Source organism: Ruegeria sp. BB5 (genome assembly GCF_056539405.1).
Genome location: NZ_JBQFUX010000006.1, coordinates 170,080 through 220,847 on the forward strand (window position 1 = coordinate 170,080; position 50,768 = coordinate 220,847).

A 50,768-nucleotide genomic window follows, 5' to 3' on the forward strand; every position below is an offset into this window, starting at 1 on the left:
GCAGATTCTGCCTGCTACTGCGCGCCAGATGGGATTTCGCGGACAGCCTTCCGACCTCTTAGACGCTCAGACCAATCTAACATACGCCGTTAGATATTTGCGTGGTGCTTGGATGGTTTCAGATGGAAATGAGCCCGAAGCGGTCATGTGGTATGCCCGCGGGTATTATTACGAGGCGCGAAACAGATGCATGCTTGTGGCCACCGGGCTTAGGGATACTGAGGTGCGAAAGTACTGCGGATGAAGCCCTTCTCTGACATTCTTATTCCCCTCTGGAACTAAGACTTTTGGGCAAATTGCTAACTTTGAGTTATTTGTCATGGCCCCGGAAAAGCTAGTTGTCGGGCGTGCGAGCGCTTCCTCAGGAGAGGCTCCAATTCTGCAAACGACCTAGTCCTCCGGCGCAAGTAGTTTGCACTGGTGTGGAAAGACGGGAGACTGGCACCGAAATTCCTACCTGTGCGTTGCTTTAGGTGTCGTCTGGTGACACGCCCTGCCTATTACCAGAAGTTGGTTCAATCTCCCGAATTGCCAACTCCGCGATTTTTCGAACCAGATACCAAACGCTGCTGCGGCGTGTATGCCACTTGATCCAGCCAGTCACATCCTGAGCCGGGATCCTACCGCTAGTGTGGATGAGGATCTGGCGCGATTGCGCAGGCAGATGATGGCTGTGTTTGAGCGGTGAAGTCTGTTTGACAGAAATATGCAGAAACCGAGTTTGTTGAGTTTCCGCTACGCGTAGCGGTAGATAACAGATTTGCAGAGCAGTTGTACTTGTCGGTGGGATTTTCTCCAACGGGTATCGATATTCGAAGACCTAGTTAGTACCCGTATTTCAGTATGCTCTTGGCCATTCGTATTTATGGATGGGCTGCTTGGTATTGTCTCTGAATTCTCAGAAGAGAATGGACATTTAAGTGCCCTGATCTCGCTATTCTTGCCGGAGGCAGAAAAAGCAGGGGAGACACGAATTTGCCAGATGCTGTACGACGTATGAGTGACCAAAAGCTAACACTAAGCTGCCTTCAGACCACCAGCATCGCCTGCGATACCGACTATGCAATCATCGCCGATCTGAATGCGATTTGCCGGGCTTTCCCCTCCGAGTTCCAGTTTGGGTGAGGTTAACCAGAACGCGCATTGCCACGGGGTCATTTCACGTGGCAGGGCTTTCAACACTTTTTCCATCAAAGGAAGCGGGGTTCCATCCTGAGCAAACTGGAAAGATGGAAAGGCGTTGGCTCCTTTGTAAGGTAAAGAAAGCACCTTCCCGGTTCGTGTCCAGATGTCGGCTATCCGCGTGATCTGCCAGGAGCCCTTCTGCCATTGCGCGTGCACGCCTATATCGTCCAGCAACGGATACTCACGCGCAAAATCATCCATCCGGATGTCATTGACCGCGCAACAATGCCCCTCGAAATTATGCAAATACATCTACTCACTCACTGAACTCACTAACAACTCATGAAACGATACTGCCAAAAAACCGTTCTAACCAAAGTTAAGAAGTTCACATTGGGCAAATTAAACTTCAGCTGCCCTCGTTTTTTTGCCTAGCGCGCTGAAATTATTGTTGGTTTGCTTACGATGACCCGCCGTTCTGATGCTCGTAAAACCAGTTCTGAATTCCTGGCTTTGTTACTCATTGGAGTAGTAATCCTCACAAGATGAGGGCATTGGCCATAAATCTACCGAACCAATCTCTGGTTTGTGAGTGATCAAGATCAGCGCGTTGGACAAAGCCGCCAGTCACTCAGTCCAGTGTTGGAAACTAGTACCGAGCGCGGGCTCTTTTTTCTACGATCACGATCCTCCTCGTCTGACACTCCCGCAAAAAGACAAACAGTCCTGATCCTAAGATTAGCGTGAGGTCTTGTATTTCTACCGACCTAAATTCCTTTCTCTGGTCATAATACGGACTGACCATTCCAAAAATTTCCTACCGCCACCTTGAATTTCTGGACCAATCATTCCAAATCATGCGCATGAGCAAAAAAACTCTCCCAAATGGCGACATCAAATCATCCGCAGGTCCAGGTAGACCTCGTGCCTTTGACGAAGCTGAGGCATTGGAAAAAGCCTTGTGTGTATTCTGGCACAAGGGCTACGAGACCGCGTCCGTGGATGATCTGACCAAGGCCATGGGTTTGAGCCGGTCCAGCTTCTATGGAGCGTTCGGCAACAAGCAGGCTTTGTTTCACAAAGCCCTCAGCCACTATTCAAGGCGTGGTTTGAAAGCGCTGCGTGACGTTGCTGACGCGGGCGGAGATGACCCTGTCGGTGCGATAATGGAAGCTTTGGCGAACCCTCAAGGCGGTCGTGATGGCTGCATGCTTATCAACTGCCTGACGGAACTTGCTCCTCATGATGATGAAGTGGCGGCTCTCGGGCGGCAGCATTTGGAGAATATTGACGAGATTATTGCGAGAGCGCTTGAGCCTTCGGATCCGGGACAGGCCCTCGACAAGGCACGCGCCTTTGCGTCCCTTGCAATCGGAACACTAGCCTTGCGCAAGGCGGGCGTTCCCGCTGAGCAGATATCGCAAACCCTGAAGCAAGCCCGGTTGGTGATTTCGCCATAAGGACTCCCACCACCATAAGGAAATGAAACCTAAAACAAACTCAATCAAAAGACAGTGACCCTAATATTGGACTGATTGGTCCAATAATATCTGAACGAAGTTTACCAAAGAAGGAAGCAGCAATGGCTGATGAAAAACTGTTCTCTGGCATCAAAGCTGGTGCAATCGAGCTGAAAAACCGCATTGTCATGGCGCCATTGACCCGCAACCGGGCAAGAGCCGAGGATGACAGTGTCCATGAATTGCAGGCCAAGTACTACGCCCAGCGGGCGGGTGCAGGTCTGATCATCACGGAGGCTTCGCAAATCTCGCCCCAAGGCAAGGGCTATGCCTGGACGCCCGGCATTTATTCCGAAGCGCAGATCGACGGCTGGAAAAAAGTGACTGAGGCCGTCCATGCCAAGGACGGGAAGATTGTAATCCAGCTTTGGCATGTGGGCCGGATTTCGCATTACAGCTTGCAGCAGGATGGTGGCGCCCCTGTTGCACCATCCGCAATTGGAGCTAAGGCCAAGACGTTTGATGGTGAGCAGTTTGTTGAAACATCTGAACCGCGGGCTCTGGCCATCGAAGAAATTGCGAACATTGTTTCCGACTACCGGAGGGCCGCGGAAAACGCCAAAGAGGCTGGTTTCGACGGTGTCGAGGTCCACGCAGCCAATGGATATCTGATCGATCAGTTCCTGCGGGACGAGTCCAACAGGCGTGAAGACGAATACGGCGGTCCTGTCGAGAACAGAGCGCGATTCCTGAAGGAAGTCATGGACGTGGTTGTCGACGTGTGGGGCGCCGACCGCGTTGGTGTTCGCCTCAGCCCGTTCTCGGACGCCAACAACATCTCCGACAGCGACCCGCAGGCGACGTTCTCCCATGCGATCAAATTGTTGAATAGCTATGGGTTGGCCTATCTCCATCTCGTGGAAGGACAGACCGGCGGCCCGCGCGATATTCCTGAAGGTGGCGATCTAAAGGCGCTCTATGAATTGTTTGACGGTGCGAAAATGGGCAACAACGCTTATGATCGCGAAATGGCGATTGAATCGGTTGAGACCGGTGCCGTCGATCTGGTGGCTTTTGGCCGACCGTTCATTTCCAACCCGGATCTTGTCAGTCGGCTGGAAAAAGACGCCTCGCTGAATGAGCTAGATGCAACTACCCTCTACGGCGGTAACGAAAAAGGATACACCGACTACCCAGCACTAGAAGAGGAAGCGGTTGCCGCAGAGTGATGCATCACTCTTAACTCCTTGGTAACAGGCAATACCAAATAGAGTGAGCGCGCCGGTTTGGACGCGCTCACTTCGCCGGTACGGCAATACCCTTTCTTGAAGCGGGGTTCTGTCACAAGTCTACGAATGGACTGCTGCCCTCCGATTGCGGTGATTAAGATAGGCTTTTGAGTTTATCATCAGCGTCTCTTTGAGTTGGCGAAATCCAGATTTCAGCAGATACCACGTCCGAGAAAACGAGTTGCGTGAGCCGACGTGATAGATTTTGGACTTATCTGCCGCGCAGAGTTGGTTCTTCGTATTTGCTGCTGGTCAGGTAACGTTAGGTTGGGAGTACGATATGGAATTACCAACACTGACGTACGAAATGATAGCCGTACTGAGTCTATTATCTTTTACCGTCTTACTTTTTGTTACCGAGATTATACGGATCGATGTCGCAGCAATTCTTGTAATGGTACTGCTTGGCGCACTGAGCTATCTACCGGGGCTAGGTAATCTAGCCGATATATCCAAGCTCTTTGAAGGTTTCTCCTCCAACGCTGTGATGTCCATCATCGCAGTGATGGTAATTGGGGCTGGGCTTGACAAGACTGGACTTATGTCAAAGGTCGCGGCCTTGATCCTCAAGCATGGTGGCACGACAGAGGCCCGGATAATCCCCATAATTTCAACAACGGTTGGTGTCATCAGCTCTTTCATGCAGAACGTAGGAGCTGCTGCGCTTTTTCTGCCTGTTGTCAGCCGCATCTCAGCGCGTACAGAAATCCCGATGAGTAGGTTGCTTATGCCCATGGGGTTTTGCGCGATACTGGGTGGTACGATCACATTAGTCGGGTCGTCGCCCCTCATCCTGTTGAATGACCTGATTGTTTCGGCAAATTCATCCCTACCGGCCAACCAACAAATGGAGACATTTGGGTTGTTTTCAGTCACGCCTATCGGTGTGATGCTGGTGCTGACAGGGGTTCTTTACTTTGTGCTCTTTGGTCGTTGGGTCCTTCCAGCGCAGCGAGAGCGTGGAGAAGACGCAAGCTCAGCTCGGTCCATGCAGACCTATGTAGAAAACACCTATGGGCTTAGGGCCGATATGTTCGAGATTCGTGTTCCAGAAGGCTCGATCTTGATTGGACAAACGCTCGCGGATGTCATGGTCGCCCATAATATTTACATTCTCGGTACATCCTATCGCGGCCACAAGGTCATCGCGCCGATGGCTGATACAAAGATCGAAGCCCCGGCGCGGCTCGCAGTGCTTGGCCTGCGTCGGGTGGTTGAGCATCAGTTCGCTGAGCCTTACGGCTTAGAGATACTACCCCAACTAGATGTCTTTGCAGATGATTTCGCGGCGACTCAATCAGGGGTGGCAGAGGTTGTTATTCCGCCCGGTTCATCGGTCATTGGCCAGACTCCGATTGATCTGCGCCTCCGTCAGACACACGGTTTGTCTCTGTTGGCCATTCAGCGCGGCGAAGAAACACTGAGCCACGTTGAAACTGATGATCATTCAGCCACGCATATCGGGCAAGTCCCTTTGCAAGCTGGTGATACGTGTGTGGTGCACGTGCAGTGGGACCGTCTGACACGGCTTAAGTCGGACAGGGATTTCGTCGTCGTAACTTCGGACTTTCCCCAAGAAGAGTTACGGCCACACAAGGTCGGATGGGCGCTGGCCTTCTTTCTAATAGCGTTGAGCTTAATCCTGTTTTCCGATCTGCGCTTGTCATTGTGCCTGTTGATCGGCGCTATTGGGATGGTGTTGAGCCGGGTGCTCTCGATAGACGAAGCTTACGAATCGATTAGTTGGAGCACAGTTTTTCTACTGGCTTCGCTGATCCCGTTGGGCCAAGCAGTTCAGAACACCGGCACTGCGGATTGGATTGCCGCGCATGTGTTGGCCCTCCTGAAGGGGTGGCCGATCTGGTCTTTGCAAGCAGGGATCGCCGTTTTGGCAACGGCGTTCACGCTGGTCATGTCCAACGTAGGTGCAACTGTTCTGCTGGTGCCGCTGGCGGTTTCTATTGCCGTATCGGCGGGTGGTAACCCGGCTGTGTTTGCTCTCACCGTGGCAATTTCAACGTCCAACTCATTTTTGATCCCAACACACCAAGTGAACGCGTTGATCATGGGCCCGGCAGGCTACCGGGTGGTCGATTTCGTTCGCTCGGGTGGAATCATGACTCTACTTTTCTTGGTTGTCTCAATGACCGGACTTGCGCTTTTCTTCTGAGCTGCCTCTCGGCGTTCCGTAAGATGTACGCTGCTTCAGTTCAGAAGAACTCATAAGGTAAGGCTCTTGTGACCAAACTTTATTGTTGGGGCAGCAGATCCGAGACGTTCGCAATGAGTACGTTTGCAGTTATGGAGCGAAGAAATGCGTCGAGCTCATACAATCCTGAATTCAAAATACGCGGGAACTGGACCGATTTAGTTTTATCGATCACTGTTGCTTTGCCAAGACCGTCGGCATTTTTGGAGAGTTCTCAATGAAGTTCCTTCGCACACCGGACCACCGGTTTGACGGGTTGCCAGATTTCGCATTCGGCCCGAACTATCTTGATGTGGATGATACCGAAGGCGGTCGTCTCCGAATGCACTATTTGGACGAGGGGCCGACACAGGTACCGCCTGTATTGTTGATGCACGGAGAGCCCACCTGGTGTTTCCTGTATCGGCACATGATCCCATTATTCAAAGATGCGGGCCACCGAGTTCTGGCGCCTGATTTGATTGGGTTCGGACGGTCGGACAAGCCAGCTGAGCGGTTCGATTACACCTACCAACGCCATGTAGACTGGATGTCCGAGTGGTTGCGGAAAGTTGACCTAACGAGCATCACATTGGTTTGCCAAGACTGGGGCGGACTCATAGGCTTGCGGCTGGTTGCGAGTATGCCCGAGCGGTTCTCTCGGGTAATTGTGGCAAACACGGCCTTGCCCACTGGTGACACTCCCTTGGGCGACGCATTTCTTTCATGGCGGGAATACTCGCAATCCGTGCCTGAATTTAATTCGGGCCGCATCGTATTCGGCGGTACAACATCCAAGATTTCAGACGAAGAGGTCGCAGCCTACAACGCACCGTTCCCGGATGCGCGCTATCTGGCGGGCGCTCGACAGTTTCCAATGTTGGTGCCCGACAAACCCGACAACCCAGCTTCAGAAGCCAACCGAGCCGCATGGAAAACCCTAAAGACCCTCGACACTCCGTTTCTGACCGTTTTTGGAGAAGATGACAGGGTCATGGCGGGAGTAGACAAAGTGTTCCAAAAGTCGATCCCAGGAGCTGCCGGTCGAAACCATACCGTGCTACCAAAAGCTGGGCATTTCATCCAAGAAGATGCTGGCACAGAGCTAGCACACGCGACATTGAAATTCATTGAGCAAACTTAGCTGGTATCAGTCTGGTTTCTTCCCCTGTGGCCTCAATTCACACCAAATTTGCGACGCAAGTGCTCGGCCAAGACCGTTACGCGACGTGGTTGGGCTCGGCTCGGAGGAAACATCATTTGCAAAGGCTTCGGCGGTGGGAGGAAATCGCGCAAGACAGAAACAAGTCTGCCACATCGAACATCGTCGCGGACATCCAGCTCGGACTTCAGTACGACCCCATGACCTGCAATCGCCCAATCGCGGATGAGTGAACCATCATTGACTATTCGGTTTCCTTTTACCGATACGCGCTGGGCATTTGGTCCTGATCCAAACTCCCAAACGTTGTCGATCATGTCGCCAAACCTCATGACCAAGCAGTTGTGGTTTAACAGATCTTCTGGTTTTTTTGGCGTTCCGAATGAGGTCAGGTAACCTGGGGACGCACATACGAAACGTTGGTAGCTTCCCAGATTTCGCAATCTGAGCGAGCTGTCTGTTATGTTGCCGAAGCGAACAGCGAGGTCGAAACCCAGGCCCACAAGGTCGACATAACCGTCCGAGAGGGACAGTTCGATTGAGACGGCTGGGTTCTCTTCGGTGAATTCGGCAATAACCTCGGAAACAAAACTCCGTCCCAAGTCAATGGGCGCACTTACGCGAATTGGACCAGATAGAGTTTCGGCGCCGTGCCGAACAAGTGTATCCAGGTCCGCAACCTCACTGAGTATGCTTCTTGCTCCGTTAGCTAGTGTCCGGCCTTCTTCGGTCAGGCTAATGGAACGGGTGGTGCGGTTGAACAAAACCACTCCGTAATGTGCCTCCAGAGCCGCGAGCCGCTCGGACACTGTCGTGCTCGACATCCCTGTGTCGCGCGCCGCGGCCACAAGACTGCCTTTCTCGGCTATGGTCAGAAACAAGCGAAGATTGTCTAAATGCATTAAACGGTATTTCCGGATTATATGTTCGATTATACTCCGTTTATCCCGAAAAGACTGCGGCGTAAATCTAACGCATCGCGCAAATACACAAGGGACCTATTCCAATGGCCAAGTTGACAATCGTCGCCAACATCAAAGCTAACCCCGACAAGATTGACCTCGTAAAGGCCGAGCTGATCAAGCTCATCGACATAACCCGTGCCGAAGAAGGTTGCATTAACTATGACCTGCACCAGGACAACGACAACCCGGCTCATTTCGTGTTCTACGAAAACTGGCAAAGCCGAGAGCTTTGGCAAACCCACATGGGTGCTCAGCACCTTGCGGCTTACCTGGAAGCAACAGAGGGCGCCGTTGCAGAATTCACGTTGAATGAGATGACAATCATCGGTTGATTGAGAACCGGACAAAGGAGCACGTTATGAAAGCCGTGGGATACCTTGAGACAGGGTCGATTGATCGGGCGGACGCCTTAATCGACTTTGAGGCCGACAAACCGACGCCGAAAGAGCACGACTTGTTGGTGAAGGTGCAGGCCGTGTCAGTGAACCCAGTTGATACGAAAATTCGTCAAAAACGTGCTCCTGTAGGTCCAATACCTGATATTCTGGGGTGGGACGCAGTAGGGATCGTCGAAGCAGTTGGTGAAACGGTTGAGACTTTCAGTCCGGGAGATACAGTTTGGTACGCCGGGGCAATAAACAGATCGGGGACCAATGCTGAGTTTCATCTGGTAGATGAACGTATCGTCGGGTCAGCGCCAAAGTCCATATCTGCAAAAGCAGCTGCGGCGATGCCGCTAACGACACTTACTGCCTTTGAGATGCTGTTCGACCGCTTGCGAGTTCAAGATGCCGTTTCCGGCGGGACCAATACGTTGCTGGTTATTGGTGGCGCAGGCGGTGTCGGGTCAATCACCATTCAATTGGCACGGGCTCTAACTGAATTGACAGTGATAGCGACGGCGTCCCGACCCGAGACACAAGACTGGGTTCGAGAGCTGGGTGCACACCATGTCATCAACCATGCGGAGCCTTTTGGCTCACAACTCGAGGCTCTCGGTATCGACAGCGTGGATTTCATTTATTCGACAAACCATTCCCAGCTTTATGCCTCCCAAGCTGGAGTGGTGATGACACCTCAAGGTCGCTTTGGGTTGATTGATGATCCTGAAACCTTCGACATCGCGCCGTTCAAACCTAAATCGATCTCATTGCATTGGGAGTTCATGTACACTCGGTCGCTTTTTGGGACTGGAGATATGAACCGTCAAAGCAAAATCCTGAATCAGGTCGCGGGGTTGATAGATGACGGAAAGATCAGATCCACAGCGACCGATACACTTGGTAGGATCAATGCTACAAACTTAAAGAAAGCGCATACAATCCTTGAAAGCGGCATGGCCAAAGGAAAGCTCGTGCTTGAGGGTTTTTAGATGAGAATTGAGCGACTGGATCATGTGAATATCGTAACGACTAAGTTGCCTGAGATGGTTACTTGGTATGAAGAGGTCTTGGGTTTAAAACTCGGGGCCCGCCCTGATTTTCCGTTTCCCGGAGCTTGGTTGTATGCGGGTGATCACGCCGTGGTTCACCTTGTGGGTCACGAAGGAACGCCTAATGTCGGCTCCGAAGTGAAGCTCAAGCTCGAGCATTTTGCGCTCTCAGCCACAGGGTTGAGAGCATTAGAAGAAAAACTGATCTCGTGTCAGATGCAGTATCGCAAAACTGATGTCCCGGGGGCTGGAATGGTGCAAATCCATGTGGCCGATCCTGATGGAAATCACATTCACATAGACTTTGAAGAAACCGAATAAGTGGCTAACCCGCGAAATAGTCGCAACGCAAAATCAAGCCGGTAACTTCTTGCCGATTAGGGATTGAGGTCCTTGCCGGGTTGCTTCCAAGATTTGCGTGGGCCAACATTTTTTAGGCGGTGCAAACGTCGATTTGGAGCTCAGTATGCCGGACCTCAAAACAAACAAGAAAAACGTCATCGCTTTCTACGAAATGATGTTCAACGAGTGTCGACCTGCCGAGGCCATAGAGATCTTTGTTGGGGAAACCTATACGCAGCACAACCCGCATGTTGGCGACGGCAAGCAAGCCTTTGTCGAGTACTTCGAGCGCATGGCTGCCGAATACCCGGGAAAGCGTGTGGATATCAAACGTGCCTTTGCTGAAGACGACCACGTTATTTTGCATTGCCACCAAATCTGGCCCGATGGTCTCGAGTACGCAGGGATCGATATTTTTCGCCTGGATGTCGATGGGAAGGTTGTCGAGCACTGGGACGTTCTTCAGGAGGTTCCGGCAAACAGCGAGAATGAAAACGGCATGTTTTGACTTAACCGTTCTGACAGCGGCGCATGGAACTTTGAAAGGTCCTGTCGGCTGAACCACGATAGTCAAAGGGCATAAGTCTGATCCAAGAAAGCTGCCAGAGCGTATTTGTCAGGAACCTTGTCGAAAGGAGACAAAAATGCTTCCGACCAGAATTATTGCGGTGTGCCTCGTACTTTTAGCATCTACCTCGCTTCAAGCCGGAGTTCAAATTCGCTTCATAGAAGGTGCACCCAAGGACCGTTTTGTTCTAACGAATGTCGGAACGTGCGAAGTAGAAGCCTCAACCCTCAAAATTGACTTGTCGCAATCTGCCGGACGCCTGATTTTCGATGTCACCGAAAGTGGCGCAGGCGTAGAGGTATTCCAGCCGCTTGAATTCGTTGAGGGTGTTGATGCACTGCGGCAACTTCCTTTGGTGGTGGACGGGCAAAATACAATTGAACTTGAGATCGCCACCCTCACAGTCGGGGACAATCTCGCCTTTACCATCGATGTTGATGATACAATCGGGCAACGCGAAATCACCGTAACCGGTTCCGAGATCGAAGGCGCAACAGTGTCATATGCCGACGCAGTTGAGACCAATACTGCAACCTTCTCTTCCGACGCAGTTGTCAACGTAGCGACCAAGGACTGCTGAAAGCTGCCTTACAATGTCGAACTGGATGGTCCGCATAGCATTTCTTGCCCTCGTGATGGGAGGCGGCATCCTGATCGGGATATTGACCGCACCCGGCGATTGGTATGGGCAGCTTTCTAAACCCGCCTTCAACCCACCAAATTGGGTTTTTGGCCCAGTTTGGACGGTGCTCTATGTCTTGATTGCTGTGACGGGTTGGCGTCAGTTTGAAACAGACCGAAGTTCGACCGCAATGAAGCTGTGGTGGGCGCAGATGGGTCTGAACTTTTTGTGGTCTCCAACCTTTTTCGTACTGCAACAGCCGTGGTTTGCCCTTGTGGTCATTGTCGCGTTGTTGGTTGTCATCGTCATGTTCATCGCTCGGGTCAGGAATTCGGATCGGGTTTCCGCACTGGCCTTCCTGCTGTACTTAGCATGGGTCGCATTTGCCACGGCGCTTAACCTTTCCATTGCGATATTGTACTGAGGAAGAACAATATGCGTGGCAACTTCGTTGGGCTTGTTTCAGGGCTATTTATCATCGGATCTACAATGGCGCAGGCTGATGGAAATCTTGCTGAGGACTTCTCCGAGTCTCCGGAGACTCGTTGGGACTACATTGCCGACAGCGTCATGGGAGGGGTCTCTTCAGGGCAGGTGCAGTTTCATTCGGAAGGTGATGTTGCATTCGCGCGGTTGACCGGAACCGTGAGTACAGAAAACAACGGCGGCTTCATCCAGTTTCGACGCAAGTTACCTGTTCGACCAGATGAGGGTGTATCAGGCGTCAGGTTAGTGGTGCGGGGCAACGGCGAGCAATACTTCGTTCACCTCAGAACTCGTGGCACGGTGCTTCCGTGGCAATACTATCAGGCCGAGTTCGAAACTTCTGACGAATGGACCGAGGTTTCTTTACCTTTGTCAAACTTTAAGGCTTCAGGTGCCATGTTGCGCTCTATTCCCGTCGCTGACGAAATCACCTCAGTTGGAATTGTCGCCTACGGGCGCGATCACGACGCCCGTGTAGATGTCAGCGAGATTGGTTTTTACTGAAGGTCGCCTGGGCGATGGCCCGAAATACGTCAGGGTGTTTCCCATTCGCTGTAGACGCGTGTCCGAGAAGAGCGACACGCGGCCAGATTATTTGTCAACAAACCTAAAGCTGTGACCCAATTGGTAAAATACTTAGGAAACCGGAAACTATGTGATCCCAAGCTGATCCTGTCGGTTCGGATTCATACTCAAGGACGTTGCCATCATCGCCTCTTGTTGTCCATTTAAGCTGACCGGCGTGCTCTAGCGTCACGTTATATGTGTATGCGGGTAGCGCGTCGTCCAAGGCACCCATAGTCCGTGCGGTCAATGCTGGTGAGTCAATCAGAATTCCCATTTCGGTGTTGATGTTGACAGACCGCGGGTCCCAGTTGAACGACCCTACGAACAAGTATCGGTCATCAACTGCAAATGCCTTGGAGTGTAGGCCTGATCGAGATTGAGCCCAGTTAATACCCCGACGTTGGACCTGATAGGCGTCGGGGCGCAGTTCGTAGAGTTCTACTCCACCGCGTAAAAGTGCTCGGCGTTTTTTAGCATAGTGTGCGTAAACCGGTGCGACGTCGTTAGATGCAAGCGAATTGGTCACGACCTTCACGTTAACACCGCGGCTCTCAAGTTCGGTAAGCCATTTCACACCGTTGTTGCGCGGCACGAAATAGGCGGAGACGATGTTCACCTCACTGTTGGCATTCTCAAAGTACGGAAGCAATTGAGATGCCAGAACGGGACCTGAGTTCTCGAGACCCGCGGCTTTTGAGGGCGGATCAGCATAAAGTTTCGCAGGCAGCCAATCCAGTGACAGGGCTCCATCCGCGAAGTTCTCTTGCGCTGATTTTCTGAGGGCAGCGCCGTACTGCGTTTGCCTCGCTTCCTCGACCAGTTCGTTCAACCGGACTCGTGCATCAGCAAGGTCAAATTCCTGGGGTTCTCCAACGACCACACGAGCCGGAACGGCAAATTCGCTGTTCCAGTATGCGTCAAAGCTTTGCGACACCTCGCGTACAACTGGGCCTGCGGCCAGCACATCCAGATCGGCATAGTTCATTTCTTTCCGAGCCAGAAAATACTCGGCACCGATGTTTCTGCCACCCACTATCGTGAACACGTTGTCCGCCGTCATGGACTTGTTGTGCATTCTGCGGTTGATGCGTTTGAAGTCCGTCAGACCCGCGAACAAAAGGCTCTGATCGCGCCAAAACGGATTGAACAACCTGATTTCAATATTCTCGTGATTGTCCAATGCGGCTGTCATTGCGTCATAGCTGGACGTATCCATGTCATCCAGCAACAATCGGACACGAACACCCCGATCTGCGGCCTGCAATAGGCTAGCTGCAAAAAGGTGGCCCGTTGGGTCGTTGTGCAGAAGGTAGTATTGCGCGTCTATCGTTTGCTCAGCCGCAGCCGCTAACAGCAAACGTGAAACAAGCGCTTCTTCGCCGTCACTGATCAGCTTGACCCCCGACCGACCGTCTTTGGGATCGCCAAGCCGGTTGGCTGCCTGACTAAGAGCTGTGCGCGAGTTTGCCGGAAGCGAGGCCGATACCGTCTTTTCATAGGTGCGAGTTTTTGGAGCGCAAGCAACAAGAGTCAGCGCACACCAAACACAAACCACAAACTTCCATCGCGTCATCAGCTTGCTCCATCCCCGTATCCTAGGTGACTACGTCGGAGCACGCGATTGCAAGTTTGTTCTATGTAGCCTGAGGTTGTTTCGTTTTTGGTGTTGATTTCGCACATCCTACTTTTTCGATTGGCGACTGTGACGGCGCGCTAGTTCGAACGAACTCTGGCAGTTCCCCAATAGGTGGGAATTTAACCAACCACTCGTGGTATTTGATGGTGACGCGTGGATTGCAATATTTGACGACATGCCCATCTTGCCTCGAGGATCGCCGTCGCTGCTCCTAGGCGCAGATAGCATGGTGTTCTGATCGTTTGAGGTCGTGCTTTGGGCGGCGCTGGCTCTACTTAGTCCCGTTCGCTGTCCAAAGCTTCGCGTATGAGCGTCAGATTCGGCAGCGAGTTGCGAAATGGATCGAATCCGAGTTCGTACAAAACAGGATCCAGGGCTTCCGACATCCGCTCCATACAAGCTTTCAAAAACTCCGCGCCTCGCGGTGTGGACCGGGCAATTTTTGAACGCTTGTCATTGGGGTTGGCTTCAAGGGTAATTAAGGCATGACTTTCAAGACTGGAGAGCATGTGCGTCATCGACGTCTTGGGCACTTGAAAAGCGTTCGATAGCTGTAGTGGCGTCTCTCCCTCGGGGCGCCGGACCAGATGGCCCAATATGCCAAATTGGGTTGCGGTCATTCTGCCAGGTAAGAACGCTTCTAGCTTGGTCGAGATCAACTGATTGATGATCCCGACCTCGGTGAAGAACCGGTAGACTTCGTTGGTCTCATGTTCAGGCTTCATTCAGAATTCGTGTCTCCAGCGGCCAGCGGGGTGTGGCAATTGGTTCGGGTCCATACCCCAAACGCAGCAACATTTGCACTGTGTGCCCTGTTGGCGCAAGAAGCTCATGCGCCAGAGCGTATTCATCGGCCATCTCGGGATATTCCTGAAGTGCCTGACTGACCGGATGAACGCCCAGGCCCATTTCGGTTGTCTTCAGATAAAAACGCATCAATCGACGCCCGGCATCGAGTTGATCGCTTCGCGTGTTTGTAGCCGTCGTGATGACCGCGTATTGCGGCGTCGCGTCTAGCATGGCGAAGTAGCCTCGCATGTGTGACTGAGTGCCCGGGTGGTCAACGTTCATCAGGGTCTCATTGTCCAACAGACCTGCTAGTCGCAGTGTTTCCAGCATGGGATCACGCAGTTCAATCCCGTCAGGGTTGGCGTTTATTTCTGCTTTCCCGATCCGCATGAGGTCGACGGATTCTTTCAGCGTCTGCGGTGTACGCATCTCGATTTCAAATGCGCGTTTCGTGAGGTCTCGAATACGGGCCACTAGACTCTCATCGGAAATCAGAGTGGCGTAGTTTTCAAGGACTGACATTTCCGCCTCGGACAGTCGCTGTTCAGTGTACGGTTCTTTGTTAGAATGCCGTTTGAGGATTTGATCTGATAGTGGATCGGATGTTCCGCCTGGCACAAATACTGCTTCTGCGATGGGTCCGTCATCCCCATCTGGCAGTAACTTGACCTCGGTATCGAACCCGAAAGCACTTGCCGCCAGTACCATCGTCTCAACAAATGCCCCGAGGCCAATATAGAGCTGACGGTGGTAAGGATCGGTTTCCGGAAGCTCGCGATCAGGATCACGGTGGATGCGCACCTTGTCTCGTCCAACCAACTCGACCAGCCAAGGTTGCAAGTTGTGCGGATTGGGGGCGAGAATTGCATAGGACAAAGCAACTTTGCGTGGGTCGTCATACGGTTTTGGCGTCCACGGAGCCAGCGCGTCATGCGGCGTGCGTGTAGCGAGAAACGCAACCGCACCGGTTGCCGCCAGTATTGTGCCTCCGCCTAGAATCTTGAGAAAACGTCTTCGGTTTGGCATCTTTACTCTCCAATAGTGCGATATCGTACTAATTTAATACGAATTCGTACCACATCAACCCCAAACGATGCAGTGATTGGTTGAGTGATTTGAAAAAAGAAAATCAGAACAGCCGGACGCAACCGTGGACTGCCGTGGGCGACAAGTATTCGGAGCGCCGTTGATGTCGAAAATTGGCAGTTATTTTAGTTGATTAACGACCGGACACGAGAAGATCAGAGGCTGTTGAGCCGATGCTTTTCGAGTATCCCGCAAAGCATAGCCTGCGCTTGCAGCCTGTGTTCTCGATGACGTTCGCGGGCGGCATCTGGACGACCTTCACTAATCGCTTGAAAAACAACCCGGTGATCTTCATTGGATTTGACGGGCAGGGGCCTGATGAACAACGTCGTTGCGCGCGCGCGACGCACCTGGTCGCTCATCATGGCGACAATCGCTTCGACACGTTTGTTGCCGCCCAACCGAACGAGCTCCTGATGAAACAACTCGTCGGCCTCGGCCCAGGCTTCAAGGTCTCCGGCTTCGATGGCTTGGTCCATCTTTGCAATTGATCCAGCAAGTACCGCCAGTTCATCTTCTGAATAACCCGCTTCGGCAGCGCGCTGCGCTGCGAGGCTCTCGAGTTCCGTCAGTATGTCGTAAATTTCACGCATATCATCTGATGAAACAGGTAGTATCCGCACGCCCTTGCGGGGCCGCATTTCCAGCAACCCTTTACTTTCCAACATCAACGCAGCTTCCCGTATCGGGGTGCGGGACATGCCCAGAGTTTCGGCGAGTTCCGATTCCAGATGGTCAGTTCCGGCCGCAAGTTCGCCGGAAAGGATCATCTGTCGCAAATCCCTAACGGCGCGTTGCGTATTGGAAAGAGTTTTTGCGTCTTGACCCTTCACGGCGTCTCCAGGTTGATCTTTCGTCCCTCCGCAGCCGAGAGATAGATGTTCTCTTCGATGCGGATCACGTCCAAATAGTCTCGAGCCGTGTTTTCCAACGGCGTGCCTCTTAGAAGGCCTGAAACGACGTGACTTTGCAAGGCGTGGACGCAGTCGCCTCCAAACCCATCATGATCGCTCGGAGGTAAAACCTGCTGCCGCTCCTGTTTTCCAAAAACGCGGAGTTCTACTGAACCGTCGCCGTTAAGAACCAGTGATCCTTCCGTTCCTTCGACGAGAGCTTCGCCCATGGTCTGACGCAGGTTTTCGGCGCTGTGGTCAAGGCATCGGTTCCCATCGAACAGAGCTTTCAAACCGTTGGGGTGGTCAAACAAGATGTAACCTGCATCCTCGCCCGCGATAACGGGGTTAACTTGGCGCAAGTCCGCATAAACTGCGCTGGGCGCATCGAACAAAAATCGGAATGTGTCTACCCAGTGAACCGCTGTTTCATGCACCAGAAAACGTGGCATGTCCTGAAAGTACGGCTGCCGGTCAAGGTAGGCGCGTGGTCCCTGTCCGTCGCCGGGCCGAAGCCGGAAAGTCGCTTGTAGAGGTGTTCCAATTCGACCCTCGGTCATCGCTACCTTGATCGCACGATACCAGGGCTGAAAGCGAAAATTCTCATGCACGACAATAGTTGCGCCTAGTGCTTCAGCCTCGGAAACGATCTTCTTAGCTTCATCCAATGACATGCAGAAAGGTTTTTGGCAGATCAGCCACTTGATACCAAACCGCAGTGCCGTTCGGATGGCGGCGGCCTGCGCAACAGGTGGAAGGATGATGTCCACGAGATCCGGTTCTTCCGCCTCCAGCATTTTTGACAGATCATCGTAAGCGGCCAGTCCTGTTTCCTTCGCCTTGTTGATATCACGGTTGCAGGATGCAATCGGAACCGCTCCGGGCATTCGGGACCAGCTTTCGTAGTGGAACCTGCTGAAGTACCCCGCACCCACACACGCGACCCTGATGGCTTGTTGAGTATTCATGCCCGCAATGCTTCCAATACCGACGAGGCTGCGTCCTGCGTTCCGGCCGTGCCACCTAGGTCACACGTCAGGTTCTGTCCGTTCGCAGTCACCTTTTCCACGGCTTCGCTCAACCGTTCGCCGTCGTTGGACAGGTCTGGATGATCATGGGTCAACCCCAACCATTCAAGCATCATTGCTGCGGACAGGATCATCGCAAAAGGATTGGCAATACCCCGTCCCGCAATGTCCGGAGCGGAACCATGGCAGGGTTGGAATACAGCGTGCTTCAACCCGATATCCGCTGACGGAGCCAGTCCAAGACCACCCATGAGACCCGCGCCAAGGTCGGAGAGGATGTCTCCGAACATGTTCTCAGTCACCAATACGTCGAATTCCCAAGGCTTTTGAACCATCCATAGAGCGGTGGCATCAACATAGGCATGGTCTGCCTGCAATTCGGGATGGTGTGCAGCTTCTGTATCAAACATCGATCTGAAGAACGCAAAAGCGCGGAACACATTAGCTTTGTCGACACATGTAACTCGACCCCGACCGCGCCCGGTTCTTTTGCGGTTCTGGGCGAGTTCAAACGCGAAACGGAACAGTTTTTCGGACACCTCACGAGTGATCAGCAGAGTTTCACGTGCTTCGTGTTCGGTAACTTCGCCAGTGCCTTGGGTGAAGAACAGTCCTTCTGTGCTCTCGCGTATCAAGACAAAGTCGATCTCTTTTCCGGTGGGCAGCGCCAAGGGGGTCATTTGTCCGCTGCTTACCTTTACTGGCCGTACACCAGCGAAAAGTCCCAGTTGCTTTCGCAGATCGATCTGCGGTGAAATCTCGGTTCCGTCAGGGTAGCGAACGTCCGGCAAACCCATTGCAGATAGCAGAATCGCGTCGGCGTTGCGTGCAGTTTCGAGTGACCCAGCCGGAAACGATTCTCCAGTTTTGGCGTAGTGGCCTGCGCCCGCCGGAGCGTCTGTAAACACCAGTTCGTATGAAGGACTGCCGCGCGAAAGCTGGTGCAGTATTTCAAGCGTAGGGGCCATAATTTCCGGGCCGATTCCGTCCCCGTGGAACACTGCTACATCATAATTTTTCTTCATCTTAGCCCGCTTCCTTCCCGTTTCGCATTCATAGCGCGATAGCAGCTTTCACTACAGTCCGTTGACAATGCATTCTTTAATGTATACGCAAATAAATGCAATAATAAACGCAAAGTTGTTTGGGAGGACTTGGAAATGAAACTAAAGCTTGGGCGGTTGGCGGCCGCAGCCGCGATGGCGACCGGGATTGCAGGGGCAGCTGTTGCGCAGGATTATCCCTATCGTGATATCACCACAGCTGTGGTCTGGGGGGCCGGAGGAGGTACGGATACGATCAACCGAATGATCATGGCCGAGATGGAAAAACACCTTCCGGTCTCGATCAATGTGATCAATCAAACAGGTGGTGTCGCAGGCTCCAACGGTATGGTCTACGTCATGAATCAACCAGACGATGGCTACACATTGGTTGGTCTGTCAGAGTCCAACGTCACCGCTGCTGTGCAGGGTGGTTGGGATAAGAAATTTGACTTTTGGTATCCGTTCATTGTTGGCGGATCACCTGATCTGATCTCGGTTCCAGCAGATAGCCCTTACAACACGCTGGAAGAGCTGGTCGACGCCGCAAAAGCTGCTCCTGGAACCATTCCAGCGGCGGCTTCCGGCGCAGGTTCGATCCACCACTTGAACCTTCTGGCTATCGAAAAAGGGTCCAGTGCAGAATTCAAGTTTGTTCCATACAAAGGTTCAGCGCCCGGGCAGGAGGCAGCAATAGCAGGTGAAGTCGCGTTGGTTGTGACTTCTCTAGCTGAACAGGCCCCGTTGATCGAAGGCGGTCAACTTAAACCGCTTGCGATGTTGACACCCGAAGATGCGCAGATTGCAGGGGCAACAGTGCCTTCTGCCTTTGGCATCTATGACGGTCTCGATCAGTATTTGCCACTCAAGCAGGCCATCGGGTTTGCAGTTCACAGTTCAGCGGGGGACGACGTAAAGGCCGCGCTTGGTGATGCCTTCGAGCAAGCGATTGCCTCCGACACCGTCGCTGAATGGGCCTCTGCAAACAATTATGATGTCGGTGGTCAACACGGCGAAGAAGCTCAAGAGCTGTTTGCGAACCTCGAAGCTACCTTTGCCTACACCTTACAAGATTTGGGTGCCGCAACCGTCGATCCGGCGTCGCTGGGTATCGAGAAGCCATAATCCGATCACATTTGAAAGGGCGCGCATAATCGCGCCCTTTCCGACAAGAGGCAGGCAATGGACAAACCTGACGATACACTGATCATGCGGGCGCGCGATTTCTGGGCCTCGATTGGTCTGATAGCAATTTCCACCTTTTTCCTTTGGAAGACGTCGGACATCCCCCTTTGGGGTGAAAACCGCGCAGGTGTCAGTGGGTCGGACTGGTACAACTCGGCTGCAATTGTACCGCTGTTCATCTTCGGTGGATTGCTTGTGTTGTCCTTCGTCTTGCTAGCTATTTCGATCCGCTCAGGTGGAGCCCAAAACGCGCTTAGCGCTTTGGGTATCGGATGGGACAAGTCGGAAGCCTTTCGAGCTTCAACAATCGGCCTGATCCTTCTTGCATATGTCGTCGGACTGGTTCCCAGAGTGGACTTCATTTTGTGCTCGGGGTTACTGATTACAGCTTTGACTTACGGCTACTACGGCGGTCACGTGCGGCGTGCTTTGGTGGCCTGTATCGCAGTTGTCGTCGCCGGTTTGTTTGCGTTCGCCGTGTTTCCTGCTCAGGCGGATTGGAATGCACACGGTGATGATTGGTTTACACTGGCCTTGTGGGTCGCGTTAACACTAGTGGTGTTGACCAAAGCGGCTTCTGAACGCGTTTTGCGGTTCGTTCCATTGGTGGCAATACTTGCCCCTCTCATCCTCGTTTGTGCGATGGCATTCGTCTTCCGCCAAAACGTACCTGCGCGCGGTGGGCTGATCTTCAAGCAAATCGAATACCACTACTACGTGACGCTTCGTCCGCTATGGAAAGACTGACCGGATGGACTTTATCCTTTCGCAACTAGCTGGATTTGGGACTGCATTCGTGGGTCTGGCAGTGGACCCGCTGACCTATCTGTATTTGATCGCATCCGTATTCCTGGGCATCACATTCGGCGCATTGCCCGGCCTTACGGCAACCCTGGCAGTGACGATCTTGACGGGTTTCTTCGGCAACAAAATCCCGCTGGACTATTCGCTCATCGCCTTGCTCGGGGCCTATGTCGGCGCGATTTACGGTGGCTCTTATCCGTCTATTCTGCTGAACATTCCGGGCACGGCGGCCAGTGCGGCGACGGCCATGGATGGATACCCTCTGGCCAAAGCGGGTCGAGGGGGCGAAGCACTAGGGCTGACCACAACGGCCAGTTTCATTGGTACAGTTATCGGGACCATCACGCTTTTGATTTTTGTCTGGGCGCTGCTTTTGGTTTCAAAGAACATCGCAAGCCCGGAGAAAGCATTGCTGGCCCTGTTCGGCATTCTGCTTTCTGGCACTTTGATGAGCGAAGACCTGGTGATTAAGGGATGGATCGCCGGTCTGATCGGGCTTGCGATGTCCATGGTGGGGCTTGACCCTCTGTTGTCTGAACCGCGCTATACCTTCGGCTGGTCTTACCTGATGAGCGGATTTCAGGTCGTGCCAGTTTTGATGGGTGCCTTTGCCATCCCCCAAATTATCGACGGTTTGAGGCACGTTGAGGCTGGGAAAGTTGTAGCCCTAAAGGGCCGAATCCTTCCGAACCTACGCTCCATCCGACGCTACCTGCCCACCATTGGCCGGTCAGGAGTGATTGGAACTGGGGTAGGAGCGCTTCCTGGCGTCGGCGAAGATGTCGCCGGTTGGGTCAGCTACGGTGTTGGCAAGACCGTATCTGCCGAGGGCGACAAGTTTGGAAAAGGATCATTGGAAGGTCTGCTGTGCTCTGAGACTGCAAACAACGCTTGTATTGGTGGTGCGCTAATCCCGCTTTTAGTGTTGGGCATTCCCGGTTCGCCACCCGCCGCGGCTTTGATGGGGGCCTTCAAGATCAACAACGTGATCCCAGGCCCCACGATAGACCCCGAGATCATTTTGCGCGTGGTTGCAATTTTAGTGCTGGCCTCCCTGACAATGTTCTTGATGGGCCTGTTCACCGCTCGGGTATTCATCAAAATACTTGCCATCCCGCAGACCATCTTCTTACCCGTCGTTATGGTTCTGACAACAATTGGGTCTTTCAGCGTCGGTGGTGGTATCAATGATCTCTACCTGATGCTTGGCGTCGGCGCCGTTGCCTACTTCATGAACCTGATGAAGTACCCAATCGCGCCGTTGGTGATAGGCGTTATTCTGGGCAGCCTGTTTGACGAAACCTTCCGCCGGTCATTGTTCCTGTCGGATGGGGATCCTTCGGTCTTCTTTTCACGACCCGGTGCGGCCATTCTGCTGGTGCTCAACATTGGTCTGATCCTCAGCCAGCTGCCCGTTGCAAAGCGCGCTTTCTCACGTCTGAAAGGACTTTCTGTCTGATGTTTGTAGTCACTGTCACTTTCACTCTCAAACCCGGTACGAGAGACACTTTTCTACCGCTGATGGTCAAAAACGCTTCAACCTCTTTGCGTGAAGAACCCGGATGCCAACAGTTTGACGTGTGCCTCGGCGACGATCCCGAGACAGTTTTTCTTTATGAGGTTTATGAGGACAGCGCGGCGTTCTCTGCCCACCTAGAAAGCGCGCATTTTCAATCCTTCGATGCGGCGGTGGCTGATATGATCGCCACCAAGGTAGTTCACCAGTATTCCGAGGTCATCCGATGAACGATTGGGAAATCCATGCCGTGAAATACGCGGATCGCAACGCCCGGACGCGAGCCGATAGCTTCATTTTCGATGATAATCATGACGCTCCTCACGCGATGGATTATTTCGTTTGGGTGCTCAAACGCGGTAACAAAGTCGTTCTGGTCGATACCGGCTATGACTCCGATGAGGCCGCCGCACGTGGTCGTCCCATCGCGATGGACCCTCGCGAGGCTCTAAGCCCTTTAGACATTATGCCAGAAGCGGTGACTGAGGTCATCGTGACCCACCTTCATTATGACCATGCAGGGGGGCTGCATTTGTTCCCTAACGCGAAATTGCACATGCAGTCGGCGGAAATGGCCTTCGCCACAGGTCCATGCATGTGCCAGGATCACCTGCGTGCGCCTTTTACGGCTGGCCATGTATGCGAGGTCGTAAAGCGTCTCTATTCAGGCAAGGTGGTGTTCTATGATGGAGAAGCCGAGATTGCAGATGGGGTAACGGTGCACTGCATCGGAGGGCATTCGCGCGGGTTGCAATGCGTTCGCGTAAGAACGGCGGCCGGGTGGATGGTACTCGCCTCTGACGCCTCGCACTATTACGAGAATTTCATGGCACGCAAAGCCTTTCCTATCGTCGTCGACCTGCAAGACATGATGGATGGTTTCGAGACCCTTGAGAGGTTGGCTTCGCATTCTAGGCTTATCGTGCCCGGCCATGATCCACTTGTGCGTGAGGTATTTCCCGTGGGCGCGGCACCGCATATCCATAGGCTGGATCCAGGGCCGACGCGGGACATTGAACTATGAAAATCGGTGTCATAGCGGACGATTTTACTGGTGCAAGTGATGTCGCAAACACCTTGGCGAAGGGTGTTGAGCCGGAAGGTGGACTACGAACGGCTCAGTTTCCAGGTATTCCAACTTCCCCAGCTGACAAAGAGATCGAAGCGGGTGTGATCTCACTTAAGAGCCGCACCGCACCTATTGAGGAAGCCGTAGCGGACAGCTTGCAAGCTCTGCGGTGGCTTAAGGATCAAGGATGCCAGCAGTTCATTTTTAAATACTGCTCGACATTCGATTCCACTAATGAAGGAAACATCGGCCCGGTCGCGGAAGCGCTTGCCAACGAACTGGACGCGCAGAAGGTGGTTTTCTGTCCGGCCTTTCCCACCACGGGGCGTACCATCTATCACGGCCATCTTTTTGTGCTCGGCAAGCTATTGCACGAGTCTGGGATGGAAAATCACCCTCTTACTCCGATGACGGATGCGAACATCAGGCGTTGGTTGCAGCACCAGGCCAAAGAGGCGGTTGGGTTGGTTCCAGTTGGCACCGTGAAGCAAGGGCCAGAGGCGATTGCTGATGCGTTGCAGATCGCAGACGAACGCTTTGTAATCGGTGATGCGATTTCGGACGAGGATTTGCTGGCCTGGGGCGAGGCACTGATGGATGCCCAGCTGATTACCGGGGGATCCGGGATAGCATTGGGTCTACCCAGAAACTTCGTCAGAAAAGCTTCGTCCAAAAGAGGTGGCATTGTGTTCACAGGTATCTCTGGGCCTGCCGCTATCCTTGCAGGGTCATGTTCAGGTACGACACGAGGGCAGATCGATGTTCATGCGGAATCCAATCCGACGTTCGCCATCGATGTTCCGGGTGTTATGTCCGGGGATGTGACCACGCAAACGCTTCTGGATTTCTTTGAAACGCATTCAGGAGAGTCCCCTCTCGCTTACTCATCAGGAAGCCCGGAAGAGGTGCGTGCGATCCAAAGTCAATTCGGTCAAGAAGTAGTAGCGGACAGGCTGGACAATCTGTTTGCGGAAACAGCACGAGAACTTGTTCAAACGGGTCATAAGCGCCTTGTCGTGGCCGGAGGAGAGACGTCAGGCGCTGTCGCCAAGGCCGTCTCTGAGGCATTGGGTTCACCGGCCATGTCAATTGGGCCAGAGATCGATCCGGGCGTGCCAGTCTTGAGCGTTGGAAAGACTGAACCCATTGCGCTGGCTCTAAAGTCTGGAAACTTCGGCGCTCCGGACTTTTTCGCGAAGGCCCTCAGAATGATGGAGTCCGGTAAATGAGTTCTGAAGAACAGACACTGCGACGGCAGATGTCGGAACTGTGTGCATCGCTGTTTGCGCGTGGTTTTTCCGTCGGCACGGCGGGCAATGTCTCCGCGCGTTTACATGACGGGATCCTCATGACGCCAACGAATTCCACCTTGGGCGATATCGACCCCGAGCGCATCGCCAAGATTAGTTTGGATGGCAACCACGTTTCCGGCGACAAGCCGACCAAAGAGGTTTTTCTGCATCAAGCCTTCTATGACACGCGGCCGGAAGCGGGCGCTGTGGTTCATCTGCACTCGACCTGGGCCACTGCTCTGTCGTGTCTGGAAGACACCGATCCCAATGACTGTATTCCGCCGCTTACGCCGTACGTGGTGATGCGCGTCGGCACGGTCAAACTGGTTCCATACATCAAGCCAGGCGACCCGAAATCCGGTTACTTGATCCGCGAACTGGGCGGCAAGTATAGTGCGGTTCTGTTGGCCAATCACGGTCCCGTCGTCTCGGGAAAGGATCTCTTCTCAGCGGTTTGTGCAGCAGAAGAGTTAGAAGAAACAGCCAAGCTACTAGTGGCTTTGCGGGGCCTGCCAACCCGATTGCTGGATGTAGCTCAAGTCGCAGAACTCAAAGAGACTTTCGGAAGGATTTAATCCGGCACCGAAAAGTGGAGCGCGCAGACTTTTGGGCAAATCGTGCAGAGTTATGAGCAAATATCGCGCAGAAATATGGTCGAACTTCAAGAATTTTCTTTAATGAAATCAATGGCGGTAATGCAGCGTTAGAAGAGCACCTACAGTCTCCGGGTTAGGTCAGCATGCAGACCTTTTTCGACAGTGTCCGCTTGTTAGACCTGATCTGAGAGGTGGACGACATTCAATTGGCGTCCAGGCTCAATAGCCGGACACGTCGCGGGCGTATTCCTGATAGATGCCGGGGTCAAAGATGGAATTCACTGCAAGCTCGCGTCTGGGCAACATGTCGCTGGGAAACACCTGCGCGGCCAAAAAAACCTCTGGCGTTACAAACCTCAGACCCTCGGGCAAATTCCCCAGCGTAGACGCGGGTTCATTGGTCGCAAGGTTGTAACCCCAAACCCCGAAAGAAGGGATCGACATCTGATAGTTCACCACCTGCGGGAACATCTCGGACAGGGTTTCCGATATCGTCCAATAGGTATGGGGGGAAAAAAAAGGTGAGCTGCTTTGTGTCACCAGAACGCCGTTTTGGGACAGAATGCCCTGAACCATGGCGTAGAACTCGACCGAATACAGTTTTGACAGTGCCTCACTATGAGGATCGGGAAAGTCGATGATGATCCGGTCATAGATCTGATCGGTGGATTTGACATAGTTGAAAGCGTCGGTGTTGTGAACGTTTAGTATGGACGCCTCCATGCTGTTGTCATTCAGACGTGCGACGGGGGCCAGATTGCGCCCCAGGTCGGTCATCGCTGGGTCAAGATCGACCAGATCGATACGCTCAACGCTGGGGTGTTTCAGGATTTCACGTACGGCCAGACCGTCGCCACCGCCAAGCACCAGAACCGACTTTGGGGTGCTATCCCCCCATGACAAGGCGGGGTGGACCAACGCTTCGTGATAGCGGTATTCGTCGGTTTCAGCGAATTGCAGATGGCCATCAATGTACAGGCGTACGTCGTTTTTTTGCCAAGTATTGGTAACGACCAACGACTGATACTGGGACTGTTTGCGCCAGACGATGCGATCAAAATACAGATGATCCTGCGCAAATGCAGTGATGCGCCCGGCCACCAGGGTCAGGGCGAACAACAAAACTATGGTACCAATGGCACAGGCCAGCATCCGTTTGGGCGCATCCAGTTGGTCGCGCAGACACAGGACGCTGAGCAGGCCAACCATTGCATTGGTCAGACCGATAGCGAAAGAGGATGAAATCAGCCCAAGCGACGGCAGCAACAGAATGGGAAACAGAACCGATCCCCCAAGCGCACCGATATAGTCTAGTGACAGCACATCAGCGATGGATTCCCGCGTTGTACTGCTTTCCGACAATACGCGCATCAGCAGCGGTATTTCCAACCCGACCAGAAATCCGATGGCCGAGATGAAGGTGAACATACCCACCGTGTAAAACCAGGGCGCATAAGGAAAAAGCATGAACAGCGACACGCTGCACAGACCACCGATCAGCGCCAGGATCAGCTCAACCCAGATGAACGTCTGGATCAGGTTGCCGTGGAAAAAACGGGACACATAGGACCCCACGCCCATGGCAAACATGAAAAACCCGATCGTAAGTGAGAACTGATAGACCGAGTTTCCCAGCAGATAGCTGGACACCGTACCGATGATCAATTCGTAGACAATGCCACAAAGGGCAACAACAAGGATTGCGCCAAGAAGAACCATCGCCTGCCGCCGGGGCAGCGCCGTGTAACGCGGTGTCAGAGTATCAGTCATTTCAAAATCCGAAAACGGGAAGACCCGGCACTGATAACGCGCCGGGTCTGAGTGGGGTTTGGTGTAGTCGCGGCGTCTTATTTACCGGCGCGCAAACCGCCCGAGCGGGCGCTGCGCGGGGCCGAGTAGCTGTTGCGCGGTGTCACTGACCGGTTGTTGAAGCTGGACGCGGTAATGCCGGCCGAGCGTTGGCGGCTGATCAGGTTGCCGATCAGAGCCCCCGCCAGGAATCCCGCCCCCGAGAACCGCAAGCCCGCGGATTGGCCGGTGGTGTCGGTGGCGATCAGGCGGTTGTTGGCCTCGTCAATCTCGATTGTGAAAATCTCACCCTCGCTCGATTCGCGCGTGCCATTTGCGTTCGGATCGACAAAACCCGAGAATTTGGCGTCAGACAGAACCTCCATGCCCAGCGGTTCGTCATAAAAGCGCGGGTCCGAGTTCATGACCTGAGCCAGATATCCGGTGAACTCATCCACCTGCTCGTCAGATGCTTCGGCGATGCTGTTGGCTTCCAGGTATTCCTGATACTGGTTGATCGCGAATTCGGTCCGGTCCAGAACCTGCCCGAGATCGGCGGTTTGCTCGGACTTCGAACTAAAAAACATCGAATAGGCCACAAAGCCCACAACGCCAACAATGGCTATCGTCTTAATGTTTCCAAACATAATTTCTCCTATTGATTTGAGACTGTGATTCAGGTTTCGCCAAGGTCGCTGCTCCACCAGACCTGATGCAGGTCTTTGCCGTAGAACTCTTTGAGCTCGCCGCATTTTTTCAGGCCATTGGCCTGCAGTTCTGTTGCGTTGGCGTTGGACAGGTCGGACGGAATGGCCAGAACGGCCATGCGATAACTTTGCGCGCGCGCCAACGAAAGCTGTTGATCCAGCCCGCTCAGCCCGCTGCTGGTTTCGCACCAGCGCAGGCCGGCAACGTCGTCCGTTTCGGCGGCTTTGTGAATGTCGGTGAAGCTCAGGCCAGTGGTTGGCGATGGCTCTGCCGCCTGTATGTCGGGCGCTTCGGGATTGTCCAATCCATAGATGATCTTGGCTTCGCGTGGGCCGTGATACCCGGGTACCGTCAGTTCGACTTCGGCTCCGAATTCCTCATACAGTTTATGCGCCGCGGCATAGAGCTTTTTGCCAAACTCTTCATAGTCGCTGGTTTCGATGAAAATCTTGCGGACATGCATCTGGGCCAGTTTGCCAAGCAGGTCGTTCAGCATCTGGCTTCCCAGCCCCTTGCCCGCATGCGCCTGATCCAGATAAGTCCAGGACAGCCAGGCGATGTCCGGCGCATCTTCGTCGAGGCAATAACCGATCAGCCCCAGCACCTCGCCGCGGTCCTGCAGGACGAACATGTTGTCCGTTCCTTCATGCACGAACTTATTTTCGGCTTCGTCGGCATCATCTTCGTCGGTTTGGGCGATGATTTGGACAGCCGGGGATACATGCCGCCATTCCATGGGTTTAAGGGTTGGCCCTTTTGAGCCGAACAGGGCGCTAAACATGGCGAGTCCTCCTCCGATCAAGGCGGATGTGCTGTGGGTGAAAACGGCGATCTGAGGGCGCAGAAACAACAGCTCGGCGATAAGGACAAAGACAATCAGCGCCAGCATCCAACTGCGTCGCCCCGGTGTGCTTGTGGCAATCACTCCATAGGAAACCAGGCCATAGGCGACACTGGACAGCCCCACAAAGCCGGGTCCGGCCAATGCGATTTCTGTTGTCGTTCCGGCAACGGCGCAAAGGATAACAAGCCCCGCGGTTCGGGCGCTGCCCAAGTGCGGTTCGCTGAGGCTGCCGCCAACAAGGATTAGCAGGCAATTGAGCGTCAGATGGTTCAGATTGCCATGTCGGATCGAAAACAACAGATGATCGGGTAGCGTCACAATGGGTCCGGAATACCGAACCGGACCCCACAGCGCATAAACGATTATCGCGCATAGTATGAGACTTATCGTGACCGGGCATCTGCGCAGTTCCTTCATCCGCCCTTTAGCAGCCCGCCGCCGCAAGCCGGTGTCTGCTCTGTCCGATCAGACCGCGCTTGATGGATTGCACATCGACGCGCTGGGGGCGGAAATAGGACTCCAAAACCTCTAAGCTGCGCTGTGGTTCTGCGTCACCGCACATAAAGATATCGATGGCGGCATATCCGTGTTCGGGCCAGGTGTGGACCGAGATGTGCGACTCGGCCAAAAGTGCCATGCCTGTGAAACCTGCCCGTTGTCCGAAATCGCGCATGTTGATCCCAAGAACCTGAGCATTGGCAGCAATTGCCGCGCGTCTCAGGGTCTCTTCTGCTGGGGAAGGATCGTATAGTGCGCTTGCATCGAAAAAATCTGCTATAAGGTGTAGGCCCAGAGAAGATGAGAACCCATCCATATGAAATCGAAACCTCAAATCCAAAAAATTCTGTACCCTGACTATCCCTCTGATCTTGGTAGTCAATCTCAACTCAGGTTTATCTAAATTGGGCTGCTGAGCTGTGGCAAAAAAACACAACTCATGAGGGATTCGCGCTGAAATTAAATCAAGACCGCGACTGGTCCGGTTGTGGTGCTTTTGGGCGCAATTTCACATAACCTGCTGATCGGCTGTCTCAGGTTTGCTTTGACCTGGAATTAAACCGGTTCTGCCAGATCCTTGCGCGCTGTGCGTCGCGGTTTTCATATTCGGTGATGGCCTGGGCAATACCGCGATCCACCGATCCTTCCCGATCCGACCCGATATCCGTCATGCGCATGGTATACCACGCGGTCATCCCTCCGGGTGGAAGGGTAGTGAAGCGGGGGAAGGGGACCTCGTGTTGTCGCGCCTGCCACGTCCGGGGCAAAGCGGGATCAAGAACAAAGCCTCGTGCAATACCCACCGCATCCACATCCCCCGCCATAATCGCAGCTTCTGCCTCGTCACGGCGCTTGAATCCTCCGGTGGCCATAAGCGGGATCGCGGTTAGACCGCGCGCCGCACGAACGAAGTCGAGGAAATAGGGGCCTTTGGACGTACGATCAGAACTGGACGGAGCCCCCGGAAAATAAGTTCCGCCGCTGATGTCCAATAGATCAACACCTTTGCCTTCAAGCCCTGCAACCACCTTCAGCGCGTCTTGTTCTGTAAGACCGCCGTCCAGCTGATCGGTGGCGTTGAGTTTGACGGCAACTGTAAAATTGCGGGGCACCGCGGCACGAACGGCCTCGACCGTTTCGATCAGCAGGCGCATCCGCGCGTGGATTGCGCCGCCATAGGCATCCGTCCGGCGGTTGAAGAGGGGAGAGAGAAATTGGCTCAGAAGAAACCCATGCGCGGCATGGATCTGGACGCCTCCAAAACCAAGTTTGGCTGCAAGATGGGCAGTGCGTGCAAATTGATCCGGGATTGCTCTGATTTCGGGCAAAGACATGGCTTCGCTGCGAAAGTCTGGGAAGTCTATCGCACTTGGGCCTCTGGGCTGGCTGATCGGTAAATGGGCCAACGCCCCGGCATGGCCGAGTTGCAGCCAAAGCTGCGCGCCGTCGGCCGACCCGCGCCGGGCTAGATCGCTGAAGGCCGCCAAGTCAGCTTGTTCATCAAGCACCAAATTACCCGGCTTTTCGGGGAAATGAGGATCGCCTTGCACCTCGCCGATAATTGACGCGGCCACACCCCCTGTTGCCCAACGTTCATACAGACGCATCTGTGCAGCGGTTGGGTTGCCCTGACCATCGGCCAGTGAATCCGACATGGCCGATTTGATGATCCTGTGCTTCAAAACACGCCCGTTCGGCAGTGTAAGCGGCGTGAAGAGAGAGATGTTCGAGGCGGCGGGCAAGGTGGTTCTCCTTGGTTTTTGATCTCCACCTTAGATAATTTGGACAATCTCTTTTGATAATGTAGTGAATGGGATTAGTTTTTGATATTTTTTAGATCAAATGGCACAAAAGGCTGAACTGGAAATTCTTCTGGCCGTGGTTGATCACGGCAGTTTCTCGGCTGCGGCCCGCGCATTGGGATACACCCCGTCGGCCGTGGGCAAGCGGGTGTATCAGCTAGAGCAGAGGTTGCGGGTGCCGCTTCTCATACGCTCGACTCGGCGCATGACCTTGACCAAGGCGGGACAGCGATATGTAGAGGAAGCGCGCGAGATTCTCGCCCGCCTGACGGCACTGGAAGAGGACATTGCCGATGGTGCCGACAGCCTGCATGGAACGATCCGCCTGACAAGCTCGGCGGCTTTTGGTCAGCGACACGTGATCCCTCTGGTCATTGAATTCATGGATCTCAACCCCGAGGTCGAGATTGACATGCTGTTGACGGACAAGGTTGTTGATCTGGTCGGAGAAGGTTTTGATATCGCGATCCGCAGCGGCGTTTTGCCGGACTCATCGCTTGTGTCGCGGAAACTGTTGAACAATCGGCGGATACCATGTGCAGCGCCCACCTATCTTGAGCGGCATGGCGAACCGCAGCAACCACAGGAATTGACCGCGCATAAATGTCTACGCCTGGGGCCGGAAAAACACCTGTCGGATTGGGGATTTACAGGAGCAGCGGGTCTCCTATCGCGTCTTGGGCCGGGGTTTTCATGTAACAGCCTCGAAGCGCTCCGTGCGGCGTGCTGCGCCGGGCGCGGCATTGCTTGGCTGCCGGAGTTTCTTGTCTCGAATGACTTGCGCACTGGTCGCTTGACCTCGGTTTTGCCCGATCATGCTGAACCGAATGCCGGTGGTGGGATCTTTATTCTGCGCCCAGAAATGCAGTTTTTACCGCAGCGCGTGCGGGCTTTGATCGACTTTGTGGCCGACCATTTTTCGGGCAAGACCAGCCCCCGAGATGCTTGAGGTGCGGGCCGAGAAGGTCTGTTGCGCCTGAATTGATAAGATAGTTCCGCCAGAGCTGGGAATATTGGAATATTCTTCTTTTAAGAGTGGTGGTAAATCCACGATAAACCCCATATTAAGTGCGTCACGAATCCATCAGGCAGAAAAACAGTCCCGTGTTCGACCTACCGGCGCAGCGTGCGCATCTCTCCGAAAAATATGATCTGACCCCATCGCCCGAGCTTGCCGCAAGCATGAGCGATATCTATGACCGCATGTCCCGCGTGGTCTCGCCCGTCGATTGGGCGATCTATGCGCCCTATGTCAAGGCGATCAACGACCTGAAGGTCGAGCGCAACGCGGTCATTCTGGGCCATAACTACATGACGCCCGAAATTTACCATGGCATTTCGGATTTCGGCGGCGACAGCCTGCAACTGGCGATCAAAGCGACCGAGGTCGAGGCGGATGTGATTGTGCAATGCGGTGTGCATTTCATGGCCGAGACATCCAAGATCCTTAGCCCGGACAAGACGGTCCTGATGCCGGATATGGAGGCGGGATGCTCGCTGGCGGAATCGATCACCGCCGAAGGGATCGAGGAAATGCGTCGCCGGTATCCAGGCGCGCCGGTTGTGTCTTATGTGAACACCACGGCCGAGGTCAAAGCGGCGTCAGATATTTGTTGTACTTCGTCGAATGCCGCCCAGATTGTTGCGGCGCAAGACAGTCACACGGTCATTATGACGCCGGATCAGTATCTGGCGCAGAACGTGGCACGCGATGTGCCGCAGAAAAATGTGGTCTGGTGGGAAGGGTCGTGCATCGTGCATGAACAATACAGCCCGCAGGATTTGCGCGATTTCCGGGAATGGAATCCAGGCACCCGCCTGATTGCACATCCTGAATGCCCACCGGACGTTGTGGCCGAGGCAGATTTCTCGGGCTCCACCAGCGGTATCATCAAATACGTCACCGATGAAAAACCGGAAAAGGCGCTGCTGATCACCGAATGTTCGATGGCCTCAAACATCGCCGACGAACTGCCCGAGGTCGAGTTTGTGGGCCCCTGCAACATGTGCCCCTACATGAAGAAGATCACGCTGGAGAAGGTGCTGTTCGCGCTTGATACCATGACCGGGCAGGTCGAGGTTGACGCCGAAGTGGCGGACAAGGCCCGCCTGTCGGTGCAACGCATGATCGACTTGTCACGCCAGCTGGGTATTTGATCCGCGACATGCAGAGCGTTGAGACGCCGCGTGTGGTCATCATCGGCGCCGGGCTGGCGGCAGTCTATGCGGCCCTGAAGCTGGCCCCTTGCCCTGTGGTGATGATTTCGCCTGAACCGCTTGGATTGGGTGCAAGCTCGGCCTGGGCACAAGGCGGCGTTGCCGCTGCCATGGCGCGGACGGACAGCCCCGAAGCGCACGCGGACGACACCATGCGCGCCGGGGCCGGGTCGGTCCTGCGCGAGGTGGCCGAGTTCGTCACCAATGCCGCACCGGAACATATTTATGATCTGTCCGACTTGGGCACCGGGTTTGATCGCACCGCCGATGGTGGGTTCGTGCAATCGCGCGAGGCCGCGCATTCCGCAGCCCGCGTGGTCCGCGTCAAGGGCGATCAGGCCGGAACCGAGATCATGCGTGCTTTGATCGAGGAGGTGCGCCGAACGCCGTCGATTCAAGTGATCGAGGGCGCGCAGGCCGTCGGGCTGGAAAGCGACGGTACACAAGTGACCGGCGTTTACCTGACCCGCGCCGATGCCGCCAATGCGCCGCCGATATTGCTGCGCGGATCAGCGCATGTTCTCGCCACGGGGGGATCCTCGGGCCTTTATGCCCAAACCACCAATCCTGCACGTATCCGCGGGCAGGGGATCGGCATGGCTGCTCGCGCAGGTGCGCGCATTGCAGATGCCGAATTTGTACAGTTTCATCCCACCGCCATCGACGTGGGCGAGGACCCGACGCCACTGGCAACCGAGGCGCTTCGGGGCGACGGTGCCATCCTGATCGACAGCGCCGGCCACCGGTTTATGCCCGACATCCACCCTGACGCGGAACTGGCCCCCCGCGACACGGTTGCGCGCGCCGTTTACCTGCAGGCGCAGGCGGGCAAACGCCCGGCATTGGACACGCGCCAGGCCATCGGGGCCGAGATGGCTAGGCAATTCCCCGCGGTCACCGAGGCCTGTTTGCGCAACGGTGTCGATCCTGCGACCGACCCCATCCCCGTGACCGCTTCGGCGCATTATCACATGGGCGGGGTTGAGACCGATCTGGCCGGGCGCAGCTCACTGATTGGGCTGTGGGTGTGCGGCGAGGCAGCCTCGACCGGGTTGCATGGGGCGAACCGGCTGGCGTCGAACGGGTTGCTTGAGGCGTTGGTGTTTGCCCGCTCATGCGCGCGCGACATTTCAACCGCTGTGAATCCGCAGGACGCGGCTGAGGTGAACATTTGTTTTACCACCGGTGGTGAGCCGATCAATGAACGGGACGTGGCGGCCCTGCGCGAAACCATGACCGAACATGTAGGTGTGGTGCGCGACGGTACCGGTCTGCGCCAAGCGTTGACGAAAATCGCGGCGTTGGAATCCCGGCATGCGGGCTCTGATCTGTTTCTGAACATGACCGCCACCGCCACCCTGATCGCGGCTGCCGCGCTGCTGCGCGAAGAAAGTCGCGGTGCCCATTCCCGATCCGATTTCCCTGATCTTACTCCCGGCCCCGGCCAACGCTCGGCCCTGACGCTGAGCGAGGCGCTGGCCCTGCGGGACCGTATTGCAAAGGACACAGAATGAAATATCCGGCCTTGCCCGACTTGATCCTTGAACCGATGGTACGGTCCGCGCTGATGGAGGATTTGGGGGCCAATGGCGACGTTACCACCCTGACCGTAATCCCTGCAGATGCCACCTATTCTGCCCGGCTGAACGCGCGCGAGGATGCGGTGGTCTCGGGTATGCAGGTGGCGGCGCTGGCGTTCCGTCTGGTCGACCCGACACTGCATGTCACCACCCACATCGCCGACGGCCAACGCTGCACAAAAGGTGATACGTTGATGGAAATTGAGGGCAGCGCCGCTTCGATCCTGTCGGGTGAGCGGGTGGCGCTGAACTATGCCGGGCGCATGGCCGGGGTGGCGACCGCGACGGCGGCGCTGGTGGCCGAGACCAAAGGCGCCAATGCTCGCATCACCTGCACCCGCAAGACCACGCCCGGCCTGCGTATTGTCGAAAAACAAGCGGTTCTGCATGGTGGCGGGTTCAATCACCGCTTTTCCCTGTCCGATGCGATCCTGATCAAGGACAACCACATCGCCGCAGCCGGTGGGGTGCGCGCCGTGCTTGAGGCCACCAAGGCCCGCGCCTCGCACATGATGAAGGTCGAGATCGAAGTGGACACGCTGGACCAACTGGCCGAAGTGCTGGAGGTCGGCGGGGCCGATGTCGTGTTGCTGGACAACATGCCACCCGAGACATTGAAACAGGCGGTGGCACTGGTCGACGGTCGGATCGTGACCGAGGCATCGGGCAACATCAGCCGCGACACCGTGGCCGCCGTGGCGGCAACCGGCGTGGATTACATTTCATCCGGGGCGCTGACTCATTCCTATCGCACTATCGATATCGGGCTGGATTTCTGAACCAACTCAAACCCTCTCGCGGATGGGGGCCGCTCCGGTGCCATTCCCTCTGACCGCCCGCGAATAGTGATAGTGACCTATGTCAATGACGGCTCTGCGCCAGTGTTGTTCATTGGGGGCATATCGCTGGCCGGGCTGTGCAATCCTGATTGCCGTGCTCATGGGCAGTTTGGGGGTGTGATGGCTTTCGGCGGCCCAAGCTCCAACTAAGAAGAGGCTCGCGTTGAACGCGCTGGGTTGGAAGAGGTGTTTGACCGGTTGGAGGGCTCAAATGGCTGATGGATGTGGTTGCGACCAGCACGCTCGGATGTATCTGACGGTGACAGAGGCTTTGGCTCGCGGACTGGCCGTTGCCGATCCGATTGCCGAGACCGAAACCGTGTCCCTGATCGATGCGACGGGTCGGATGTTGGCTAAGGATTGCACCAGCAAAGTGGACATGCCCGCCTTCGACAATTCCGCCATGGATGGCTTTGCCGTCCGCACGGCTGATCTGGGCAAAGGGCCCGTGTTCAACCTGCCGGTGGCGGGACGCATCGCCGCCGGGGACAGCGGTGCCCATGGTACGCCAGCGGGTGCGGCCTTGCGCATTTTTACCGGTGCCCCGGTGCCCACCGATTTCGACGCCGTGCTGATGCAGGAGGATTGCGAGGCCACCACCGGAGGTATCCGATTTACCCGCCGTCCCAAACCTGGCCAACATATCCGCCGCGCGGGGGAGGACTTGAAGGCCGGTGCCCCGATCCTGTCGCAAGGATGCGAGATCACCGCGCGCGAAGCTGCAGCACTGGCTTCGGCCGGGTATGGCGATGTGAATGTATTCCGGAAGCTGAAGGTCACCCTTTTTTCCACCGGTAATGAGCTGCAACAACCCGGTGAACCGCTGGGCCCGGGCCAGATTTACAACTCGAACCGCTATATGCTGCGGGCTTTGCTGAACAAGCCGTGGATTGATCTGATGGATATAGGCCCGGTCGCAGATGACCCCGAGCGGCTGGAGCAGGTGTTGCGGCAGGCCTGCGATGATGCCGATCTCATTGTCACAACGGGTGGTGTTTCGGTGGGGGATGAAGATCACATGCCGCGCCTGTTTGAAGCCATTGGCGGCCAGATTGACGTGATGAAGGTGGCCATGAAACCGGGTAAGCCGATCATTTTCGGTCGGCGCGGCGACGCGCTTTATGTCGGGCTGCCGGGCAATCCGGTTTCGGCTTTTGTGACATGGCAGATCATCGGGTCGCACATGATGGCACGTCGGGCTGGTCTGCGTCCTACGCCGCCAACCCCGGAACAGGCGGTGCTGGCCGAACCGCTGCAGCGCCACGCTGGGCGTCAGGAATACCGTCCGGTCATGATCGACGACACGACTTCCGACGGCGTTCCACGGCTGCGTTTGATGGCACCTTCATATAGCGGCCGGGTTGCGACGCTTGCACAGGCGGATGGTCTTGCAGTCATCCCTGCGGAAACCGAAACGCTGCCACAAGGTCATAAGTTGCCGTTTCTTCGTTTTTGAAACAGATGCCCGGATCAACTTAGGTTTTTGTACATATAGGTCGTAGGCTCTAGCCGGTCCTCAAGCGGATTGCGGCAATAGTCCGGGATCTCTCCGGCGATCTGAAAGCCTAGGCTTTGATACAGGATGCGTGACGGGTCTGTACTGCGTGTGTCAAGCACCAGCAAGGTACGGCCCAGCTGGATAGCCCGGTCCTGAAGCGCCGCCATCAAGACCCGCCCCAAACCCCGGCGTCTGGCGCTGGGGTGAACCAGCAGTTTGGCCACATCGGCCCGATGTGGCTGGTTGGGCATCGTCGCGGGGATCAATTGCACCGTGCCCACAATGCGTTCGTTTTCACGAAAGACGAACAGGTCCAGCGAGCCGGTCTGTACGTTGGGCCGCACCCGGTCTTGCCAATAGGAGCGGGCCTGATCCGATGAAAAGGGCAGGATGAACCCGATACTGGCCCCGTCCTGTACACAAGCGTGCAGGATATCGGTCAGGTCGTCCAAGGCGGTGTCAAAGCTGCAATCGTCGATGCGTGTAATCATATCAGCACCAGTAGGTACCGTGCCCCACGCGCGGGCGTTGTTTCAAACCGCGTGGGACCCGCAAGGTGATAGCGCAGGCAATCGCCGCCATTCAAATCATGGGCAACGCCGTCTACGGTCAGTTTCAGCGCGCCGTCCAACATGATCAGGTGATGTTCTTGCCCAGGTTTTGGTGGCGCATCGTACGTGATTATCGCATCGGGGGGCAGGTGACCTTCCAGCACCTCTCCGCTAAGCCCAGTGGCGGGCGGAGATACCGAGCGACGGGTAAATCCGGTTTCCGGGTCGCGCCATTCGGGTTGCCGTTCGAACGGTACGCGAGGGTCGAAACTGTCTTCGACCATCATCAGCAGACGCGACATCGGCAGGCCAAAAGCTGCACAGAGCCGCCCCAGCGTTTCAGCGGTCGGGCTGACATCGCCCTTTTCCATCCGCGAAAGCGTGGCGCGGCTAATGCCGCTGTGTTCGGCCAGTTGGTCCAGTGACCACCCATGGCTCCGGCGCAGTTCGTTCAGACGGTTGGCGAGGCGGTTCGAGAGATCATCCAGCATGTTCATATGTGAGAATATCGTTCATTATAGAGATTATTCTGCAAAAATATGTAATATGCAATAAAAAAGGGCGCAGAAATTTCTGCGCCCTTCAAAGTGTTAAGGTCTCGTGCACTGGGTTATTTCCAGCCAGCCTCGTTGAAGATTTTTTGCGCTTCAGGAAGGTTCTTGGCGACCTCGGACAGGTTCACTTCATCTGCCTTGAACTCACCCAGTGACTTGACCGAGTCCGCAAGTGCGACGCCGTTCACCGCCGGGAACTCGTCATTGCCGGCCGAGAAATATTGCTGGGCCGAGTCGCTGGCCAGGTATTCCAGGAACAGGACCGCATTGTCCTTGTTCGGTGCATTCGCGGCGACACCGGCCCCGGACAGGTTCATGTGCGCGCCAGTGCTGTCGTTGTTAGGGAACACCCAGCCGATTGAGTCGATTTCCGACGAAACGCCTTTGACATCTTTGCGGATGGCGCGGGCAAAGTAATAGGTGTTCGACACGGCGATATCACATTCGCCCGAAACAATGCCACGCAGCTGGTCGGTGTCGCCGCCCTGCGGATCGCGCGCCATGTTGGCGACGATGCCTTCGGCCCAGGCTTTGGCGGCTTCAGGTCCTTCGTGGGTGATGATCGATGCCAGAAGCGTTTGGTTATATGTGTTGCTGGACGAGCGGATGCAGACCAGACCCTTGTATTCAGGTTTCGCCAGATCGGCGTAGGTGGCCGGCGGGTTGGCTACGTTTTCTTTGTCGAAAAAGATAATGCGGCCACGCTGCGAAAAGCCGAACCATTGGTTGTCATTGTCTTGCAGATTGGCAGGGATACGTTCTTCGAGCACTGCACTGTCGACCGGTTGCAAAATGCCCGCGTCTTTGGCCCGCGCCAGACGCGAGGTGTCTACGGTCAACAGGATGTCCGCGGGCGAGTTGGCGCCCTCAGCTTCCATCCGTGCAATGAGTTCGTCGGCCTTGCCTTCGATACGGTTGATGGTGATGCCGGTCGCCTCTTCGAAATCAGAATAGAGACGTTCGTCGGTGTCGTAGTGGCGTGACGAGTACAGGTTCAGTTCACCTTCGGCGGCGGCAGAGGTAGCAACCAAAGCCATCAGAGCGGCGGCAACGCAGGTAGAGGATTTCAGCATCATTTGTCCCAACATTGAAAATCGTGGCGGGCATTAACCCGACTGATTTGGTCAATTAAACGATTCTGAGGGGGATGCAAGGAAATCTGACAAATTTAGTTGGTCAAAATGTCGCTCGCCTTTCCTGCTGCGCACTTGCTGTCAGGATCGACGCTGTTTGCTCTGTCTTCCTTCCGGTTGCGGTGGTGCGGGTGACGGCGCCGGCTCAGGTTCGGGATCGTCGCTGAGTACCGGTTCCTTGGTCAGCATGGCCTGAGTTACAGCTTCCATGTATTTTTGCAGCATGACCGGCGGATCGGCCGGTGCGAGTTTGATGGTCAACCTGCTTGCACCTTCCTGACTATAGGCATAGCGCGAGGAATAGCTGGCGTTGACCTGGGCCGCCACGGGCCCCCAGCCGCCTTTCACTGAAGCGCCACCTGATTTTTCGGTCTGTTTGGTCATCGAGATCGCCATTTTGACCTCTATCTCGGCCTCCTGCACCGCATAGAATGCAGGGAGGAATCCCATCGACACGAGGCTGAATTCTTTGGCGGGGCCGTCGGGATTGGAGAGATCGGGAAGCAGGATTTTTTGGTCGGCCATATATTTAGCCATGTCGGTCGAATGACGATCCAACTCGCTTTGTGATTCAGCGACCGAAAGTGCCAGCTTTTGAACCATTTCTGCAAAGGGAACGTTCAGCAGTTCTTGCCCGATACTCATTGTTCAAACTCCTTTTGAAAAATTTGTGTTCACTCGATGATTTTCGTTTTTGACCGCCTTCGGACCGAAAACGTAACTTTCGATGCGTTCTGGCTGACCGCCTGTTTCTTGGCGTTGGTTGCGATCTGTGCCTTATTGCCATCTTGGCCCAGCCCGACCACGGCCTCGACCTTTACATTGTCGATGGTAAACTCGCTGCTTCCGTCTGAACCGGCGAGAATCTGTTCGCCCAGTGCCTGTGAAAATTCCTGAGCGTCGACAACCTGAGTGTCTTCGTCGCCCGAATTCATTTCTGACCGACCCTGGGCCAACGGGTTTGTTACCGGAGACCCCGTGCCCATCAGCATGCCGCCGCCGCCTTCTTCCAGATCGTCAATCCGATTCTGCAGGTCCGAAATTGTTTGAAGCAAAGTGGTCTCGCGCTGCTCCATTGCGGTAAGACGGTCAGCAAGTGACTGCAACAGTGTCGCAAAGGCTTCGGGCAATTCGGTGACGCGTACATCAATAGGTGGCCTCTTGGGGGCCTTAACTGTCTTACGTGCCATCGGTGTCCTCTGGTGACCTGTTGTCATCTACTGGGCCCGGAGCAAAGCGCATGCGCATGGTCGATGCGCTTTTGGTGTCGACCGTATCGGTCTGGGTCAACTTCGGTCCCATGAAGATCGAGATGATTGCGGGCCGCTTGCCTTCTTCCGTCTTAGTGCTCATCTCCATTACGACTTTCAATTCCACATCGACATCCTGCATGTGATAGAAAACCGGTGGGATGCCCATGTCGCGAAGCTCCTGCGGGTAGTTCTTCAGGGCGTTCAACTGGTCGAGGCTTAGTTGCTCGGCGGCTTGCGCCACGCTCCTGCCAATATCCGCGACCATATCGGTCAGGGTCGTTCCGAGTATTTCACCGTCGGCCAAGTTGACCTCCCGTCATCGAAAATCCGGAGAACGTTAACACGAGAACGCTCTATCACAACGCGAAATATCAAATTCAAACATGCCTGGCCCCTTGCCGGGCTAGACACAGGCGAAAAAAATATTTGGAAAACAAAAAAACCGCGCTCGAAGGCGCGGTTTCTTTAAGTGGTTATGTGCAGTTCTTAGCCCTGACGAGCTTTGAACTTGCGCTGCGTCTTGTTGATCACGTAGACGCGGCCTTTGCGACGCACAATACGGCAATCACGGTGCCGGTTCTTGAGCGAGCGGAGCGAGTTCTTGACCTTCATTGGTCTGTCTCCAATCTGCGGCGCCTTCATCAAGGACGTGGCCAGCGCCTGGGTTAGTCGGGTGCCCCGGAAGCCCGGAACAGTGAAATCATGGTGGGCGGTACAAGGATCGAACTTGTGACCCCTTCGATGTCAACGAAGTGCTCTACCGCTGAGCTAACCGCCCACGTCCCGTTGCGTTGTCCTACCCCATAACGAAATGGGGCGCGGAACCCCGCGCCGGTAGCGGGGTCTATAAAAGGAGTCGCAAAGGGGTTCAAGGGGTTTGGTAGAACTATTTTCCGGTCTATGTTCAATGCGAACAAGGAGTCACCATGCCGAACGCCCCCTATGTATTGGACATGCCCGCCAGACGCACGTCATGCGTGGTGTTTTCTTCTCCTCATAGTGGTCGGAGTTACCCTCAAACGCTGTTGAACCGCACGGTTCTAAGTGAAAATGTGATTCGATCCTCGGAAGATGCCTTTGTAGATCAGCTGTTTTCTGCGGCGGCTGAATTTGGCGCGCCGTTGATCTCGGCAGTGTTGCCGCGGGCGTATCTGGATCTGAACCGCAGTGCCGAGGAGCTGGATCCGGCACTGGTCCAAGGGGCGCGACGTTCCGGGCATAACCCCCGGGTGGCATCCGGGTTGGGGGTGATTCCCCGCGTGGTGGCCAATGGGCGTGCGATCTATCGCGGCAAGCTGACAATGGACGAGGCGCGCCTGCGCATCGACACCTGCTGGCGGCCTTATCATGCACGTCTCAAATCCTTGTTGGCCGAATCACTCGACGTCTTCGGCCAGGCGATATTGATCGATTGCCACTCGATGCCGCATGAGGCGGTCGCCATGGCCAGCAACGCGAAATCCAAGCGGCCAGATGTGGTGCTGGGGGACAGGTTTGGCGCGTCCGCCTCGACCGAGGTTGTGGATCGGATCGAAGCGGCCTTTGTGTCCGCCGGGCTGAACGTGGCACGTAACGCGCCCTTTGCCGGGGCGTATGTGACCCAGACCTATGGCCGCCCCGCCCGTCATCAACATGCGGTACAGATCGAAGTTGACCGGGCGCTTTATATGGACGAGGCCAACATCGTGCCGAATGAGAATTTTGCCCTTTTTCAAGAAATTCTGCGCGACATCATTCAGGAAATCGCCAGCATTGGCGATGATCCGGTCCGCCTGGCGGCCGAGTAAGCTCAGCGCAGCGCGCGGCCTTTCACAATTGCATCATTGCCAAAGCGGCGCCGAATCTCGTCGGTGGCGCGTTCGGCCTGTGATCGCTGAGTTGCTCCGGGATCCAGCAAATCGCCCGATATATCGGCCTGCGCTTCGGGGCACAAATCAGACAAGCCAACGCCCAGCAATCGATATGGCCCCTGATCGCCAACCTGGTCGAAAAGGCCACGGGCCGTGCGATAAAGGCGATCGGCAATCTGGGTGGCATCGCGCAGGGAAATGCGCCGGGTGATGATCTTGTGATTGGCTCGTTTGAGTTTCAGGGTGACAACACGCCCGGCCAATCCTTTGGCCTTTGCCCTGTCCGCCACCTTTTCGGAAAGGCGCCAGATGTGCCCATCCAAAATATCCAAACTGGCGGTATCTTCGAAAAACGTCGTTTCGTTGCTGATGGATTTCATCGGCTCATGGGCCGAGACGCGTCGCTTGTCCTGCCCGCGCGCCAGATGCCACAGCCGGTAACCCATTGATCCGAACCGTGCGGTCAGCGCCTCTTGGTCCCAGCGCAGCAGGTCGGAAAAACTGCGGATACCCGCGCGATCCAGCGATTCCTGCGCGGCAGGGCCGATGCCCCAGATCAGCCGCACGGGTTTGTCGTACAGGAACTCAGCCGTTTCCGCCTTTCCGATCACCGAGAATCCGCGGGGCTTGTCGAGGTCCGAGGCGACCTTGGCCAGAAACTTGTTGTGCGACAGCCCGATAGAGCCGGTCACGCCCAACTCATCCTTCATCCGCCCAACCAGCCGCGCCAGCATAACGGCAGGCGGCGCGCCATGCAGGCGCTGCGTGCCGGACAGGTCCATGAACGCCTCGTCCAGCGACAGCGGTTCGACCACCGGGGTCAGTTCGTCCATCATCTTGCGAATCTCGCGCGACACTTCGGCATAGACCGACATGCGCGGCTTGATCACCACCGCCTCGGGGCACAGTTGCAAGGCTTTGAACATCGGCATGGCCGACCGCACCCCGCGAATGCGCGCCACATAACAAGCGGTCGACACCACGCCGCGTTTGCCGCCGCCGATGATTACCGGCTTGTCGGCCAACTCGGGATTGTCCCGCTTTTCGACCGAAGCATAGAAGGCATCGCAATCCATATGTGCGATGGACAGATCAAACAGCTCGGGATGCGCCTTGATCCGCGGGCTGCCGCAGGCAGTGCAGCGCCGTTCGTCGGTCAATGTGGTCAGGCAATCTCGGCAGAGACCGGGCATGAAATCTTCCCGCCTTTCATGCGATTCAATTAGTGGTTTCCTTATACCAGCCCCAGGTGTGGCACGAAATGCCAGCGATTACTGAAAGCAGGGTCATGTCCGAAAGAAGACCCCCCGCGAAGTGGCGGGGGGAGGTGACGGACCTCAGGAAGAGAGGGTCCGCGGGGAGTATCACACCCCTAGAATCGCGCAAAACCGCCAATTTCGATAGGACCGAGGTCACACATGAGAAACTCGTATTTTTCATGTGTGTTTTGGGGCACAGCGGCGATTTGGCACGGTTGGGCCGGAAAGTGACGTTAGGTCAACTGGTTGCAAGCCGTTTCTGCGCGGAAATTCGCTGATCTGGTGGCACTTGTCAGTGATGTGTCAAGGAATTTAACTCAGCAAGAACCGCCTGGGCTGCGGCTTTTGGGTCCTGTGCCTGATAGATCGGGCGGCCAACAACGATGTGATCGGCACCGTCGCTGATTGCACTGGCCGGGGTGGCCACACGTTTCTGATCGCCCAATGCTGCGCCTGCTGGTCGGACACCTGGAGTAACGATCAGACGACCTTCGGCCTGGGGCAGGGCGCGGATTAGCGCGGCCTCTTGCGGGCTGGCGATGACGCCATCGGCCCCGGCCTCTAGCGCGCGTGCCGCACGTTCGACCACCAGTTCCTGCACGTTGCCCTCTTTCAGCAGGCTGGCATCCAGATCGTCGCGGTTCAGCGAGGTCAGGATGGTCACGGCGAGGATTTTAAGGTCCTTGCCCGTAGCACCCTCTTTCGCGGCGCGTACCACATGGGGATCACCATGCACGGTCAGGAAATCCAGATCGAACTGTGCTAACCCGCGCACAGCGTTTTCCACTGTGTTGCCGATGTCGAACAGCTTCATGTCCAGAAAAATGCGCTTGCCGTGATCCTGTTTCAGCTCATTAGCCAGGGCCAGCCCGCCCCCGGTCAGCATACCCAGCCCGATCTTGTAGAAAGATACGGCATCGCCCAGCCGCTCGGCCATGGCCAGACCTTGCAAGGCGTTTGGAACATCAAGGGCAACGATCAGGCGGTCATCGGACATGGGGCAAGCTCCTTTTTGGCAAACGTCTGCGTCCTAACGGGTTCCGCGCCTTGTGTCCATGCAGGACCGATGTTTGATCGAAGTCGCATTCCTCATGACTGAGTGTGCTATGGTCCTCCCGTTACAAAGAACATTTAAGATGGGGGACTCATGAAACAGTTTGCGGGTGTGGGGTTTGTTTTGTCTTTGGTTGGCTGTCAGCAAATGCCGTTGCAGCCAGAGGCCGCAGATACGGTCATCAGATCCCCGACCAATCAGGACCTGCGCCTTGTGCGCGGCTATCGTTCGACCGACGATGATTGCCAGTTAACCGGCGAAACGGCCTTTACCGTCGATTTTCTGGATGACGCGGCTGATCTTGTGTCCTGCCCCTCAGGCAGCGATGCGGCGCAATCATTGGTCGACATGTATAATGCACGGCAAGTCGCAAAAACCGGAGGGTATACAGTCTATTCCGTACCGCGCCGTTAAGTGCGGATTCTGCGGCTTAGCCTCTTGAACCGTCAAAGATATTTCCCAGATTGAATGTGAGGCCCAGACCGAAGCGTGCCGCCAAGCGGGCGCATCACATTCAGGGCGCTTGAGATAAAGGAGAATGCTATGGACTTGAACAAGTTCACCGAGCGGGCACGGGGGTTCGTGCAGGCGGCGCAGACGATTGCGCTGCGCGAGGGGCACCAGAGGTTGGAGCCCACACATATTTTGAAAGCATTGATGGATGACGATCAGGGGCTGGCCAGCAACCTGATCACACGTGCAGGTGGCGCGCCGAACCGCGTGGTCGAGGCGCTGGATGCTGCGATGGCCAAAATCCCGAAGGTCAGCGGCGACGCAAGCCAGATTTACATGGACGGCCAGACCGCCAAGGTGTTGGACGAGGCCGCCAAGATTGCCACCAAAGCGGGCGACAGCTTTGTGCCGGTCGAACGTGTGTTGATGGCGTTGTGCATGGTGAAATCCAAAGCCAAGGACGCTTTGGACGCCGGAGCCGTGTCTGCGCAAAAGCTGAACGAAGCGATCAACGATATTCGTAAGGGCCGCACCGCTGACAGTGCGTCGGCGGAGGAGGGCTATGACGCGCTCAAAAAATACGCGCGCGACCTGACCGAGGCTGCAGCCGAGGGCAAGATCGACCCGATCATCGGACGGGATGAGGAAATCCGTCGCTCAATGCAGGTTCTGTCGCGTCGTACCAAGAACAATCCGGTTCTGATCGGGGAACCCGGCGTCGGTAAGACCGCGATTGCCGAAGGTATGGCCCTGCGCATTATCAATGGTGATGTGCCGGAATCGCTGAAGGACAAGAAACTGCTGGCGCTGGACATGGGCGCGCTGATCGCCGGTGCAAAGTACCGCGGTGAATTCGAAGAACGCCTCAAGGCTGTTCTGACCGAGGTCACCGAGGCCGCCGGTGAGATTATCCTGTTCATCGACGAGATGCACACATTGGTCGGTGCCGGTAAATCCGACGGTGCGATGGATGCCGCCAACCTGATCAAGCCCGCGCTTGCACGGGGTGAACTGCATTGTATCGGTGCAACCACGCTGGACGAGTACCGCAAATACGTCGAAAAAGACGCGGCCCTTGCGCGACGGTTCCAGCCAGTGATGGTGCAGGAGCCGACGGTCGAGGACACCATCAGCATTCTTCGCGGTATTAAAGAGAAGTATGAGCTGCACCACGGTGTGCGCATCTCGGACTCGGCACTGGTGTCGGCGGCGACCCTGTCGCATCGCTATATCACCGACCGGTTCCTACCTGACAAAGCTATCGATTTGGTCGATGAGGCGGCGTCGCGTCTGCGGATGGAGGTAGACTCCAAGCCAGAAGAACTCGATCAACTTGATCGTCAGATTCTGCAGATGCAGATCGAGGAAGAAGCGCTGAAGCTTGAGGATGACGCAGCCTCCAAGGATCGTCTGGAAACCTTGCAAAAGGATCTGGCCGACCTGCAGGAGAAATCCGCCGAGATGACCGCCCAGTGGCAGGCCGAACGCGATAAGCTGGCAGGTGCGCGTGATCTGAAGGAGCAGCTCGACAAGGCGCGGGCCGATCTGGAGATCGCTAAGCGCGAAGGAAACCTCGCCAAGGCGGGTGAACTGTCCTACGGCGTCATCCCCGAGCTTGAGAAAAAGCTGACTGAGGCCGAAAACGCCGAAAGCAACGCCATGATGGCCGAGGAAACGGTGCGTCCGGAACAGATCGCTTCGGTGGTCGAACGCTGGACGGGTATCCCGACTTCGAAAATGCTGGAAGGTGAGCGCGAGAAGCTGCTGCGGATGGAAGACGATCTGCATTCCCGCGTGATCGGTCAGGATGCGGCGGTGACTGCCGTGGCCAACGCCGTGCGCCGTGCACGTGCTGGCCTGAATGATGAGGGTCGCCCGCTGGGTTCGTTCCTGTTCCTCGGACCGACTGGCGTGGGTAAGACCGAATTGACCAAGGCCGTGGCGAACTTCCTGTTCGATGACGACAACGCGATGGTGCGCATCGACATGTCCGAGTTCATGGAGAAACACGCGGTTGCCCGTCTGATCGGTGCCCCTCCGGGCTATGTCGGTTATGATGAAGGCGGTGTGCTGACCGAAGCCGTGCGGCGTCGGCCCTATCAGGTCGTGCTGTTTGACGAGGTCGAAAAGGCGCATCCGGATGTGTTCAATGTGCTGCTGCAGGTTCTGGACGATGGTGTGCTGACCGATGGTCAGGGCCGCACCGTGGACTTCAAGCAGACGCTGATCATTCTGACGTCGAACCTCGGCTCTCAGGCGCTCAGCCAGTTGCCCGAAGGTGCGGACAGTGCGCAGGCCAAACGCGACGTGATGGATGCGGTCCGGGCGCATTTCCGGCCGGAATTCCTGAATCGTCTGGACGAAACGATCATCTTTGACCGGCTCAAGCGGGCCGATATGGATGGCATCGTTGATATCCAGATGGCACGCCTGCAGAAACGTCTGACCGCCCGCAAGATCGAGCTGGCACTGGACGATGGTGCCAAGGAATGGCTGGCGAACGAAGGCTATGATCCGGTCTTTGGTGCGCGTCCGCTGAAACGCGTGATTCAGCGCGCGCTTCAGAACCCATTGGCCGAAGCCCTGCTGGCCGGCGAGATCAAGGACGGCGAGACTGTCCCGGTGACCACCGGAGCCGAAGGTCTGATCATCGGTGACAGGCTGGGCACGTCAGATCGACCCCGCCCGGACGATGCCGTGGTGCATTGATCTGAGATTGGAAACCAGAAAGACCCGCCAAACTGGCGGGTTTTTTTTTACACCTTGGCAAAATGCCCATTCAGAAAAACAGCGATTTCCGTCAGCGAGGCATCGGCTTCGGGTATCTCCGGGTAAAACTCGAACACGTGCCACATGCCCTCCCATACACGCAGGGTGCAGTCGGCGCCGGCCTGTCGCAGCAGGCGATCCAGACGCACGCAACCGCTCAACAAATGATCGCGGGTTCCCGAAGTCAGAAAGACGGGTGGAAAGTCTGCGTCGAAGAGGCCGTAAATCGGAGATACGTCAGGGGCTGTCAGGTCGACCTCTTTGCCAACATAACAGTCACGGAAAAAGTCGATTTCAGACTGATTTAGAAACGGGTCGCGATCTGCCAGTCCGCTGTCCCCGTTGTTCTGCAGGTCGACAAAAGGTGAAAGCAGGGCCAGTGCCGTTGGTAACGGAACGCCATTTGCGCGCATTCTGTGGACTGCAGCCAATGCAAGATTTCCCCCGGCAGATTCTCCACACAGGCAAGCCCCAGGCGTTTCGGCCAGTACAGACGAGATGACTGCGGTGCAGGCATCAAGGGCCGCCGGGTATGGCGCTTCGGGGGCCAAGGGATAGTCCGGTGCAATCACAACCGCGCCGGTCTTGGCCGCCAGCCAGGCTGAGATTGGCAAATCCTCAAACGGGCTGCCAAGGGTAAAGCCGCCGCCGAACAGATAGACCAACCTGCGGCCAGAGCGCGGTTCGGCAGGAGTGATAACCATGCAACGCACACCGCCAATTGTTTCATCGGACAGTGCAACGCCGGACATTTCTACGGCTGCGGTACAACTGTCTGCGTAATCCTCTCGCAACATAGCCCGCATTTCGGGAAGAGGCTGCGTTAGATCCCGAATTGCGGCTTGTTCGGCATAAGATGCAGCCTTGGCACTGATTGCGGCGGGGGCGGGCATAGGTTTGTTTTTTCTGTGGTTCATACCATTGATATCGCAATGTCAGCAGGCGCAAGGGATCTAATGGATGCAGGTATGCTTTGACGGTTTCCCCAAAAACACCGCACTACGTCTGTCGATCCATTGCAAAGCCTGCACGTTCCGGGCCTGAATTGCAAAGCTTAGCTTGGTTGGGAACGTTCTGAAGCCCACGCTTACAGGCGACTACGTTACAATCTCGTCGCTCAATCGTGACGCTCATTACCTTGGCACTGTGCTATCAGCGATCTACCTCATACCCGAGGTGTTTTGACAACGGAGACATACATGGCGCATCGCTGGACCAATACATTGACACATGCGGACGTCACCCCAAGGGCGGCGTTTTTGAACCGGCGTCAGGTTATGGCCGGGCTGGCAGGTGTCGGACTGGCGGGGATGGCGCGCGGCGCGGCGGCGCAAGAAGCGCTGGAGCCGAACACCTGGGAAGAGATCACGTCTTATAACAACTTTTATGAATTCGGGACCGGCAAGGATGATCCTGCCAAATATGCCGGTGCGCTGACCACCGAACCATGGAGTGTTAAGATCGACGGTCTGGTCGACAATCCGGGCGACTATGACTTTAAGGATATCATGTCCGAGATGACGGTCGAAGAACGCATCTATCGTTTCCGGTGTGTCGAGGCCTGGTCGATGGTGATCCCGTGGAACGGGTTCGAACTGGCTGATCTTCTGAACATGGCAGGTGTTCAGGAAGGGGCCAAATACGTGGCCTTTGAAACCGCCTTGATCCCCGATGAGATGCCGGGCGTGCGCTACCCGATTCTGGAGTGGCCTTACCGCGAGGGTCTGCGCTTGGATGAGGCGATGCATCCGCTGACCATCATGGCGACGGGTATTTATGATCGGCCGATCCCAAACCAGAATGGTGCGCCGCTGCGTTTGGTGGTGCCGTGGAAATACGGCTTCAAGTCGATCAAGTCGATCGTGCGGATCACTCTGACAGAAGAAGAGCCACCCACCAGCTGGAACATGTCGGCGCCACGTGAGTATGGCTTCTATAGTAACGTGAACCCGAACGTGAACCATCCGCGCTGGTCGCAAGCCTCGGAACGTGAAATCGGCGGCGGTCTCTTTGCCAAGCGTATCCCAACCCTGATGTTCAACGGCTATGAGAACGAGGTCGCCGGGCTGTACGAAGGCATGGATCTTTCGCAATACTATTAAGTCTATGCAGCAGGTGAATCATATATTACGCCGTATTCCCGCTTGGGCGGTCTACCTGATTGGGGCGCTTCCAGCGCCCTGGTTGTTTTACCAGGGGCTGACAGGCGGATTGGGCGTAAACCCGATAGAGGCGTTGGAGCATCGTTACGGAGAGTTGGCGTTACAGCTTCTGATTGGTGTGCTGGCGATTTCTCCACTGCGGCGATTCATCGGCCTGAACCTGCTGAAGTTCCGCCGCGCCCTTGGGGTTCTGACCTTTGCGTATGTCACGCTGCATCTGTTGGTGTGGCTTGTGTTGGATGTGCAGGTGCCCAGCCAGATTTGGGCGGATATCGTTAAGCGCCCTTATATAACGGTCGGCATGGCCGCTTTTGTCTTGATGCTGCCGTTGGCGGTGACGTCGAACAATCTGTCGGTGCGGAAATTGGGTCCGCGATGGCGCAGCTTGCAGCGCCTGGTGTTTCCCGCGGCGATTCTGGGTGGGCTGCACTATGTCATGTTGGCCAAGGGCTTCCAGATTGAACCGCTGGTCTATCTGTCTGCAATCGTCGGCCTGTTGCTACTGCGTTTGCCTATATCCGGTGTGCTGACTCGGTCGCGTCAGGCCGATTCCATCTGACTCGGCGCTGAGTCTATGGGTAACCCTGTTCAAAAGCTGAGATTCGAGGTGGGATGCGCTGCGTGTTGCGGGTTTCGTGGAGTGTGTCGTTATTTAAGCTTATGATTTATATGGGTAAAATTTAAATCTGCGGTTTTTTGCGAGTTTGTCGAATTTTCCTCTTGCGGGTTGTTTGGGTAAACCTTAGAACCCCCTTCACCGGCGCTGCTGAGGCGGTGTTGGGACGCTGGAGACGGCGGAGACGCTCAGGAGAG

The 50,768-nt window shown here is 55.5% G+C and carries 52 protein-coding genes and 1 tRNA gene (1 of these 53 running past the window's edge); 29 read left to right on the forward strand and 24 right to left on the reverse strand.

Translation table 11 applies throughout. The features are described 5' to 3' along the window. Positions 1–244: the 3' portion of a transglycosylase SLT domain-containing protein gene (locus tag ACR0DL_RS15015; protein ID WP_480689902.1), read on the forward strand. The gene continues 224 nt to the left of window position 1, outside the view; 244 of the gene's 468 nt are visible here — the last part of the coding sequence; its start codon lies beyond the left edge, outside the window; the stop codon is at positions 242–244. A 773-nt stretch (positions 245–1,017) separates the two neighbouring features. Here the strand turns inward: ACR0DL_RS15015 and ACR0DL_RS15020 are convergent. Continuing rightward, on the reverse strand, positions 1,018–1,437 hold the full coding sequence (locus tag ACR0DL_RS15020; RefSeq protein WP_480689904.1) for a hypothetical protein: 420 nt from the start codon (positions 1,435–1,437) through the stop codon (positions 1,018–1,020). A 551-nt stretch (positions 1,438–1,988) separates the two neighbouring features. Between ACR0DL_RS15020 and ACR0DL_RS15025 the strand changes: the two genes are divergently transcribed. From ACR0DL_RS15025 to ACR0DL_RS15040, 4 genes are all read left to right on the forward strand, one after another. Further along, entirely contained in the window at positions 1,989–2,585 is a 597-nt protein-coding gene (locus tag ACR0DL_RS15025) for a TetR/AcrR family transcriptional regulator (RefSeq protein ID WP_170379638.1), read from the forward strand. A gap of 122 nt (positions 2,586–2,707) precedes the next feature. Then, positions 2,708–3,814, forward strand: coding sequence for an alkene reductase (locus tag ACR0DL_RS15030; protein ID WP_480689906.1), 1,107 nt, complete (start codon positions 2,708–2,710; stop codon positions 3,812–3,814). 340 nt (positions 3,815–4,154) lie between these two features. Next, positions 4,155–6,044 carry an SLC13 family permease gene (locus ACR0DL_RS15035; RefSeq protein WP_480689968.1) on the forward strand — a complete coding sequence of 630 codons (1,890 nt, stop codon included), beginning with the start codon at positions 4,155–4,157 and terminating at the stop codon, positions 6,042–6,044. Between the two features lie 256 nt (positions 6,045–6,300). Next, positions 6,301–7,206, forward strand: a complete 906-nt coding sequence (locus tag ACR0DL_RS15040; RefSeq protein WP_480689908.1) for a haloalkane dehalogenase — start codon at positions 6,301–6,303, stop codon at positions 7,204–7,206. Between the two features lie 32 nt (positions 7,207–7,238). Here the strand turns inward: ACR0DL_RS15040 and ACR0DL_RS15045 are convergent, their stop codons facing one another. Then, complete coding sequence (locus ACR0DL_RS15045; protein ID WP_480689910.1) at positions 7,239–8,126, reverse strand: LysR family transcriptional regulator; 888 nt, start codon at positions 8,124–8,126, stop codon at positions 7,239–7,241. A 104-nt stretch (positions 8,127–8,230) separates the two neighbouring features. Here ACR0DL_RS15045 and ACR0DL_RS15050 point away from each other — a divergent pair, with 104 nt between their 5' ends. The 7 genes from ACR0DL_RS15050 (at position 8,231) to ACR0DL_RS15080 (ending at position 12,143) form a co-directional block, all read left to right on the forward strand. Next, on the forward strand, positions 8,231–8,521 hold the full coding sequence (locus ACR0DL_RS15050) for a putative quinol monooxygenase (RefSeq protein WP_480689912.1): 291 nt from the start codon (positions 8,231–8,233) through the stop codon (positions 8,519–8,521). A 26-nt stretch (positions 8,522–8,547) separates the two neighbouring features. Further along, positions 8,548–9,561 carry a zinc-binding alcohol dehydrogenase family protein gene (locus tag ACR0DL_RS15055; RefSeq protein ID WP_480689914.1) on the forward strand — a complete coding sequence of 338 codons (1,014 nt, stop codon included), beginning with the start codon at positions 8,548–8,550 and terminating at the stop codon, positions 9,559–9,561. Further along, positions 9,562–9,942, forward strand: coding sequence for a VOC family protein (locus ACR0DL_RS15060; RefSeq protein ID WP_480689916.1), 381 nt, complete (start codon positions 9,562–9,564; stop codon positions 9,940–9,942). It abuts the gene before it with no gap. Between the two features lie 145 nt (positions 9,943–10,087). After that, positions 10,088–10,471, forward strand: coding sequence for a nuclear transport factor 2 family protein (locus tag ACR0DL_RS15065; RefSeq protein ID WP_170361955.1), 384 nt, complete (start codon positions 10,088–10,090; stop codon positions 10,469–10,471). 136 nt (positions 10,472–10,607) lie between these two features. After that, positions 10,608–11,111 (forward strand): aggregation factor core, encoded by a 504-nt coding sequence (locus ACR0DL_RS15070; RefSeq protein ID WP_480689918.1) that lies wholly within the window; start codon positions 10,608–10,610, stop codon positions 11,109–11,111. A gap of 13 nt (positions 11,112–11,124) precedes the next feature. After that, the gene (locus ACR0DL_RS15075) at positions 11,125–11,577 is read left to right on the forward strand and encodes a TspO/MBR family protein (protein WP_480689920.1); all 453 of its coding nucleotides are present in this window, start codon (positions 11,125–11,127) and stop codon (positions 11,575–11,577) included. 11 nt (positions 11,578–11,588) lie between these two features. After that, positions 11,589–12,143: a CIA30 family protein gene (locus ACR0DL_RS15080; protein WP_480689922.1), complete on the forward strand. Its 555-nt coding sequence runs from the start codon at positions 11,589–11,591 to the stop codon at positions 12,141–12,143. Positions 12,144–12,246: 103 nt separating this feature from the next. Here ACR0DL_RS15080 and ACR0DL_RS15085 read toward each other — a convergent pair whose 3' ends face one another. The 6 genes from ACR0DL_RS15085 to ACR0DL_RS15110 all read right to left on the reverse strand — a co-directional run bounded on the left by ACR0DL_RS15085 (position 12,247) and on the right by ACR0DL_RS15110 (position 18,663). Then, positions 12,247–13,779 carry a phospholipase D family protein gene (locus tag ACR0DL_RS15085; protein ID WP_480689924.1) on the reverse strand — a complete coding sequence of 511 codons (1,533 nt, stop codon included), beginning with the start codon at positions 13,777–13,779 and terminating at the stop codon, positions 12,247–12,249. 338 nt (positions 13,780–14,117) lie between these two features. Further along, positions 14,118–14,567 (reverse strand): MarR family winged helix-turn-helix transcriptional regulator, encoded by a 450-nt coding sequence (locus ACR0DL_RS15090; protein ID WP_217353310.1) that lies wholly within the window; start codon positions 14,565–14,567, stop codon positions 14,118–14,120. Further along, entirely contained in the window at positions 14,557–15,657 is a 1,101-nt protein-coding gene (locus ACR0DL_RS15095) for an Acg family FMN-binding oxidoreductase (RefSeq protein WP_480689926.1), read from the reverse strand. The genes ACR0DL_RS15090 and ACR0DL_RS15095 overlap by 11 nt, the downstream gene beginning before the upstream one ends. Before the next feature lie 215 nt (positions 15,658–15,872). Continuing rightward, positions 15,873–16,550, reverse strand: coding sequence for a GntR family transcriptional regulator (locus ACR0DL_RS15100; RefSeq protein ID WP_480638638.1), 678 nt, complete (start codon positions 16,548–16,550; stop codon positions 15,873–15,875). Next, entirely contained in the window at positions 16,547–17,578 is a 1,032-nt protein-coding gene (locus tag ACR0DL_RS15105) for a Gfo/Idh/MocA family protein (protein ID WP_480689928.1), read from the reverse strand. Before ACR0DL_RS15105 ends, ACR0DL_RS15100 begins: the two co-directional genes overlap by 4 nt. Further along, positions 17,575–18,663, reverse strand: a complete 1,089-nt coding sequence (locus ACR0DL_RS15110) for an isocitrate/isopropylmalate dehydrogenase family protein (RefSeq protein WP_480689930.1) — start codon at positions 18,661–18,663, stop codon at positions 17,575–17,577. Before ACR0DL_RS15110 ends, ACR0DL_RS15105 begins: the two co-directional genes overlap by 4 nt. A gap of 135 nt (positions 18,664–18,798) precedes the next feature. Here ACR0DL_RS15110 and ACR0DL_RS15115 point away from each other — a divergent pair, with 135 nt between their 5' ends. From ACR0DL_RS15115 to otnC, 7 genes are read left to right on the forward strand one after another with little or no spacing between them, the layout of a single operon-like run. Beyond that, the gene (locus ACR0DL_RS15115) at positions 18,799–19,806 is read left to right on the forward strand and encodes a Bug family tripartite tricarboxylate transporter substrate binding protein (protein WP_480689932.1); all 1,008 of its coding nucleotides are present in this window, start codon (positions 18,799–18,801) and stop codon (positions 19,804–19,806) included. Positions 19,807–19,863: 57 nt separating this feature from the next. Next, a complete protein-coding gene (locus ACR0DL_RS15120; protein WP_480689934.1) occupies positions 19,864–20,613 on the forward strand; it encodes a hypothetical protein in 750 nt (249 codons plus the stop codon). Between the two features lie 4 nt (positions 20,614–20,617). Beyond that, positions 20,618–22,129, forward strand: a complete 1,512-nt coding sequence (locus ACR0DL_RS15125; protein WP_480649307.1) for a tripartite tricarboxylate transporter permease — start codon at positions 20,618–20,620, stop codon at positions 22,127–22,129. Further along, on the forward strand, positions 22,129–22,416 hold the full coding sequence (locus ACR0DL_RS15130) for a putative quinol monooxygenase (protein WP_480638644.1): 288 nt from the start codon (positions 22,129–22,131) through the stop codon (positions 22,414–22,416). Before ACR0DL_RS15125 ends, ACR0DL_RS15130 begins: the two co-directional genes overlap by 1 nt. Next, entirely contained in the window at positions 22,413–23,210 is a 798-nt protein-coding gene (locus ACR0DL_RS15135) for an N-acyl homoserine lactonase family protein (RefSeq protein WP_480663612.1), read from the forward strand. The genes ACR0DL_RS15130 and ACR0DL_RS15135 overlap by 4 nt, the downstream gene beginning before the upstream one ends. After that, positions 23,207–24,484, forward strand: a complete 1,278-nt coding sequence (gene otnK / locus ACR0DL_RS15140; RefSeq protein WP_480689936.1) for a 3-oxo-tetronate kinase — start codon at positions 23,207–23,209, stop codon at positions 24,482–24,484. The genes ACR0DL_RS15135 and otnK overlap by 4 nt, the downstream gene beginning before the upstream one ends. After that, on the forward strand, positions 24,481–25,122 hold the full coding sequence (otnC, locus tag ACR0DL_RS15145; RefSeq protein ID WP_170352025.1) for a 3-oxo-tetronate 4-phosphate decarboxylase: 642 nt from the start codon (positions 24,481–24,483) through the stop codon (positions 25,120–25,122). The genes otnK and otnC overlap by 4 nt, the downstream gene beginning before the upstream one ends. Positions 25,123–25,362: 240 nt before the next feature. Here otnC and ACR0DL_RS15150 read toward each other — a convergent pair whose 3' ends face one another. From ACR0DL_RS15150 to ACR0DL_RS15170, 5 genes are all read right to left on the reverse strand, one after another. Next, complete coding sequence (locus ACR0DL_RS15150; protein WP_480689938.1) at positions 25,363–26,913, reverse strand: polyamine aminopropyltransferase; 1,551 nt, start codon at positions 26,911–26,913, stop codon at positions 25,363–25,365. Between the two features lie 77 nt (positions 26,914–26,990). Then, complete coding sequence (locus ACR0DL_RS15155) at positions 26,991–27,578, reverse strand: hypothetical protein (protein WP_480689940.1); 588 nt, start codon at positions 27,576–27,578, stop codon at positions 26,991–26,993. A gap of 29 nt (positions 27,579–27,607) precedes the next feature. Beyond that, the gene (locus ACR0DL_RS15160) at positions 27,608–28,801 is read right to left on the reverse strand and encodes a GNAT family N-acetyltransferase (protein ID WP_170552563.1); all 1,194 of its coding nucleotides are present in this window, start codon (positions 28,799–28,801) and stop codon (positions 27,608–27,610) included. Positions 28,802–28,907: 106 nt separating this feature from the next. Beyond that, positions 28,908–29,297, reverse strand: coding sequence for an adenosylmethionine decarboxylase (speD, locus tag ACR0DL_RS15165; protein ID WP_170552566.1), 390 nt, complete (start codon positions 29,295–29,297; stop codon positions 28,908–28,910). Between the two features lie 217 nt (positions 29,298–29,514). After that, the gene (locus tag ACR0DL_RS15170) at positions 29,515–30,723 is read right to left on the reverse strand and encodes an oxidoreductase (protein ID WP_170552569.1); all 1,209 of its coding nucleotides are present in this window, start codon (positions 30,721–30,723) and stop codon (positions 29,515–29,517) included. 100 nt (positions 30,724–30,823) lie between these two features. On the opposite strand from ACR0DL_RS15170, the gene ACR0DL_RS15175 reads away from it, so the two are divergent. The 5 genes from ACR0DL_RS15175 (at position 30,824) to ACR0DL_RS15195 (ending at position 36,875) form a co-directional block, all read left to right on the forward strand. Continuing rightward, positions 30,824–31,732: a LysR family transcriptional regulator gene (locus tag ACR0DL_RS15175; protein WP_480689943.1), complete on the forward strand. Its 909-nt coding sequence runs from the start codon at positions 30,824–30,826 to the stop codon at positions 31,730–31,732. Between the two features lie 155 nt (positions 31,733–31,887). After that, entirely contained in the window at positions 31,888–32,940 is a 1,053-nt protein-coding gene (gene nadA, locus ACR0DL_RS15180) for a quinolinate synthase NadA (RefSeq protein ID WP_480638652.1), read from the forward strand. A gap of 8 nt (positions 32,941–32,948) precedes the next feature. Beyond that, a complete protein-coding gene (locus ACR0DL_RS15185; RefSeq protein WP_480689945.1) occupies positions 32,949–34,514 on the forward strand; it encodes an L-aspartate oxidase in 1,566 nt (521 codons plus the stop codon). Then, positions 34,511–35,359 (forward strand): carboxylating nicotinate-nucleotide diphosphorylase, encoded by an 849-nt coding sequence (gene nadC, locus ACR0DL_RS15190; RefSeq protein ID WP_170361978.1) that lies wholly within the window; start codon positions 34,511–34,513, stop codon positions 35,357–35,359. The genes ACR0DL_RS15185 and nadC overlap by 4 nt, the downstream gene beginning before the upstream one ends. A gap of 271 nt (positions 35,360–35,630) precedes the next feature. Further along, entirely contained in the window at positions 35,631–36,875 is a 1,245-nt protein-coding gene (locus ACR0DL_RS15195; RefSeq protein ID WP_480689947.1) for a molybdopterin molybdotransferase MoeA, read from the forward strand. 14 nt (positions 36,876–36,889) lie between these two features. Here the strand turns inward: ACR0DL_RS15195 and ACR0DL_RS15200 are convergent, their stop codons facing one another. The 8 genes from ACR0DL_RS15200 to ACR0DL_RS15235 all read right to left on the reverse strand — a co-directional run bounded on the left by ACR0DL_RS15200 (position 36,890) and on the right by ACR0DL_RS15235 (position 41,186). Further along, entirely contained in the window at positions 36,890–37,408 is a 519-nt protein-coding gene (locus ACR0DL_RS15200) for a GNAT family N-acetyltransferase (RefSeq protein ID WP_170352014.1), read from the reverse strand. Then, positions 37,405–37,959: a helix-turn-helix transcriptional regulator gene (locus tag ACR0DL_RS15205; protein WP_170352061.1), complete on the reverse strand. Its 555-nt coding sequence runs from the start codon at positions 37,957–37,959 to the stop codon at positions 37,405–37,407. The genes ACR0DL_RS15200 and ACR0DL_RS15205 overlap by 4 nt, the downstream gene beginning before the upstream one ends. Positions 37,960–38,078: 119 nt before the next feature. Beyond that, complete coding sequence (locus ACR0DL_RS15210; RefSeq protein ID WP_170352060.1) at positions 38,079–39,095, reverse strand: Fe(3+) ABC transporter substrate-binding protein; 1,017 nt, start codon at positions 39,093–39,095, stop codon at positions 38,079–38,081. A gap of 141 nt (positions 39,096–39,236) precedes the next feature. Then, positions 39,237–39,800 (reverse strand): hypothetical protein, encoded by a 564-nt coding sequence (locus ACR0DL_RS15215; protein WP_480689949.1) that lies wholly within the window; start codon positions 39,798–39,800, stop codon positions 39,237–39,239. 29 nt (positions 39,801–39,829) lie between these two features. Next, a complete protein-coding gene (locus ACR0DL_RS15220) occupies positions 39,830–40,345 on the reverse strand; it encodes a hypothetical protein (RefSeq protein WP_480689951.1) in 516 nt (171 codons plus the stop codon). Next, entirely contained in the window at positions 40,335–40,712 is a 378-nt protein-coding gene (locus tag ACR0DL_RS15225; RefSeq protein ID WP_170352011.1) for a hypothetical protein, read from the reverse strand. Before ACR0DL_RS15225 ends, ACR0DL_RS15220 begins: the two co-directional genes overlap by 11 nt. Positions 40,713–40,894: 182 nt before the next feature. Beyond that, positions 40,895–41,020: a type B 50S ribosomal protein L36 gene (gene ykgO, locus ACR0DL_RS15230; protein ID WP_008755722.1), complete on the reverse strand. Its 126-nt coding sequence runs from the start codon at positions 41,018–41,020 to the stop codon at positions 40,895–40,897. 91 nt (positions 41,021–41,111) lie between these two features. Further along, a tRNA-Val gene (locus ACR0DL_RS15235) sits at positions 41,112–41,186 on the reverse strand. A 148-nt stretch (positions 41,187–41,334) separates the two neighbouring features. Between ACR0DL_RS15235 and ACR0DL_RS15240 the strand changes: the two genes are divergently transcribed. Next, positions 41,335–42,195 carry an N-formylglutamate amidohydrolase gene (locus tag ACR0DL_RS15240; RefSeq protein WP_480689953.1) on the forward strand — a complete coding sequence of 287 codons (861 nt, stop codon included), beginning with the start codon at positions 41,335–41,337 and terminating at the stop codon, positions 42,193–42,195. 2 nt (positions 42,196–42,197) lie between these two features. Here ACR0DL_RS15240 and ACR0DL_RS15245 read toward each other — a convergent pair whose 3' ends face one another. Beyond that, positions 42,198–43,451, reverse strand: coding sequence for a DNA polymerase IV (locus ACR0DL_RS15245; protein WP_480689955.1), 1,254 nt, complete (start codon positions 43,449–43,451; stop codon positions 42,198–42,200). 358 nt (positions 43,452–43,809) lie between these two features. After that, positions 43,810–44,514 (reverse strand): orotidine-5'-phosphate decarboxylase, encoded by a 705-nt coding sequence (pyrF, locus tag ACR0DL_RS15250; protein WP_170352008.1) that lies wholly within the window; start codon positions 44,512–44,514, stop codon positions 43,810–43,812. A 150-nt stretch (positions 44,515–44,664) separates the two neighbouring features. Here pyrF and ACR0DL_RS15255 point away from each other — a divergent pair, with 150 nt between their 5' ends. Next, a complete protein-coding gene (locus ACR0DL_RS15255) occupies positions 44,665–44,985 on the forward strand; it encodes a hypothetical protein (protein WP_170352007.1) in 321 nt (106 codons plus the stop codon). Between the two features lie 129 nt (positions 44,986–45,114). After that, positions 45,115–47,733, forward strand: a complete 2,619-nt coding sequence (gene clpB, locus ACR0DL_RS15260) for an ATP-dependent chaperone ClpB (RefSeq protein ID WP_170414866.1) — start codon at positions 45,115–45,117, stop codon at positions 47,731–47,733. A 47-nt stretch (positions 47,734–47,780) separates the two neighbouring features. Here clpB and ACR0DL_RS15265 read toward each other — a convergent pair whose 3' ends face one another. Beyond that, entirely contained in the window at positions 47,781–48,686 is a 906-nt protein-coding gene (locus ACR0DL_RS15265; RefSeq protein ID WP_170352005.1) for an alpha/beta hydrolase, read from the reverse strand. Positions 48,687–48,992: 306 nt separating this feature from the next. Between ACR0DL_RS15265 and msrP the strand changes: the two genes are divergently transcribed. Both msrP and msrQ read left to right on the forward strand, forming a co-directional pair. Further along, positions 48,993–49,895 (forward strand): protein-methionine-sulfoxide reductase catalytic subunit MsrP, encoded by a 903-nt coding sequence (gene msrP / locus ACR0DL_RS15270; RefSeq protein ID WP_170352004.1) that lies wholly within the window; start codon positions 48,993–48,995, stop codon positions 49,893–49,895. Positions 49,896–49,899: 4 nt separating this feature from the next. After that, a complete protein-coding gene (msrQ, locus tag ACR0DL_RS15275; protein WP_170399980.1) occupies positions 49,900–50,514 on the forward strand; it encodes a protein-methionine-sulfoxide reductase heme-binding subunit MsrQ in 615 nt (204 codons plus the stop codon). Positions 50,515–50,768 lie beyond the last annotated feature (254 nt).

Coding starts and splice junctions, on each gene's coding strand:
- ACR0DL_RS15125 (WP_480649307.1), top strand. CDS start 20,618: ATGGACTTTATCCTTTCGCAACTAGCTGGATTTGGGACTGCATTCGTG.
- ACR0DL_RS15185 (WP_480689945.1), top strand. CDS start 32,949: ATGCAGAGCGTTGAGACGCCGCGTGTGGTCATCATCGGCGCCGGGCTG.
- ACR0DL_RS15150 (WP_480689938.1), bottom strand. CDS start 26,913: ATGACTGATACTCTGACACCGCGTTACACGGCGCTGCCCCGGCGGCAG.
- ACR0DL_RS15200 (WP_170352014.1), bottom strand. CDS start 37,408: ATGATTACACGCATCGACGATTGCAGCTTTGACACCGCCTTGGACGAC.
- ACR0DL_RS15045 (WP_480689910.1), bottom strand. CDS start 8,126: ATGCATTTAGACAATCTTCGCTTGTTTCTGACCATAGCCGAGAAAGGC.
- ACR0DL_RS15115 (WP_480689932.1), top strand. CDS start 18,799: ATGAAACTAAAGCTTGGGCGGTTGGCGGCCGCAGCCGCGATGGCGACC.
- ACR0DL_RS15035 (WP_480689968.1), top strand. CDS start 4,155: ATGGAATTACCAACACTGACGTACGAAATGATAGCCGTACTGAGTCTA.
- ACR0DL_RS15135 (WP_480663612.1), top strand. CDS start 22,413: ATGAACGATTGGGAAATCCATGCCGTGAAATACGCGGATCGCAACGCC.
- ACR0DL_RS15105 (WP_480689928.1), bottom strand. CDS start 17,578: ATGAATACTCAACAAGCCATCAGGGTCGCGTGTGTGGGTGCGGGGTAC.
- ACR0DL_RS15175 (WP_480689943.1), top strand. CDS start 30,824: ATGGCACAAAAGGCTGAACTGGAAATTCTTCTGGCCGTGGTTGATCAC.
- ACR0DL_RS15120 (WP_480689934.1), top strand. CDS start 19,864: ATGGACAAACCTGACGATACACTGATCATGCGGGCGCGCGATTTCTGG.
- ACR0DL_RS15065 (WP_170361955.1), top strand. CDS start 10,088: ATGCCGGACCTCAAAACAAACAAGAAAAACGTCATCGCTTTCTACGAA.
- ACR0DL_RS15265 (WP_170352005.1), bottom strand. CDS start 48,686: ATGCCCGCCCCCGCCGCAATCAGTGCCAAGGCTGCATCTTATGCCGAA.
- otnK (WP_480689936.1), top strand. CDS start 23,207: ATGAAAATCGGTGTCATAGCGGACGATTTTACTGGTGCAAGTGATGTC.
- ACR0DL_RS15205 (WP_170352061.1), bottom strand. CDS start 37,959: ATGCTGGATGATCTCTCGAACCGCCTCGCCAACCGTCTGAACGAACTG.
- ACR0DL_RS15075 (WP_480689920.1), top strand. CDS start 11,125: ATGTCGAACTGGATGGTCCGCATAGCATTTCTTGCCCTCGTGATGGGA.
- ACR0DL_RS15255 (WP_170352007.1), top strand. CDS start 44,665: ATGAAACAGTTTGCGGGTGTGGGGTTTGTTTTGTCTTTGGTTGGCTGT.
- otnC (WP_170352025.1), top strand. CDS start 24,481: ATGAGTTCTGAAGAACAGACACTGCGACGGCAGATGTCGGAACTGTGT.
- ACR0DL_RS15060 (WP_480689916.1), top strand. CDS start 9,562: ATGAGAATTGAGCGACTGGATCATGTGAATATCGTAACGACTAAGTTG.
- nadC (WP_170361978.1), top strand. CDS start 34,511: ATGAAATATCCGGCCTTGCCCGACTTGATCCTTGAACCGATGGTACGG.
- ACR0DL_RS15195 (WP_480689947.1), top strand. CDS start 35,631: ATGGCTGATGGATGTGGTTGCGACCAGCACGCTCGGATGTATCTGACG.
- ACR0DL_RS15095 (WP_480689926.1), bottom strand. CDS start 15,657: ATGCCAAACCGAAGACGTTTTCTCAAGATTCTAGGCGGAGGCACAATA.
- ACR0DL_RS15110 (WP_480689930.1), bottom strand. CDS start 18,663: ATGAAGAAAAATTATGATGTAGCAGTGTTCCACGGGGACGGAATCGGC.
- ACR0DL_RS15240 (WP_480689953.1), top strand. CDS start 41,335: ATGCCGAACGCCCCCTATGTATTGGACATGCCCGCCAGACGCACGTCA.
- ACR0DL_RS15245 (WP_480689955.1), bottom strand. CDS start 43,451: ATGCCCGGTCTCTGCCGAGATTGCCTGACCACATTGACCGACGAACGG.
- ACR0DL_RS15025 (WP_170379638.1), top strand. CDS start 1,989: ATGAGCAAAAAAACTCTCCCAAATGGCGACATCAAATCATCCGCAGGT.
- clpB (WP_170414866.1), top strand. CDS start 45,115: ATGGACTTGAACAAGTTCACCGAGCGGGCACGGGGGTTCGTGCAGGCG.
- ACR0DL_RS15130 (WP_480638644.1), top strand. CDS start 22,129: ATGTTTGTAGTCACTGTCACTTTCACTCTCAAACCCGGTACGAGAGAC.
- ACR0DL_RS15210 (WP_170352060.1), bottom strand. CDS start 39,095: ATGCTGAAATCCTCTACCTGCGTTGCCGCCGCTCTGATGGCTTTGGTT.
- ACR0DL_RS15215 (WP_480689949.1), bottom strand. CDS start 39,800: ATGAGTATCGGGCAAGAACTGCTGAACGTTCCCTTTGCAGAAATGGTT.
- ACR0DL_RS15040 (WP_480689908.1), top strand. CDS start 6,301: ATGAAGTTCCTTCGCACACCGGACCACCGGTTTGACGGGTTGCCAGAT.
- ACR0DL_RS15090 (WP_217353310.1), bottom strand. CDS start 14,567: ATGAAGCCTGAACATGAGACCAACGAAGTCTACCGGTTCTTCACCGAG.
- msrQ (WP_170399980.1), top strand. CDS start 49,900: ATGCAGCAGGTGAATCATATATTACGCCGTATTCCCGCTTGGGCGGTC.
- pyrF (WP_170352008.1), bottom strand. CDS start 44,514: ATGTCCGATGACCGCCTGATCGTTGCCCTTGATGTTCCAAACGCCTTG.
- ACR0DL_RS15085 (WP_480689924.1), bottom strand. CDS start 13,779: ATGACGCGATGGAAGTTTGTGGTTTGTGTTTGGTGTGCGCTGACTCTT.
- msrP (WP_170352004.1), top strand. CDS start 48,993: ATGGCGCATCGCTGGACCAATACATTGACACATGCGGACGTCACCCCA.
- ACR0DL_RS15030 (WP_480689906.1), top strand. CDS start 2,708: ATGGCTGATGAAAAACTGTTCTCTGGCATCAAAGCTGGTGCAATCGAG.
- ACR0DL_RS15070 (WP_480689918.1), top strand. CDS start 10,608: ATGCTTCCGACCAGAATTATTGCGGTGTGCCTCGTACTTTTAGCATCT.
- ACR0DL_RS15080 (WP_480689922.1), top strand. CDS start 11,589: ATGCGTGGCAACTTCGTTGGGCTTGTTTCAGGGCTATTTATCATCGGA.
- ACR0DL_RS15155 (WP_480689940.1), bottom strand. CDS start 27,578: ATGTTTGGAAACATTAAGACGATAGCCATTGTTGGCGTTGTGGGCTTT.
- ACR0DL_RS15220 (WP_480689951.1), bottom strand. CDS start 40,345: ATGGCACGTAAGACAGTTAAGGCCCCCAAGAGGCCACCTATTGATGTA.
- ACR0DL_RS15055 (WP_480689914.1), top strand. CDS start 8,548: ATGAAAGCCGTGGGATACCTTGAGACAGGGTCGATTGATCGGGCGGAC.
- ykgO (WP_008755722.1), bottom strand. CDS start 41,020: ATGAAGGTCAAGAACTCGCTCCGCTCGCTCAAGAACCGGCACCGTGAT.
- speD (WP_170552566.1), bottom strand. CDS start 29,297: ATGGATGGGTTCTCATCTTCTCTGGGCCTACACCTTATAGCAGATTTT.
- ACR0DL_RS15050 (WP_480689912.1), top strand. CDS start 8,231: ATGGCCAAGTTGACAATCGTCGCCAACATCAAAGCTAACCCCGACAAG.
- ACR0DL_RS15020 (WP_480689904.1), bottom strand. CDS start 1,437: ATGTATTTGCATAATTTCGAGGGGCATTGTTGCGCGGTCAATGACATC.